A 57,480-nucleotide genomic window follows, 5' to 3' on the forward strand; every position below is an offset into this window, starting at 1 on the left:
TCAGCTCGTGTCGTGAGATGTTAGGTTAAGTCCTGCAACGAGCGCAACCCCTGTCGTTAGTTGCCAGCACGTAAAGGTGGGCACCCTAACGAGACTGCCGCGGTTAACGTGGAGGAAGGTGGGGATGACGTCAAATCATCATGCCCCTTATGTCCAGGGCAACACACGTGCTACAATGGGCAGAACAGAGAGAAGCAATACCGCGAGGAGGAGCAAATCTCAAAAACTGCCCCCAGTTCGGATTGCAGGCTGAAACCCGCCTGCATGAAGTTGGAGTTGCTAGTAATCGCGAATCAGCATGTCGCGGTGAATACGTTCCCGGGTCTTGTACACACCGCCCGTCACACCATGAGAGCTGGCAACACCCGAAGTCCGTAGTCTAACCAAGGAGGACGCGGCCGAAGGTGGGGTTAGTGATTGGGGTGAAGTCGTAACAAGGTAGCCGTAGGAGAACCTGCGGCTGGATCACCTCCTTTCTAAGGAGTCGAAAGGCCGGGAAAAAACCTGCCTTAAAAGCTGAAATTTGAGATAAATAAGTTGCCCTTTATTCTGTTTAATTTTGAGGGATTATTTATATCCTTCTAATTTTTGATTTGGGGGTATAGCTCAGCTGGGAGAGCACCTGCCTTGCACGCAGGGGGTCAAGAGTTCGAATCTCTTTATCTCCACCATATGGGCTTATAGCTCAGCTGGTTAGAGCGCACGCCTGATAAGCGTGAGGTCGATGGTTCGAGTCCATTTAAGCCCACCAAATAATGTCTTTTAATTTTTAAAAAGTGAGTAATTATTAATAGACATTGACATTTTATTCTAATTAATTGTAAATTGTATTTATAAATTATGTATTTTCAATTGTGAAATGTGAATTGAGCATTGTACAATTGGAGTTTTGTCCTTTGAAAATTGCACAGTAAATAAAAGAAGTAAAGCTAAGGTTAGAAATAACCTTTGTAGTAGTAAGTATAAATGAGTTTATGCTTATTTTAATAAGATGTAGTTCCTATATCAATATAATTGAGAATAAAGTTTTAATTATATTTACGTAGGACAAAGAAAATTAGTGATAACGGGCAGAGCGAGGAAGGACTTGAGTGAGGAGCAGAGTTTACTTGTGTAAATGAGCACCGCAGGGAAAGGCTTGACGAAGCTGTGCGAAGTTAGCAGTAATTTTTTAATGAAACTCACTCAGCTAAGGCTGAGGAGTGCAATTTAGGCACCAAATCGAAGATTTGGACTAAATTATCAGGTCAAGCTACAAAGGGCGCATGGAGGATGCCTTGGCACCAGGAGCCGAAGAAGGACGTGATAAGCTGCGAAAAGCTCTGGGTAGGCGCAAATAGCCAGAGAACCAGAGATGTCCGAATGGGGAAACCCACCTATAAAACAATAGGTACTGCATGCTGAATATATAGGTATGCAGGGGAAAACCCGGGGAACTGAAACATCTAAGTACCCGGAGGAAGAGAAAGAAAAATCGATTTTCTAAGTAGCGGCGAGCGAAAGGGAAAGAGCCCAAACCGGAAACTTGTTTCCGGGGTAGAGGTCAGGTGATAAAAAATGTGGAAGCTTAAGTGAATTCAACTGGAAAGTTGAGCCGCAGAAGGTAAAAGCCCTGTAAGTGAAAAGCAGAAGCAAAATAACCTGTACCGGAGTACCACGAGACACGAGAAACCTTGTGGGAAGCAGGGAGGACCACCTCCCAAGGCTAAATACTACCTGGTGACCGATAGAGGAGGAGTACCGTGAGGGAAAGGTGAAAAGAACCCCGGGAGGGGAGTGAAATAGAACCTGAAACCGTGTGTCCACAAACAGTCGAAGTACGTTAAAGTACGACGGCGTGCTTTTTGTAGAACGAGCCAGCGAGTTACGGTATGCAGCAAGGTTAAGTACTTAAGGTACGGAGCCGAAGGGAAACCGAGTCTGAAAAGGGCGGGGAGTTGTATGCCGTAGACCCGAAACCGGGTGACCTATCCATGGCCAGGTTGAAGCGGAAGTAAAATTTCGTGGAGGACCGAACCACGTTGGTGTTGAAAAACCATGGGATGAGCTGTGGATAGCGGAGAAATTCCAATCGAACTCGGAGATAGCTGGTTCTCCCCGAAATAGCTTTAGGGCTAGCGTCGGGAGTGAGTAATGGAGGTAGAGCACTGACTGGGGTAGGGGCTGACAACAGTTACCGAACCTTATCAAACTCCGAATGCCATATACTTGAATCCCGGCAGTCAGACTGCGAATGATAAGATCCGTAGTCAAAAGGGAAAAAGCCCAGACCAACAGCTAAGGTCCCGAAGTGTAAGTTAAGTGGAAAAGGATGTGTGATTTCGAAGACAACTAGGATGTTGGCTTAGAAGCAGCCATACATTTAAAGAGTGCGTAATAGCTCACTAGTCAAGAGGTCATGCGCCGAAGATGTCCGGGGCTAAAACTTACCACCGAAGCTATGGGCCTGAAAGGGCGGTAGGGGAGCATGCTGCACAGGGAGAAGCCATACCGGAAGGAATGGTGGACAGTGCAGGAGAGAGAATGCTGGCATAAGTAGCGAGAAATAAGTGAGAATCTTATTGGTCGAAAACCTAAGGTTTCCTGGGGAAGGTTCGTCCGCCCAGGGTAAGTCGGGACCTAAGCCGAGGCCGAAAGGCGTAGGCGATGGACAACCGGTTGAGATTCCGGTACCACATTTTTGCGAAAAAGAACAGAAGGGATGACGCAGAAGGATAGGATGTGCACACGAATGGATGTGTGTCCAAGGAGTGAGGGAGGACATAAAGGAAAAGCCGTATGTCCGATAATCCTGGGCTTTGAAGGGGAGTCCGCAAGGACGAGTATCTGATTTCACACTGCCAAGAAAAGTCTCTATGGAGCAGGGATGTGCCCGTACCGCAAACCGACACAGGTAGGTGAGGAGAGAATCCTAAGACCATCGGAAGAATTGTTGTTAAGGAACTCGGCAAATTGACTCCGTAACTTAGGGAAAAGGAGTGCCTCGAAAGAGGCCGCAGAGAAAAGGCCCAAGCAACTGTTTATCAAAAACACAGGTCTCTGCTAAAGCGAAAGCTGAAGTATAGGGGCTGACGCCTGCCCGGTGCTGGAAGGTTAAGGGGACTGCTTAGCGCAAGCGAAGGCAAGAACTTAAGCCCCAGTAAACGGCGGCCGTAACTATAACGGTCCTAAGGTAGCGAAATTCCTTGTCGGGTAAGTTCCGACCCGCACGAATGGCGTAATGATTTGGGCACTGTCTCAACAACAAATCCGGCGAAATTGAAGTGCAAGTGAAGATGCTTGCTACCCGCGATTGGACGGAAAGACCCCGTAGAGCTTTACTGCAGTTTATCACTGAATTTTGGTATTACCTGTACAGGATAGGTGGGAGGCAGAGAAGGAAGTGCGCCAGCATTTCTGGAGTCAACGTTGGGATACCACCCTGGCAGTACTGGAATTCTAACCGGAGTGCATGAAACTGGACACGGGACAATGATAGGCGGGCAGTTTGACTGGGGCGGTCGCCTCCAAAAGAGTAACGGAGGCGTACAAAGGTTCCCTCAGAAGGGTTGGAAATTCTTCGTAGAGTGCAAAGGCAGAAGGGAGCTTGACTGTGACACACACAGGTGGAGCAGGGACGAAAGTCGGGCTTAGTGATCCGGTGGTACCTCGTGGGAGGGCCATCGCTCAACGGATAAAAGCTACCTCGGGGATAACAGGCTGATCTCCCCCAAGAGTTCACATCGACGGGGAGGTTTGGCACCTCGATGTCGGCTCGTCGCATCCTGGGGCTGGAGTAGGTCCCAAGGGTTGGGCTGTTCGCCCATTAAAGCGGCACGCGAGCTGGGTTCAGAACGTCGTGAGACAGTTCGGTCCCTATCCGTCGCGGGCGTAGGAAATTTGAGGGGAGCTGTCCCTAGTACGAGAGGACCGGGATGGACTGACCGCTGGTGAACCAGTTGTTCCGCCAGGAGCACAGCTGGGTAGCTAAGTCGGGAAGGGATAAACGCTGAAAGCATCTAAGTGTGAAGCCCACCCCAAGACAAGATTTCCCATGGCGAAAGCCAGTAAGACCCCTCCGAGAAGAGGAGGAGATAGGTCAGGGGTGTAAGCATGGCAACATGTTAAGCTGACTGATACTAATAGGTCGAGGGCTTGACCAAATAATATTTACTGTGCAATTTTCAGAGGATATAAATTTTCTGAAGAAAAGTATTGACAGGCGGTGGGAATGACAGTATAATATAAAACTGTAGTAAGAAAACGCTTTGAAAATCTGGTGGCAATAACGTGGAGGCAACACCCCTTACCATTTCGAACAGGAAGGTTAAGTTCCACAGTGCCCATGGTACTGCAGGGGAGGCCCTGTGGGAGAGCAGGTCGCTGCCGGATAAAGAATAAGGATCTTTAGCTCAGTTGGTTAGAGCAACCGGCTCATAACCGGTTGGTCCGGGGTTCGAGTCCCTGAAGGTCCACCATATGGGGGTATAGCTCAGCTGGGAGAGCATCTGCCTTGCACGCAGAGGGTCAAGAGTTCGAATCTCTTTATCTCCACCAAAACGAGTAACAATTTTGTTACTCGTTTTTTATATTTAGATTTATCCGAACGCTGCCAGTGCTAATATTTCTATCTTCTTTAAAGTGAAAGAGCACTGCTATGCGCATGGATAAGTTCTTCTAGTGTTCCAATAGAGCAAGATTTTTCTACGATACATTTAATGAAATATATGTATTCAAACATATTATATGGAAGTTTTGAATACATTTTATCATTGAATAAAATGTAATATATGCTTAAAATAGAAGCATAATAAAAATTATTATGAAAATTATTTAATTTTTAAAAGGGATTTTTAATTATTAAGTAGAATATTATATAAATAGAGTATAATTAATGAAGTAAAATATATAAATTAAATGTAAAGTACAAGGAGGAATTGCCTATGAAAACATATTCAACAAAAAATTTAAGAAACATAGGAATTATTGGACATAGTGGTTCTGGAAAGACTACATTGACAGAAGCGATACTTTACCATACGAAAACTATAGACAGATTAGGAAAAATTGAGGATGGAAATACAACTAGTGATTATGATCCAGAAGAAAAGAAAAGACAAATATCTGTATCAGCCTCAATAGCTTCATGTGAATGGAAAGATATAAAAATAAATTTGGTTGACATACCAGGGTATTTTGATTTTATAGGAGAAACTTTTCAAGGATTAAGAGCAGTTGATTTAGCTATGATTGTTGTATCAGGTGTGTCAGGAATCCAAGTAGGAACTGAAAAGTCTTGGAATCATGTAAATAAGGAAAAACTTCCAAGGGCGTTTTATATAAATAAATTAGATAGAGAAAATTCAGATTTTGATAAAGTATTAGCTGATTTAAAAGAAAAGTTTGGTTTATCCGTGGTGCCTATACAATATCCTATAGGGAAAGAAAATAATTTCAAGGGTATTGTAAACGTTATTTCGGGAAAAGCTAAGATATTTGATGAAACAAGCAAAACAATGAAGGATATTGATATTCCAGAGGATATTGTGGAAAAAATTGATGATTGTAAAAATATGATTATGGAGGCCGTGGCAGAAACAGACGAAGAACTTTTAGATAAATATTTTAATGAGGGTACTTTAAGTGATGAAGATATCTATACGGGACTTATAAATGGCTGCACTAAAGGAGATGTAGTCCCTGTAATGTGTGGCTCTGCTGCCAATGTAATAGGGGTGGAAACTCTGCTTGAGAATATAGTTCAGTGTTTTCCATCTCCAGCAGATGTGGAATCTATTATCGCTAAGAATTTAAAAGATAATTCTGAAGTTACAATTAAGATAGATGAAAAAGAACCTTTTTCAGCATTTGTTTTTAAGACTATAGCAGATCCTTTTGTAGGAAAGTTATCTTTGTTTAGGGTTATGACAGGAAAGCTTAGATCTGATATGACGGTGTATAATGTTAAAAAAGATAAAAGTGAAAAAATAGGGTCTATGTATTTTTTAAAGGGTAAACAACAAATAGCTGCATCTCAAATAATAGCAGGTGATTTGGGTGCTGTGGCCAAATTACAATTTACAAGTACGGGAGATACCCTATGTGAAGTTTCATCTCCTGTTATGTTTGAGGATATCAAATTTCCACCAGAGGTAATAGCAAAAGCAGTTTTGCCTAAATCAAAAAATGATGAAGATAAGATATTAAGTGGATTAAATAAATTATTGGAAGAAGATCCTACCTTTAAAGTGACTAGGGATATGGAAAATGCAGAGGTAATAATTTTTGGAATGGGAGAAACACATACAGATATAATATCTTGTAAATTGAAATCTAAATTTGGTGTAGATGTTATCTTACAAGATCCAAAAATACCTTATAGGGAAACTATAAAAAAAGTTTCTGATGTACAAGGTAAACATAAGAAACAGTCTGGGGGACACGGACAATATGGAGATGTAAAAATTAAATTTGAACCTAGGGTAGATGGAGAAGATGATTTGGAGTTTGTGGATAAAATAGTGGGAGGTGTAGTACCAAGGCAGTATATACCAGCTGTTGAAAAAGGACTTAGAGAATGCATAAGTCAAGGAGTTCTAGCTGGATATCCTGTCATAAGGCTAAAAGCTACTCTTCATGATGGTTCTTTCCATCCTGTAGATTCTTCAGAAATGGCGTTTAAGACAGCTGCATCTATTGCATATAAAAAAGGCCTTCTAGAAGCACAACCTGTGCTGTTAGAGCCAATTGTACATTTAGAGGTATCTGTTCCTGAATATTATATGGGAGATATAATAGGAGATATAAACAAAAAAAGAGGAAGAGTTCTTGGAATGAATTCTTCTGGAGAGAATCAAGTAATAATAGCAGAAGTGCCTCAATCAGAAATGTTTAGATATGCTACGGATTTGAGATCTATGACTCAGGCTAGAGGAGATTTTACTATGAGATTTGAAAGATATGAAGAAGTTCCACCTGCTCAAGCTAATAAAATAATAGAATCCAGGAAAAATGTAAAAGTTAAGGATGAATAAATTAAAGCTTGAAGAAGAAGACTGTTGCGCTGAAAAAATTAGTGCAGCAGTCCTTTTTAAGTTTAGTAATATGAATATTTTTATTTACTAAATTAAATAATAATTTTATTGGCTAGTATAATGTAGTTAATTTAAGGAGAGATTTTATGTCAAAATACAAAATGAACATAATGGGCAAAATTGCTTTGCAAGATTATAGCAGTATACAAGATTATATGTCAATAGTGAATAGAGATGATGATTTAACCATAATTATAGATAAAAATGATGATGAAAATATAAAAATTATATGTAATATGTTAGAGAACAAAAATTTTGTAATTAGTTCAAGTAAAGTTTCCGATGGAAACAGACATTGTATAAGAGCATTTAAAAATATAGATTGAAGTATAATTTTTAGCGAATTATATGATATAATAAAAAATTATAAGAGTGTATATAAATTTTTATTATATAATTTCTTAAATTAAAAGGAGATAAATAATATGGTTAAATTGTATTTAGTAAGACATGGGGAAACTATATGGAATATAGAGAGAAAAATGCAGGGCGGCATGAAAGATTCACCTTTGACTAAGAAAGGTATTGAACAGGCGAATTTATTAAAAAATAGAATGGAGAATATAAATTTTGATATAATATATTCAAGTCCATTAGAAAGAGCGGTAAAAACTTCTAGAATAGTAGCAGCACAGAGAAATATACCTATAATAAAGGATGACAGACTCATGGAGATAGATATAGGAGAATGGGGAGGATTAACTAAAGAACAAGCTCGAGAGAGAAATCCAGAACAACTTAATAATTTCTGGACAAACCCTAAGATATATGTTCCTGATACAGGAGAAAGTTTTGCACAGGTAAAAACCAGAGTTGTATCTCTAATTAAGGAGATTATTAGTAAATATGAAGGCAAAAGTATCCTAATTGTAACTCATACTGTAATATTAAGAATTATGATGGCGTATTTTGAAAATAGACCTTTAGATGAATTGTGGGAAGGTTCTTATATTCATCAAGCAAGTTTAAGTGAGGTTGAAATAGAGAATGGATGCTATAATATTTTGTTGTATGGAGATACATCACATTTAGGAGAGATAAAAAGTGTAAATACAATATAAAATCATAGTATATCTTAGAAATATGGGGAAAAATATATTTAAATTTGGTATTTGATTAAAAAATACTGAATTTAAATATATTTGAATGTTGATTTAATATATAATTAATAATATTATTAAAGAAAGTCAAAGAAAGTCAAAGTCAAGAAGGTGATAAGTTGGCAAGATTATCAGATATAATAGAAGAATTTATAAAGGATATGTTTAATAATAGTAATAATAATGATGAGCTTCAGATTGGAAGAAATGAATTAGCAAACCATTTTAGTTGTGCCCCTTCACAGATAAATTATGTATTAACTACTAGATTTACTATGGATAAAGGATATTATATAGAGAGTAAACGAGGAGGAGGAGGCTATATAATTATAAAGAAAGTAGAGATTAACTGCAATAAGAATTTACTTGATATTATAATAGAAAGAATAGGAGATAGTATAACTTATAATGCGGGAGCACAAATTATAGAGGGATTATTTGAAGAAGAAATTATAACAGAGAGAGAGACCATAATATTAAAGGCAGTTATAAATGACAGAACATTAAATACTATGATGGAAAATAAGAATAAATTAAGAGCAGATATATTGAAAGCCTTGATGCTTGTTATATTCAATACCCCTAAATTTGTTATTAATAGATAAATATGTGATATAATATTATTATAATATTATATTTACATGTGTGGGAGTGATAATATGCTTTGTGATATATGTAAAAAAAATGATGCCACAGTTCATGTGACGAAAATAATAAATGGACATAAACAAGAGATCAATTTGTGTGAAAAGTGTGCAAAGGAAAAAGGAGAATTGAGTTTTGTACCCTCAATAGATTTTGTTTCTTCATTTGGATTTCAGAATATTTTAAGCGGAATTATGGATTATATGAGTAGCGGAAATAATGAGCAATACAAAACTTTCGACATACGTTGTAAAAACTGCAATACATCCTATAGTGAATTCAAAAAGACGGGGCTTGTAGGATGCAGTGAGTGTTATAAAAATTTTACTAATATTTTAGAACCAATAATTAAAAGAGTGCAGGCAAATTTAGATCATACGGGTAAAGTTCCTAAAAAAACAGGGAAAAATATTATAGAGAAAAAAAATCTTCTCAAATTAAAAGAAGACCTTCAAAAAGCAGTATCTTTAGAGGAATATGAAAAAGCTGCCACTATAAGAGATAAAATAAAAGAGATTGAAAAACAAATTCATTTAAATAAAGACAGCAAAAAGGAGGAGTAGTTATGAATAATTGGGTGACTACTTATGAAAATCATAACTATGGCTTGGTAATAAGCAGTAGGATAAGATTAGCCAGAAATTTAGCTAAAATTCCCTTTTCACATAAATTAAATATAGAAGAAAGTAAAAAAGTAATTAAAAATGTAGAAAATGCCTTTTATACATTTTCAAATACGGAGGAAAAGTTTAAGAGTAATTATTTATGGGATAAAAATGATAATGAGAAAAATATTTATCTGGAAAAGCATCTTATAAGTAAAAATTTGATAGATAATTCGTCTAAAGCAGCTTTTATATTAGATGATAAGGAAACCATAAGTATTATGATAAATGAAGAGGATCATGTGAGAATCCAATGTATAACAGGAGGTCTAAATTTGGAGGAGGTATATGATGTAAGTGAAAAAATAGACGATTTGTTAGAAGAAAATTTGGAATATGCTTTTGATGAAAAACTAGGATATTTAACAGCATGCCCTACTAATGTAGGAACGGGACTTAGAGCTTCTGTCATGCTTCATTTACCTTCACTTTCTTTAAATAATCAAATAAATGGATTTTTAAATGCATTAGCTCAAGTTGGTATGACTATTAGAGGATTATATGGCGAAGGTTCAAAAGCTATAGGAAATATATATCAGATTTCCAATCAGGTAACTTTAGGCCGCAGTGAAGAAGAGATATTAAGTAATTTAAAAGCTTTAGTTCTTCAAATAATAAATCAAGAGATAATTTCCAGAGAGAATCTTATGAAGAAATATAAATATGAGTTAGAAGATAAAATTTATAGAGCACTTGGAGTATTGAAATCTGCAGTGCTTCTAAACTCAAGTGAATGTTTAAAGCTTTTATCAGATGTAAGATTAGGAGTAGAGATGGGGATAATTAAAGATGTAAATGGTATAACTTTAAATAAACTCTTGGTGGAATCCCAGCCGGCTACAATACAGAAAATATACGGAGAGAGTCTATCAAATAAGGATAGAGACTTTAATAGGGCTAAATTTGTTAGAGAAAAATTGGCTGTAAACACAGCTTAAAAAGGAGAGTGAAATACATTATGATGTTTGGAAGATTTACAGAAAGAGCACAAAAGGTATTAATTTATGCTCAAGAAGAGGCACAAGCACTCCAACATGGTTATGTGGGTACAGAGCATATACTTTTGGGAGTATTGAAAGAGGATGGAATAGCTAAGAACTTTTTAAATAACATGAATATTACTATAGAAACAGTAAGAAGTTTTATAGAAGAGTATGAAGGCAGAGGAGAGATTGATTTATACAATAAGGAAATACCTCTTACTCCGAGAACAAAAAGACTTTTGGAGTTGAGCTTATTTGAAGCTAGAAATTTAAATCACAACTATATTAGTCCAGAACACATTCTGCTTGCGTTGATTAGAGAGGCAGAAGGGGTTGCGTTTACTATTTTAAATAATTTAGGTGCTGATTTTAATAAATTAAGAAAACAGCTTATAGATTCTCTTTCAGGAGAACAATCTGTTAGTTCAAATAATTCTAAAAAAGAAAATGGAGAGCCTACTCCAACCTTGGATCAATTTGGCAGAGACTTAACTGATATGGCCAGGGAGGGAAAATTGGATCCAGTTATAGGTAGAGAAAAAGAAACTCAGAGAGTTTTGGAAATATTAAGCAGAAGAACTAAAAACAATCCTTGTCTTATAGGAGATCCAGGGGTAGGTAAGACAGCCATAGCAGAAGGATTGGCAGAAAAAATAGTGGCAGCCAATATACCTGAACTTTTAAAAGGAAAAAGAGTAGTTACTTTGGATCTTTCTTCAATGATAGCAGGTTCCAAATACAGGGGCGAATTTGAAGAAAGACTTAAAAAAGTTATGGAAGAGATAAGGAAATCAGGGAATGTAATATTATTTATAGATGAAATTCATACCATAATAGGAGCTGGAGCTGCAGAAGGAGCTATAGATGCTTCTAACATATTAAAGCCGGCTTTGGCTAGAGGAGAAATACAATGTATAGGAGCAACCACTATAGATGAATATAGGAAGTATATAGAAAAAGATGCTGCCCTTGAGAGAAGATTTCAGCCTATATTAGTAGGAGAACCTACTAAAGAAGAAGCAGTCTTGATATTGAAAGGTTTAAGAGATAAATATGAAGCCCATCACAGAGTGAAAATAACGGACGAAGCTATTGAGGCTGCAGTAAATTTGTCTGATAGATATATTACAGATAGATATTTACCGGATAAGGCTATTGACCTTATTGATGAAGCGGCTGCTAAAGTAAGAATACAAAATTTGATTGCTCCGCCGGATTTAAAGAATTTAGAAGTTGAATTGGAAAAAGCAACTAAAGAAAAAGAAGACTCCATTAGATTACAAGATTTTGAAAAGGCTGCTAAGTTAAGAGATATAGAAAAAGAATTGAAGGATAAGTTAGAAGGCTTAAAAACTAACTGGAAGACTAAAAAAGAAGTATCTACATTATTAGTAGGAGAAGAAAAAATTGCTTCTGTAGTGTCACAGTGGACTAATGTACCTGTGGAAAAATTAACCGAAAAAGAATTACAGAGATTACTAAAATTAGAAGACATTCTTCATAAAAGGGTGATAGGTCAGGATGAAGCAGTTAAATCTATAGCAAGGGCAGTAAGAAGGTCTAGGGTTGGACTGAAGGATCCTAAAAGACCTATAGGTTCATTTATATTTTTAGGACCTACGGGGGTTGGAAAAACTGAACTATCCAAAGCACTGGCAGAGGCTATGTTTGGTGATGAAAATAATCTTATAAGGATTGATATGTCTGAATATATGGAAAAACACACCGTATCTAAACTTATAGGATCTCCTCCAGGATATGTAGGATATGATGAGGGAGGACAGCTTACGGAAAAGGTAAGAAGAAATCCTTACTCAGTAGTACTGTTTGATGAAATCGAAAAAGCACATCCTGAGGTATTTAATATACTGCTGCAAATACTTGAGGATGGAAGATTGACGGATGGAAAAGGAAAAACTATAAACTTTAAGAATACTATAATTATAATGACATCCAATGTAGGGGTATCTACCATTAAAAAGCAAAAATCTATGGGATTCACTATTGTAAGTGATAATGAAAAACAAGATGAATATGATAAAATGAAAGACAATATAATGGAAGAGTTGAAAACTTCTTTTAGACCTGAATTTTTAAATAGGATTGACGATATTATAGTATTCCACCAATTACAAGAAGATGATTTAAAACAGATAGTAAAGATTATGTTAAATGATGTTTCTATGAGACTTAAAGAGAAGGACATAGATATTAATTTCAACGAAAAAGCACAAGAATTGTTAGCAAAAGAAGGATTTGATATAACTTATGGAGCCAGACCTCTTAGAAGGGCTATAACTAAAACCGTAGAAGACAAACTTTCAGAAGAAATGTTAAAGGGTAATGTTAAAAGAGGAGATAAAGTGGAAGTAGCTGTTCAAGGAGAAGAGTTGACTTTTAATAAAGTTGATTAAAAACAAATTTAAATAAGCTCCACTCTTGATAGAGAGTATGGGGCTTATTTTTATGGAATTTTAAATAGTTTTAAAAAAATTATATAATTTTTCACAAAACTATATAATTATACTGTATAATTATATCTTATATAGGAGGAGATAATTACATGGTAAAGAAGAAAACTATCTTTATATGTCAACAATGTGGATATCAATCTCCAAAGTGGTTAGGGAAATGTCCTAGTTGTAATAATTGGAATAGCATGATAGAGGAACTTAAACCAACTAAAGGAGCATGTTTTTCAAATCTAGGATTTGAAAGTATGCCAAAAAGCATAAATGATATAAAATCTGGTGAGCATGAAAGACTTGATACCGGCATAATGGAATTAAATAGAGTTCTTGGAGGAGGTATTGTTAGAGGTTCTATTACACTCATATCGGGGGCTCCTGGTATTGGCAAATCCACATTACTTTTACAAGCGGCTAGTAATATTGCAGATAAATATGAAAAAGTACTATATGTTTCCGGAGAAGAATCGGAAGAGCAGATAAAAATGCGAGGTGATAGGCTTAACTCCTTATCAAATAATCTTTATGTGATTTCTGAGACTAATTTAGATAAAATAGAAAGTCATATAGAAAAAAATAAACCTACCTTTGTAGTCATAGATTCTATACAAACTTTATTTAAAGAGTATGTAAGTTCTGCGCCAGGGAGTGTATCTCAAGTTAGAGAAACCTCCAATCATATTATGCGTATAGGAAAGTCAAATAGTATATCTTTTTTTATAGTGGCACATGTTACAAAACAGGGTGAACTTGCAGGTCCTAGGGTATTAGAACATATAGTTGATACGGTACTATCTTTTGAAGGGGAAAGAACTGAAGAGTTTAGAATACTTAGAACGGTAAAAAACCGATTTGGTACCACAAGTGAAATTGGTGTATTTGAAATGGCAGAGCATGGACTCAGGCAAATATCTAATCCTTCTGCAGCATTTTTAGGAGAAAGGGACTTTCAGAAAGAAGGCTCTATAGTTATTGGGATAATGGAAGGCAGAAGACCTATATTAGTTGAAATACAAGCTTTAGTTAGTGAGACTAGGGCAGTTATTCCAAGAAGAACAGCAGTAGGAGTGGATATATCCAGATTAAATTTAATTTTAGCAGTATTAGAAAAAAAGATTAAAATTCCATTTTATAATTGTGATGTTTATGCTAATGTAGTAGGAGGACTCAAATTAGAAGGTACATTTGGAGATTTAGGATTAGCACTGGCTCTTATATCCAGTTCTAAATCTAAAGAAATGAGTTTAGATAATCTTTTGGCAGTAGGAGAAGTAGGCCTCACAGGTGAAATTAGGCCAGTATCTTTCTGCGATAGGATTGTAAGTGAAGCAGAAAAAATGGGATTTAAAAATATATTAATACCAAGTAGAAATAAAGAGAAAATAAATAATAAGAAAATAAATATTATAGGTGTATCTTCTTTGAAGGAATCCTTAAATAAAGTTTTTTGATTAGGGTGATAATTTTGAGATTAGAAAAAGAAAAGGAACTTAAAAGTATATTAAAGCTTTTAGCTCCTGGAACTCAGCTTAGAGAAGGGCTCGAAAATATATTGAGAGCTAAAACTGGAGGACTTATAGTGCTTGGAGATAGTGAACAGATATTAAAAGTAGTAGATGGTGGATTTGCCATTAACTCAGAATATAGTCCTTCTTATATATATGAACTTGCAAAAATGGATGGTGCTATAATACTCAGCAGTGATTTAAAAAAGATACTATATGCAAATACTCAGCTTATTCCAGATTCAACTATTCCTACCTTTGAAACTGGAACAAGGCATAGGACAGCGGATAGAGTGGCCAAACAAACAGGAGTTATAGTTATTGCAATTTCTCAGAGAAGAAATGTTATAACGGTATATAGGGGACATATTAAATATGTTTTGAGGGACAGCAGTGTTATGCTTGGAAGAGCCAATCAGGCACTTCAAACTTTAGAGAAATATGTAGCTGTATTAGATAGAGTTGTTAATAATCTTAATATTCTTGAATTTCAAGATATAGTTACATTATTTGATGTAATGACAGCTATTCAAAGAACTGAAATGGTAATGAGAATAGTATCTGAAATTGAAATATACATATGTGAGTTAGGGAATGAAGGAAGATTAATTTCTATGCAATTAAATGAACTTATTAAAAGTGTAGAGCGAGATGGAATATTTATGATAAGAGATTATTGTCAAACTGATATGGATTATGATGAAATATATAGGCAGATTCAAGAAATAAGCTCTGACGATGTTTTAAATCTTGATTTTATTTCTAGAGCTATGGGATATGTGGGAGTGCCATTGGTTGATACGCTTATATCACCAAGAGGATATAGAATGTTAAGTAAAATTCCTAGAATACCGGCTACTGTAATGGATAATCTAGTTAAAAATTTTAAGGAACTTAAAGAGATTATGGAAGCCTCTTATGAAGACCTTGATAGGGTTGAAGGAATAGGTGAAGCTAGAGCTAGAGCAATAAAAAATGGGTTGAGGAGACTTAGAGAACAGATTATGATAGATAATAAATTTTAGCACAAAATAATATTAAATATTATTTTGTGCTAAAAATTATCTAAAAGAATATTTTCCTAAAGTATTTATTTTATCATATTCTTTTAAAAGTATATCGTATAGGTTTAAATCAAGTATATTACACAAAGAAGTAAGATAAAATAGATTATTTCCTATTTCATTTTGTATCACATCTCTACAGTTATCACACAGAGAGCCTTTTGTATGTGTATTTAAACAATTTTTTAAAAATTCAATATTTAAAGTGTTGTCTTCAGATAGGTGCTGTTTTTTAGCGCAAACTTCTATGCATCCACAATTGGTAACAGATTTTGCGATGGCTCTGTTTATCCGGGCATTTGATTCTTGAAATTTAGTAATTATATCTAAAATACTCTTATGTCTTAATAATGATTCATTTACAGCATTTTGAAAGTCGTCAAATATTATATCTTTCATCCAGTTCAACTCCTTATATAGATTTAGCATATTATCTACAATATTTAAATGTAGTGTCAGAGAAATTTGTTAGTAAAATAAATTTATTCTTAAGTTCTATAATACCATATTTTACTAACAATAAATATATATTTAAATTACAAATTATACTATATAACTTATATAAACAATAGTTTCCGTAAAATGTATTTATAAATCTATGAAATTTGCTTTATATATATAATAAACTAATAGTCCCATTATTGATAGGGGGAATTGTATATAAAATGCTACTTGAGGATTATTTTTATACAGATATATTGATTAAATAAATTATTTAAGTAAATAATTTATTAAATAAAACTAGTTTTATTGAAAAAAGTGTCCACTTAATATATTATATTAAGTAAATAAAATGAAAAAAATGTAATTAACGTATAAGGAGGTGTATTTGTTGTTAAAAAAGATACTTAGAGGGCTTTTTACAATAATAGGCTTAATATTAGGATATTTGGTAGGAGATGTTGTTATAAATTCTGAGTATTTTACCCAAATATTTTATGTAAGTGATAATCCTATAAAAAAGATCTTATTTTTAATTTTATTAACTTTGTTTTTTGGAATTATATTATTTTTAATATCACCTTGGATTAATTCAGTTATTATGAAGATTATGGATTATATTGAAAAAAATATTCAAAAACTTCCTGCAACAGAAATACTATTAGGAGTGGTAGGAGCGTTAATAGGCCTTCTTATATCATCAGTATTTCTCAATTTATTGGCGAAGGTGCCTATTGTAGGAGCTATGTTAGCAGTGGTGGTAGCTATACTTATGGCTGCTCTGGGAGCTAATATAGCCATAAGAAAGAGAGAAGAACTTATGTCCTTGCTATATAATATAGGGTATAGGAGAGTTCAAGGAATTAATAAAGACAAGAAAGTTAAAGATGAGTGTGAACAAAAGGTATATCCTAAGGTTTTGGATACTTCTGTAATAATAGATGGCAGAATATTTGATATATGTCAAACTGGATTTGTTGAAGGACCATTAATAATTCCAGATTTTGTATTAGCAGAATTGAGACATATAGCAGATTCTTCAGATGGATTAAAGAGAACCAGAGGAAGAAGGGGACTGGATGTATTAAATAAAATACAAAAAGAACTAAACATTGATGTCCAAATATATGAAAAAGACTTTCCTAACATTGCTGAAGTGGATAGTAAACTTTTGAAGCTTTCACAGGTGTTAAATGGCAAGGTAGTAACAAATGATTATAATTTAAATAAGGTTGCGGAATTTCAGGGAGTACCGGTACTGAATATAAATGAACTTGCTAATGCAGTAAAACCTGTGGTACTTCCTGGAGAAGAAATGAATGTTCAGATAATTAAAGATGGAAAAGAATCAGGACAGGGTATAGCTTATTTAGATGATGGTACCATGATAGTTATAGAGGGAGGAAAAAAGTCTATAGGAGAAACAAAAGATGTAGTAGTAACATCTGTACTACAAACTGCAGCGGGAAGAATGATATTTGCAAAACAAAAAGAGGAGTTACAACCTTATGAAAAGTAACTATGCCGTCATTGTAGCTGCAGGTAAGGGAAAAAGAATGAAAATGCCAATTAATAAACAATTTATTTGTATTCAAGGTAAACCAATATTGTATTATTCTATTAGTGTATTTTCAAAAAATCCATTAGTGGATAAAATTGTATTAGTATGTGCTGAAGATGAAATTGAATATTGTAAACAAGAGATAGTTAAAAAGTATAATTTTGACAAAGTGGTTAAAATAGTTAGCGGAGGAAAGGAACGGCAGCATTCGGTGTTTAATGCATTAAAAGTGTTGGAGAATTGCAGCGTAGTTTTAATTCATGATGGAGCAAGACCATTTGTTACAGATAGGATAATTGAAGATGGAATAAAATATTCTAATATGTATGGGGCTTGTGCCTGTGGAGTTGTACCTAAAGATACCATAAAGATTAAAGGCAAAGAAGGATTTAGTTATAAAACGTTGGTAAGGAAGGAATTATTTATAGTTCAAACGCCCCAGTGTTTTGACTATAATTTAATTTATGATTGCCATAAGAAACTTGCAAACAATAAAGTTCAAGTTACTGATGATACTACAGTAGCGGAATACTTTGGAAATATGGTTTATTTATATGAAGGAAGTTATGATAATATAAAGATAACTACACCTGAAGATTTAATTATAGCAGAAAATATATTTAAAACACATAAATATATATAAATTTAAGATGGAACCTTGCAGTTTTATGTACTTAATATAAGCTGCAGGTTCTGTTTATATTAAAGAATAATGGACAGTATATGAATGGGGCTTAAATAAGTTCTAATAATGTGATAAAATATTTAAGGAATTAAAATTAAACATTTTATGATATTAATTATATGATATTAGTAGATGGTATACGGATAAGACTAAGGGAGGTATAAAGGTTAGTGAGAATTTTTAATACAATGACTAGAAGAAAAGAAGAATTTGTTCCTTTGATTCCAGGAGAAATAAAAATGTATGTATGTGGCCCTACAGTGTACAATTTTTTCCATATAGGTAATGCCAGAACTTTTGTTGTGTTTGATACTGTAAGGCGATATTTTGAATATAAAGGTTATAAGGTAAATTTTGTACAAAATTTTACTGACATAGATGATAAAATGATAAAGAAAGCAAATGATGAGAACATAACTGTACAGCAGCTTGGAGATAGATTTATAGATGAATATTACAGGGATGCAGATGCTTTAAATATAAAAAGAGCTACAGTAAATCCAAGGGCTACACTTTATATATCTAAGATAATTGAGTTTATACAGGATTTAATAGATAAAGGTTATGCTTATTCAGTAGATGGTGATGTATATTTTAATGCAAAAAAGTTTAATAATTATGGCAAGCTTTCAGGACAAAATATTGAACAACTTCAATCAGGAGCTAGAATAGATATAGATGAAAGAAAAAAAAATCCTATGGATTTTGCAGTTTGGAAGAGTGAAAAGAAAGGGGAACCTTCATGGGAAAGTCCTTGGGGAATGGGAAGGCCTGGGTGGCACATAGAGTGTTCTTGTATGGCGTATAATATATTAGGTGAAACTATAGACATACATGCAGGAGGTTCTGATTTGAAATTTCCACATCATGAAAATGAGATAGCTCAAAGTGAGGGTAGAACAGGCAAAGTGTTTGCTAAGTATTGGATGCATTCTGCATTTGTAAATATAAATAATCAGAAAATGTCTAAATCCTTAAATAATTTCTTTACTACACGAGAAATCTTGGATAAATATGAACCAGACGTTATAAGGTTATTTATGTTATCCGGTCATTATAGGACTCCTATAAATTTTAGTATTGAACTTTTAGATTCTACTAAATCAGCATTAGATAGAATTTGTAATTCAATTATAAATTTAGAAGAACTTTCAAGTAAAGTTAAGAATGATGGAATATTGGATAGTGAAATAAAATATAAAGAACATTTAAATAGTTACAAACAACGATATATAGAGAAGATGGATGATGACTTTAATACTGCAGATGCTATATCAGTGATTTTTGATTTAATAAGAGATATAAATACTAATATAGATGAAAATTCATCTATGGAAATAATTAAATATTCACTTGCTCTAATAAGAGAATTAGGTTCTCCTCTTGGAATACTTCAGAAGTCTAAAAGGGGAAGTATAGAAACAGAAGTTGAACTTTTAATAGAAAAAAGACAAAAAGCTAGAAAGGATAAGAATTGGGCATTAGCAGATAAAATAAGAGATGATTTAAAAGATAAAGGAATAATTTTAGAAGACACTTCAGATGGAGTAAGGTGGAAAAGGGTATAATTTATTTATGTAACTTAAATCAGGAGAAATTAAATGGAAAGTAATTTATTGAAAATAAAATTTGATAAGGTAGATATTAGGCAATTGAATCCCCTTACACTTGCATTTGTAGGAGATGCTGTATATGATGTACTTGTTAGAACTTATTTAATAAATAAGTTTCAAAGTATATCTGTTCATAATCTCCATGTTAAAGCCATAAAGTTTGTAAAGGCTCATTCTCAAAGTGAAATTATAAAGAGATTGGAAAAGCAATTATCAGAGGAGGAGCTTTATTTTTTTAAAAGAGGAAGAAATGCTAAATCTGGAACAGTTCCTAAAAATGCAGATATACAAGAATATAGATTTGCAACGGGATTTGAAACTTTGATAGGTTTTTTATATTTAACTGGTGAAGTGGATAGATTAAATTACCTATTCGAATTTATAATCACTTTGAATGATAAGGGTGAATTTTAGGATAAAAAATGATTAAATTAAAAGGTAGAGATATGAAAAATAAGTATAATGTTTTAAGGCATAAAAACAAAATAGAAAATTTGAAAAGTGAGCCCCAATTTAGGGAAGATTTAATTGAAGGAAGAAATTCAGTTATGGAAGCTTTAAATTCCAACAATGTAACTATAGAGCAAATTTTTGTATTAGATGGAAATATGTCAGGCTCCATAAATACCATATTTGCAATTGCTAAGGAAAAACATATAGTTGTAAAAAAAGTGGATAAAAGAAAGCTAGATAGAATTTCTCAAACAGGAGTACATCAAGGGGTAATTGCAAAAGTGATCCCTTATAAATACTGTGAATTGGAAGATATACTGGATTATGCCTCAGAAAGAGGAGAATCTCCTTTTATAATTATATTAGATGAGATACAAGATCCTCATAATTTTGGAGCTATAATAAGAACTGCAGAGGTATCTGGAGTTCATGGAATTATAATACCTAAAAGGAGAAATGTTGGTATAACTCCTACGGTATATAAGTCTTCTGCTGGAGCAGTGGAATATATGAAAATATGTAAAGTTACAAATTTAAATACTATAATAGAAAAACTAAAAAAAGAGAATATATGGATATATGGGGCCGACATGACGGGGGAAAACTATTGCTTTGATGTTGATTTTAACAGTTCCATAGCTTTAATCATAGGAAGTGAAGGAAAAGGAATATCAAAGCTGACCAAGCAAAAATGTGATAAGTTAGTGAAGATACCTATGATGGGTAATATATCCTCCTTGAATGCTTCTGTAGCAGCAGGTATGTTAATGTACGAAATACTAAAGCAAAAAATAAAAAGTGATAGAAATTGAGAATTATTTTTGTAGATGGATATAATGTAATAAATAGTTGGCCTGAATTAAATGATATAAAAAATTATAGTTTTGAAGCTGCAAGACAGCAACTTATAGAAACTGTAAGTAATTATGCAGCTTATAAAGGATATAGTATTTTTATAGTATTTGATGCCCATATGGTGGTAGGAAGCTTGGAAAAAAGGGAAAAAGTCAGCGAAAATGTTGAGGTGATATTTACCAAAGAAAATGAAACAGCAGATTCTTTTATAGAGAAAACGGTCAATAGAATAGGACGGAGAAGTGAAGTATTTGTGGTAACTTCTGATTCTTTAGAACAACAAATAACATTTCAAAGAGGAGCTGTGAGAATGTCTTCTATTGAATTTTATCATGAAGTTAAGCAGATAGAATCAAAAATAAAAAGCAAAATTGAGAAAAAATATTCTAAACAAAAACATACTTTGGAGGATAGAATAGCAAAGGATATGCTGGAAAAACTTGAAAAAATTCGCAAAAGTCGTTAAAATCTATTGACTATAAATTTAATTTTAATGTATAATTAACTTATGTTCTTTATATTTGTTTTGGAGGGGATATCTTGGTGGATATGGGTTATAATGGTAAGAAAATTTCCTCCTTTGAAGAAAAATTGGATGAGGAAGTAGTTATTCAAGCAAAAGAAGGAGATGTAAGAGCTCAAGAATACATGATAAATAAATATGAAAATTTTGTTAAATCCAAAGCAAAATCCTATTTCTTAATTGGAGCAGACAAAGAAGATATTTATCAAGAAGGTATGATAGGGCTTTATAAAGCAATAAGGGATTTTAAAACAGATAAATTATCGTCCTTTAAAGCTTTTGCTGAACTCTGTGTGACACGTCAAATAATAACAGCCATAAAAACTGCTACCAGACAAAAGCATATTCCATTGAATACGTATGTTTCTTTAAACAAACCTATATATGATGAAGAATCTGATAGAACCTTATTGGATGTTTTATCGGAAGCTAAAGTTGCAGATCCAGAAGAATTAATAATTAGTAGAGAAGAGTTAAAGCATATACATAACGAGATAGGTGAGGTGCTGTCTAGTTTGGAAATGGAAGTTCTTATGTCTTATTTAGATGGTAAATCTTATCAGGAGATTGCTTGTGATTTGGATAGACATGCTAAATCCATAGATAATGCTTTGCAAAGGGTTAAAAGAAAGTTAGAAAAATGCTTAATTAATAAATAGGCAGGATAAATGCATGTTAAAGAATAAGTGCTGATTTTTTAATATATTTATAATCTTTGTATATATTTATTAAATTTTAAAATAGTCTAGAATCAAAGGGTAATAAATTTCATGTGTTTGTCCTGAATAAATAGAAAATACATATTGACAAAAAAATATACTTGTATTAAAATTGATAATCGGTATGTAGCGTTTATTGGTATTAAAGACAAAGGTTTTAGGCGGGAGTAGTTCAGTGGTAGAACACCAGCTTCCCAAGCTGGCTGTCGCGGGTTCGAGTCCCGTCTTCCGCTCCAATTAAAATTGCCCATGTAGCTCAGTAGGCAGAGCGTCACCTTGGTAAGGTGGAGGTCACCAGTTCAATCCTGGTCATGGGCTCCAATTTATATGGTAATTTTATGAAGTTCTTACAACACACCAGGATGAGTTTACTTAAATAAAATGTGTAACAAACAAGGAGGAAGAAGTAATGTCAAAAGAAAAGTTTGAGAGAACAAAACCACATGTAAACATAGGAACAATAGGACACGTAGACCACGGCAAGACAACATTGACAGCAGCAATAACAATGGTATTAGCAAAAGAAGGTAAAGCATCAGCAACAAAGTATGATGAAATAGATAAGGCACCGGAGGAAAAAGAAAGAGGAATAACAATAAATACAGCACATGTAGAATATGAGACAGAAGTTAGACACTATGCACATGTAGATTGTCCAGGGCATGCAGACTATGTAAAGAACATGATAACAGGGGCAGCACAAATGGACGGAGCAATACTTGTAGTAAGCGCAGCAGATGGTCCAATGCCGCAGACAAGAGAGCATATACTACTGGCAAGTAGGGTAGGGGTACAGTATATAGTAGTATTTTTAAATAAATCAGACCAGGTAGATGATCCTGAATTAATAGAATTAGTAGAAATGGAAGTAAGGGAATTATTAAGTGAATATGGATTCCCAGGAGACGATGTTCCAATAATAGTAGGAAGTGCATTGAAGGTAATTGAGAACCCAGAGGATGCAGAAGCAACTAAATGTATATATGAATTAATGGAAGCAGTAGATACTTATATACCAACTCCAGAGAGACCAGTAGATAAACCATTCTTAATGCCAATAGAAGATGTATTCACAATAACAGGAAGAGGAACAGTAGCTACAGGAAGAGTAGAAAGTGGAGTGCTTAAGATAGGAGACGAAGTAGAGATAGTAGGATTAAAGGAAGAGAAGAAGAAGACAGTATGTACTGGAGTAGAAATGTTTAGAAAGCTTCTAGATCAGGCTATGGCAGGAGATAATATAGGAGCATTATTAAGAGGAATACAGAGAGAAGAAATAGAGAGAGGACAGGTATTATCAAAGCCTGGTTCAGTAAAGCCGCATAAGAAATTTGTAGGTCAGGTGTATGTATTAAAGAAAGAAGAAGGCGGAAGACACACACCATTTTTCAATGGATATAGACCACAGTTTTATTTCAGAACAACAGATGTAACAGGGTCAATATCATTACCAGAGGGAGTAGAAATGGTAATGCCAGGAGATCATATAGATATGAATGTAGAACTTATAACACCTGTTGCAATGCATGAAGGATTGAGATTTGCAATAAGAGAAGGCGGCAGAACAGTTGGTTCAGGTGTTGTTACTACAGTGTCTGAATAAGTGTGTTAAGGACTGGGTTCTAGACCTAGTCCTTTTGAAAGTGTAGATTAGTATTCTTTATAGTAAACTTCACCTGAACCCAAGAATCACCTGATAATTTTCAATAGCATTGACATAAAAACTAAGTTGTGATAAATTGTTTAAGTAATGTATTAAGTTAAAGGTGAATTTTTAGTTGAACATAGAGTATATATGAACTTATATTTACACTTTACCTGGGAGGTGTTAAAGAAATGAGAGTAAAAGTGATATTAGCATGTACAGAATGTAAACAGAGAAACTATAACACAATGAAGAATAAAAAGAATAATCCCAATAGATTAGAAATAAAAAAATATTGTCCATTTTGTAATAAGCATACAGTTCATAAACAGACTAAATAATATTTAAGATGCACAGGTTAAAAATTTTGAGGATGTGAACGAAATGTCTGCACGTGATAACGCCAAAAAAGTTGATAGGCAAGTTACGCCTGAAGGGGGATTCTTTAATTTTTTTAAAGGATTAGTGGTGGAATTTAAAAGGATAACTTGGGCCTCTAAAGAAGATGTAAAGAAAGCAACAATAGCTGTTATTGCATTTTGTTGTATTTATGTAGTGATTGTTGCGGTGATAGATTTTGGGTTGAACTCTTTAGTTAAAACTATTTTAAAATAAGAAAGAATAAGGAGGTAAGGGATAAGATACTATTCTGTCCCTAAAGTTATGGCAGATAAAGCTAAGTGGTATGTAGTTCATACATATTCTGGTTATGAAAATAAAGTTAAAATGAATCTTGAAAAAACTATAGAAAACAGAGAACTATATGATTGTATAGATGATGTTCAGGTGCCTATGGAAGAACAAGTTGAAATTAAAGATGGAAAAAAGAAAATAACGTTAAAAAAAATATTTCCAGGATATGTTTTAGTGCACATGATAATGACTGATGATTCTTGGTATGTAGTTAGAAATACTAGGGGAGTTACAGGGTTTGTTGGACCTGGATCTAAACCTGTACCTCTTACTGATGAAGAAGTAAAAGATATGGGCATTAATGAAAAACTTGTAAATGTAGATATATTAGTAGGAGAAAATGTAAAGGTAAGGTCTGGACCACTAGAGAACTTCTTAGCTGTCATTCAAGAGATAAATATTGAAAAAAGAAAAGTTAAAGCTTTAGTTAATATGTTTGGCAGGGAAACTCCTGTTGAGCTTGATTTTAATCAAATAGAAAAAATAGAATAATGTATAAAATTTAAATTTTAAAAAATAAGTGGTATAAAATAGATTTCTTATATAACCACATTATAGGAGGTGTATATATTTATGGCTAAAAAAGTAGTGGGAATGATAAAACTTCAGCTTCCAGCAGGAAAAGCGACTCCAGCTCCACCAGTAGGTCCGGCCCTTGGGCAACATGGAGTAAATATTATGGGCTTCTGTAAGGAATTTAATGCTAAAACTGTCAAACAAGAAGGATTAATAATTCCAGTAGTAATTACTGTATATCAAGATAGATCATTTAGTTTTGTATTGAAAACTCCACCTGCAGCAGTGTTACTTAAAAAAGCAGCAGGAATAGAAAGTGGTTCTGGTGTACCGAATAAAACTAAGGTTGCTAAAGTTACTGAAGAACAAGTTAAACAAATTGCTGAAACTAAAATGGTAGATTTAAATGCTTCATCTGTTGAAACTGCTATGAAAATGATAGCAGGAACTGCAAGAAGTATGGGAATAACTATAGAAGGATAATTAATTGAAGTGTAGTGGAAGGTGTAATGCCGTTATTACCACAAGGGAGGAATTGAAATTGGGAAAAAAATACAAAGAGAGTACTAAGCTTATTGACAGAAAAACACTCTATACACCTTTAGAAGCAATGGAGCTTGCATTAAAAACAGCAAAAGCTAATTTTGATGAAACTATAGAGTTATCGATAAAGCTTGGAGTAGATCCAAGACATGCAGATCAACAGGTGAGAGGAGCCGTAGTTCTTCCTCATGGAACTGGTAAAAAAGTTAGGGTTTTGGTATTAGCTAAAGGAGATAGAATTAAGGAAGCAGAGGATGCTGGAGCTGACTATGTAGGAGCAGAAGAATATGTTGAAAAGATTCAGAAGGAAAATTGGTTTGATTTTGATGTAGTAGTGGCAACTCCAGACATGATGGGAGTGGTAGGAAGATTAGGTAGAATATTGGGACCTAAAGGATTAATGCCAAATCCAAAATCAGGTACGGTTACTTTTGATGTGGCAAAAGCTATTCAAGAAATTAAAGCTGGTAAGGTTGAATATAGAGTAGATAAAACATCTATTGTTCATGTACCTATAGGAAAAAAATCTTTTGAAGTACAAAAGCTTTTAGATAATTTTCGTGTGCTAATGGAAGCTATAATAAAAGCCAAACCATCAGCTGCTAAGGGACAATATTTAAAGTCTGTGGCAGTTTCAAGTACTATGGGACCTGGCATAAAAATAAATTCAGTTAAGGTTTTGGAATAATATTGACATAAATAGTCAGTTTATATATAATGTTAAAAGTTGAATAAGTATATTTTCCTTAGACAATAGGTGCAAAATGCGTAACGGTAAAACCAACCTATCCAGGATTCCAATATAAAGTAAAGGTGGTCTCTCTGTGTCTATAGGGAGGCTTTTGATTTTTATATATGCTTAAAGCAATATATTCTAGACCGTTAGGAGGTGGTTATAAAGTGAGCCAAAATAAAGCGTTAAAGCAAGCTAAAGTTGAAGAAATTAAAGATAAAATGGAGAAAGCAGAGAGTATAATATTTGCTAAATACCAAGGATTAACTGTGGAAGAAGATACTAATCTTAGAAAAGAGTTAAGAGAATCAGGTGTAGAATATAAAGTTTATAAAAATACATTATCTATAAGAGCTGCAAAAGAATTAGGCTTTGATAAACTAGAAGATATTTTTGTGGGTCCAGTGTCAATAGCCTTTGGATATGATGAACCTACTACACCAGCAAGAATTCTTAATGACTTCTCAAAAAAATATAAAGCACTAGAATTAAAGGGTGGAGTTGTACAGGGAGAAATATTTGATGTAGATAAGGTTAAACAACTTGCTACTATACCGTCAAAAGAAGTTCTTATTGGAAAATTACTTGGAAGTTTCAAGGCTCCATTGTCAAATTTCGTATACTTATTGAGTGCAATTGAAGAAAAGAAAAAATCAGAAGAAGCTTAATTTTAGAAAAATTTTGGAGGTGTCTATAATATGAGTAAAGAAGAAATCATTCAAGCTATAAAAGGAATGAGTGTTTTAGAGTTAAATGAATTGGTAAAAGCATGTGAGGAAGAATTTGGCGTAAGCGCTGCGGCTCCAGTAGCAGTAGCTGGTGGTGCAGCAGCTGGCGGCGGAGATGCAGCAGAAGAAAAAACAGAATTTGACGTAGTTCTTAAGGCATCAGGTTCAGAAAAAATAAAAGTTATAAAAGCAGTTAGAGAAGTAACAGGATTAGGATTAAAAGAAGCTAAGGCTTTAGTTGATGGAGCACCTAAACCGTTAAAGGAAGCTGTAAGTAAAGAAGATGCTGAGGCTATAAAGGCTAAATTTGAAGAAATTGGCGCTGAAATAGAATTGAAGTAAAAATTAATAATATGTTATAAAAGAGGTGCTTTAATACAAAGTACCTCTTTAATAGTTTTAATAAATTTTGGAATTTTGTCATTGACAATACTTTTATACTGTGATAAAATAATAAATCGCATTGATTAGTTATGAATTTAAGTTCCAATGCTTTAAAATTTAACATAATTTGAATTAATTATAATAAATAGGGTATAATATTTTGATGGCAGTTAATAAATCCATAAACATACATATTAAATAAATGTTGGTGTTTTTGGTTATTTTTAGTTTATACGAGGGGTGAAAAATCAATGGTACATCCTGTCCGAGTTGGTAAAAGAACGCGAATGAGTTTTTCTAGGCTTAAGGAAATAGGCCATATGCCTAATTTGATTGAAGTTCAATTAGATTCCTATAACTGGTTTTTAAAAGAAGGACTTCAAGAAGTATTTGAGGACATTAATCCTATTCAAGATTATACGGCAAATCTTAATTTAGAGTTTGTAGGGTATAAGTTGGATATGGATAATATTAAGTATTCTGTGGAAGAATGTAAAGAAAGAGATTCTACTTATGCAGCACCTTTAAAGGTAAAGGTGAGATTACTTAATAAGGAAACTGGTGAAGTTAAAGAACAAGAAGTTTTTATGGGAGATTTTCCTCTTATGACAGAGCAAGGGACGTTCATAATTAATGGGGCTGAAAGGGTTATAGTTAGCCAACTTGTTAGATCACCAGGTGTATATTATGATGTGTCGGTTGATAAAACTGGTAAAAATCTTTTTTCTTCAACTGTAATACCTAACAGGGGCGCCTGGCTAGAATATGAAACTGACTCTAATAATATAATATATGTCAGAATAGATAAAACAAGAAAATTACCTATAACTATTCTTGTTAGAGCCATGGGCCATGGAACAGATACAGAAATTACTAATTTTTTTGGAGAGGATGAAAGATTAAAGGCTACAATTGAGAAGGACAATACTAAAACCCACGAAGAAGCCTTACTTGAAATATACAAAAGATTAAGACCAGGAGAACCGCCTACAGTAGATAGTGCACGGTCACTTATTGAATCTTTATTTTTTGATCCAAAAAGATATGATCTTTCAAGAGTAGGAAGATATAAATTTAACAAGAAACTATCGCTTCATCTTAGAATTGTGAATCAAATATCCACTGGAGATGTAGTGAACCCAGAAACAGGGGAAATACTTGTTCAAAAGGGTGAGAAGATAGATAGAGAGAAGGCAGTTCAGATTCAGCAGTGTGGAATAAATTCGGTAGATATTGAAATTGAAGATACCACATTGAGGGTTATAGGTAATAATTTTGTAAATATAAATAATTTTATTGATTTTAATATAGATGATTTAAACATAAAGGAAAGTGTATACTATCCTGCCCTAAAACAAATTTTAGATAATTACAGTAGCGAAGAAAGTATTAGGGAGCAAATAAAGAAAAATATTCATAATTTGATTCCAAAACATATAATTAGAGATGATATATATGCTACTGTCAGTTATGAATTAGGATTGGCTTATGGAGTGGGGCATACGGATGATATAGATCATCTTGGAAATAGAAGGCTTAGATCTGTAGGCGAATTACTACAAAATCAATTTAGGATAGGTCTTTCAAGAATGGAAAGAGTAGTTAAAGAGAGGATGACTATACAAGATCAAGAGGTAATAACACCTCAAGCTTTAATAAATATAAGGCCAGTAGCTGCATCTATAAAGGAATTTTTTGGAAGTTCTCAGCTTTCTCAATTTATGGATCAAACTAATCCCTTATCAGAACTTACACATAAGAGAAGATTATCAGCTCTGGGACCTGGTGGACTTTCTAGGGAAAGAGCTGGCTTTGAAGTTAGGGATGTTCATCATTCTCATTATGGAAGAATGTGTCCTATAGAAACACCAGAAGGACCTAACATAGGACTTATTAATTCTTTGGCTACTTATGCTAAAGTCAACGAATATGGTTTTATAGAAACACCATACAGAAAAGTAAATAAAAAAGAGAAAATAGTTACAAATGAAATTGTGTATATGACTGCAGATGAAGAAGATGAGTATTTAATAGGAAGGGCAAATGAACCTATTGACGAAAATGGTAAGTTTGTAGATAGTAAAATTACAGTTAGAGATAAAGAAGATGTTATTGTAGTACCTGCTGAAGATGTTGATTATATGGATTTATCTCCAAGACAATTGGTTTCTGTTGCCACTGCTATGATACCATTCCTTGAAAATGATGATGCTAGCCGTGCTCTTATGGGATCAAATATGCAAAGGCAAGCAGTTCCACTTTTGAAACCTCAGGCTCCTGTAGTAGGAACAGGGATTGAATATAAAGCAGCGGTAGACTCAGGGGTGCTTCCTAAAGCTAGAAATGCAGGGGTAGTATCTTATGTGTGTGCTAATGAAATAAGAGTTAGAAGGGATTCAGATGGGGGAACTGATATTTACAGGCTTCTTAAATTTCAAAGATCTAACCAAGGTACATGTATAAATCAGAGGCCTATAGTTGAAAAAGGGGAAATAGTTCAACAAGGAACAGTTCTTGCTGATGGACCTTCTACTGATTTGGGAGAAATAGCACTTGGAAAAAATATCAGAATGGGTTTTACAACTTGGGAAGGATATAACTATGAAGATGCTATGCTTATATCAGAGGAACTTGTAAAAAAAGATGTATTTACATCAATTCACATAGAGGAATATGAATCAGAAGCTAGAGATACAAAGTTAGGTCCAGAAGAAATTACAAGGGATATACCTAATGTAGGAGAAGATGCATTAAAAGATATAGATGATAGAGGAATTATAAAAATAGGAGCTGAGGTTAGAGCAGGGGATATACTAGTGGGTAAAGTGACACCTAAGGGAGAAACCGAGCTTACAGCAGAAGAGAGGCTTTTAAGAGCTATATTTGGAGAGAAGGCTAGAGAAGTTAGAGATACTTCACTTAGAGTACCTCATGGAGAAGCAGGTATAATTGTAGATGTAAAAGTATTTACAAGAAAAAATGGAGATGAGCTTTCACCAGGAGTTAATAAACTAGTTAGATGTTATATAGCTCAAAAAAGAAAAATATCAGTAGGAGATAAAATGGCAGGAAGGCATGGTAACAAAGGTGTTATATCAAGAGTATTGCCAGAGGAAGATATGCCTTTTTTACCAGATGGGAGACCTCTTGAAATATGTTTAAATCCGCTTGGAGTACCTTCCCGTATGAATATAGGGCAAGTACTTGAAGTTCATTTGGGATGGGCTGCTAGTGAATTGGGGTGGCATATAGCAACTCCTGTATTTGATGGAGCCACAGAAGAAGATATTATAGAATGTTTGAAGAAAGCAGGATATAGGGAAGATGGAAAAACCATCCTATATGATGGGAGAACGGGAGAACCTTTTAATAGACCTGTAACAGTAGGATATATGTATATTTTAAAACTAGCTCATTTAGTTGATGACAAAATTCATGCCCGATCTACGGGACCTTACTCTTTAGTAACTCAACAACCACTAGGTGGTAAAGCTCAATTTGGAGGTCAAAGATTTGGTGAAATGGAAGTTTGGGCATTAGAAGCCTATGGGGCTGCTCATACCCTCCAAGAAATACTGACGGTTAAATCAGATGATGTAGTTGGAAGAGTGAAAACTTATGAAGCAATTGTAAAAGGTGAGAATATACCTGAACCAGGTGTTCCAGAATCTTTTAAAGTACTTATAAAAGAGCTTCAAGCTTTGTGCTTGGATGTGAAGGTATTAAACGATGATAATCAGGAAATTAAATTAAAAGAGTCTGTAGATGAAGAAATAGAAAATTTAGATGTAAATATAGAAGGAAATGAGGACTTTGTTTTATCATCTCAAGATAACGATTATGAAGAACCAGAAGAAAATGATGAGGAAGATGAATTAAATCTGGATTATGATGATTTGACTTTGGATGATTTGAAAGATGATCTAAAAATAGAAGATTTTAATGATGAACATTAGGAAGGGAGGATGTACCCTTGTTTGAATTAAATAACTTTGATGCACTTCAAATAGGCTTAGCTTCAACAGAAAAAATAAGAGAATGGTCGAGAGGTGAGGTAAAGAAACCCGAAACAATAAATTATAGGACTCTAAAGCCAGAGAGAGATGGTTTATTTTGTGAAAGGATCTTTGGACCTCAAAAGGATTGGGAATGTCACTGTGGCAAGTATAAAAGGATTAGATATAAAGGTATAGTTTGTGATAGGTGTGGAGTAGAAGTAACTAAGGCAAAAGTAAGACGTGAGAGAATGGGCCATATTGAGCTGGCGGCTCCGGTATCTCATATATGGTATTTTAAGGGCATACCATCCCGTATGGGACTTATTTTAGATATGTCTCCAAGGGCTTTAGAAAAGGTGTTATATTTTGCGTCTTATGTTGTTTTAGATCCAAAAGAAACTCAACTATTAAAAAAGCAATTGCTAACTGAAAAAGAGTATAGGGAAGCCGTAGATAAATACGGAGAACAAAACTTTGTAGCTAGCATGGGAGCAGAATCTGTTAAAAAGCTTTTAGAGGAAATAGATCTTGAACAATTATCTTTGGTATTAAAGGAAGATTTAAAAAATAGCACAGGACAAAAGAAAATAAGAATAATAAGAAGGTTAGAAGTTGTTGAATCTTTTAGAAAATCTGGAAATAGGCCTGAATGGATGGTTATAGATGTAATTCCTGTTATACCACCAGATTTAAGACCTATGGTTCAATTAGACGGAGGAAGATTTGCCACTTCAGATTTAAATGATCTTTATAGAAGAGTTATAAATAGAAATAATAGACTTAAAAAATTATTGGATTTAGGAGCACCAGACATAATAGTAAGAAATGAAAAAAGAATGCTTCAGGAAGCAGTGGATGCTCTTATAGATAATGGAAGAAGGGGAAGGCCAGTAACTGGACCTGGAAATAGACCATTAAAATCCTTATCAGATATGTTAAAGGGTAAGCAGGGAAGGTTTAGACAAAATCTACTTGGAAAACGTGTTGACTACTCAGGACGTTCTGTTATAGTAGTTGGTCCTGAGCTTAAAATGTATCAATGTGGATTACCTAAAGAAATGGCACTTGAGCTTTTTAAACCTTTTGTGATGAAAAAGTTGGTTGAAAGAGGATTAGCTCATAATATTAAAAGTGCAAAAAGAATGGTAGAACGGGTTCAAGCTCAAGTTTGGGATGTATTAGAGGAAGTAATATCTGATCATCCGGTGCTTTTAAATCGTGCTCCTACACTTCACAGATTAGGGATACAGGCATTTCAACCTGTACTTGTAGAAGGCAGGGCTATAAAACTTCATCCACTATCTTGTACAGCATATAATGCTGATTTTGATGGAGACCAGATGGCAGTTCATGTTCCGCTTTCAGTAGAAGCTCAATCAGAGGCTAGATTTTTAATGCTTGCTGCCCATAATATATTGAAACCTTCAGATGGTAAACCAGTAGTTGTACCAACGCAGGATATGGTATTGGGGTCATATTACCTAACTGTAGAAAGAGAAGGAGCCAAAGGAGAGGGAAGATACTTTTCTTTTCCAGATGAAGTAATAATGGCATACCAATTAAAACAAATTGATATAAATGCTAAAATAAAAGTGAAAATGACAAAAATTATAGATGGAAAATATATAAGTGGCATAATTGATGCTACAGCAGGAAAAATAATATTTAATGAATGTGTACCACAGGATCTGGGATTCATAGATAGAAGTAAACCTGGGAATGAATTTAAACTAGAGATTGATTTTCTTGTAGCTAAGAAAAATTTAGGTAAAATAATAAATAAATGTTATATGAAACATGGAGCTACAAAAACATCTATAATGCTGGATAAAATAAAAGCACGAGGATATCACTATTCAACTATAAGTGGAATAACAGTTTCTACTTCGGATATGGAAGTACCTGAAGCTAAGAAAAGGCTTTTAAGTGAATCAGATGCAGCAGTTGATAAAATAGAAAAAATGTATAGAAGAGGTTTTATATCAGAAGATGAAAGATATCAGAGAGTTATAGAAAGATGGACTAAAACTACAGAAGATGTAGCAGATGAGCTTATGAATAATTTGGATAAATTTAACCCTATATTTATGATGGCAGATTCAGGAGCTAGAGGTTCTAAAAGTCAAATTAAACAGCTAGCAGGGATGAGAGGACTTATGGCTAATCCATCAGGAAAAATAATAGAACTTCCAATAAGGGCATCTTTTAGGGAAGGATTAGATGTATTAGAATATTTTATATCAACTCATGGAGCAAGAAAAGGAAATGCAGATACTGCTTTAAAAACTGCAGATTCAGGATATCTGACTAGAAGACTTGTTGATGTAAGCCAGGATGTTATAGTTAGAGAAGAGGATTGTGGCACTTATGAAGGATATGATGTTTCAGAAATAAAAGAAGGCAATGAAGTAATAGAAAGTTTGTCAGAAAGGCTCACAGGAAGATATTCTGCAGAAGATATTATAGATCCTAATAATCACCAAATAATAGTACCAAAAAATAGTTATATGGATTCAAAATTAGCAGATAGGATAGAAGCTTCAGGAATTAAAAAAGTAAAGATAAGATCTGTTTTTACCTGTAAATCAAGACATGGGGTATGCTCAAAATGTTATGGAATGAATATGGCTACTGCCCAGAAGATTGATATAGGCGAATCCGTAGGTATAATAGCAGCGCAAAGTATAGGAGAGCCTGGTACTCAGCTTACTATGAGGACTTTCCATACGGGAGGAGTTGCAGGGTCAGATATAACACAAGGTCTTCCAAGAGTTGAAGAATTATTTGAGGCTAGGAAACCTAAAGGTCTTGCTATAGTAAGTGAAGTTTCAGGTACTGTAAAGATGGAAGAGACTAAGAAAAAAAGAAGTGTTTCTGTAATTACAGATAATGGAGAAGAAGTAACTTATGATATACCATTTGGATCAAGAATCAAAGTGTCAAATGGAGATTTAATAAGTGCAGGTGATGAGGTAACAGAAGGATCTGTAAATCCACATGATATATTAAGAATAAAAGGGGTTCAAGGAGTTAAAAATTATCTTCTATCTGAAGTTCAGAAAGTTTATAGACTTCAAGGTGTTGATATAAATGATAAACATCTTGAAGTGGTAATTAGGCAAATGACAAGAAAAATTAAAATAGAAGAATCAGGGGATACAGAATTATTGCCAGGAACTATGATTGATATATTTGATTTTGAAGAAGAAAATGCAAGAGTAGAAGCTAGTGGGGGAAGTGCAGCTCAAGGTAGAGTGGCTTTACTTGGAATAACTAAAGCAGCACTTGCTACTGAATCTTTCCTTTCTGCAGCATCTTTTCAGGAAACTACAAGAGTACTTACAGATGCAGCTATAAAGGGGAAGATAGATCCACTCCTAGGCTTAAAGGAAAATGTAATTATTGGTAAACTTATACCGGCAGGAACAGGCATGACTAGGTATAGATCAATAAAAATTAATACAGAAAATGAAGTGCAGGAAAATCAATTGGAAGCTTAATGTATAATTTATTGACATAGTAATACTAAAATGATAAAATACATCTGTATGTTTTTTAAGAGACAAAGCATTACATACTTTGTCTCTATAGTATTGTAGGAGGGAATAAATAATGATTTATAGACTTACAGGAAATAAAGTTGTTGGTTTGAAGCAAACGGTTAAAGCTATAAAAAATAATAATGCCAAAACTGTTTATATAGCTAAGGATGCCGATGATAAGATAATACAGTCCGTAAAAACATTAATTACTCAGGATTCCCCGGCATTAGTTTATGTAGATACTATGAAAGAATTAGGTAAATTATGTGGTATAGATGTAGGTGCTGCTACAGCTGCCATATTAAAATAGCAATTTTTATCAAGTGATTCTTAGGCTCAGGTAGAGTTTGCTATAGAAAAATACTTATCTCTACCTGAACCTTAGAAGAACTTATTTAGGCACGTTAGCCGCGCTTATTTCCCACTTTAAAGAAGATGGGAATCTTAGCTAATTCTAGCGTTCGGATAAATTAAATAGCGTTTAACAATAAATTATTATAAATTTTTTAAGTTACTATAAATCTATTTTAAAGGAGGTGTGAATATGCCAACAATAAGTCAATTAATAAGAAAAGGCAGGAAGACAGTAGCTTCAAAATCAACAGCACCAGCACTAAAAGAATGTCCTCAAAAAAGGGGAGTTTGTACAGTGGTAAAAACTACTACACCTAAAAAGCCAAATTCAGCTTTAAGAAAAATTGCTAGAGTTAGATTAACAAATGGATATGAGGTTAGTGCATATATTCCAGGTATAGGACATAACTTACAAGAACATAGTGTTGTTCTTATAAGAGGAGGAAGAGTTAAAGACCTTCCAGGTGTTAGGTACCATATAGTAAGAGGAGCATTGGATTCAGCAGGGGTTGCTGACAGGCTACAGGGAAGATCAAAATACGGTGCTAAAAGACCTAAGCAGAAATAGTTCAGCTTAAGAAAATGTTGATAAAGGTGCTATGTCTTCAGCGTTTATATATATTTATTTTGCAGAAGTACTAAGCACTTTGCGGCTTCTTGAAAGTCGAGTACCGATGAACTTAAATTAAATTTTGTTAAGGAGGGAAGTAAAGTGGCAAGAAAAGGACATATAGGAAAAAGAGATGTGCTACCAGATCCAGTATACAACAGTAAAGTTGTTACTAAGTTGATAAACAATATAATGAAAGATGGCAAAAAAGGAGTAGCTCAAAAGATTTGTTATGGAGCTTTTGATATAATCGAACAAAAAACAAGTAAAGAACCAATGGAAGTTTTCGAGGAAGCAATGAATAATATAATGCCTCTTCTAGAGGTAAAGGCTAGAAGAATTGGTGGTGCAACATATCAAGTTCCAATAGAAGTTAGACCAGAAAGAAGACAGACATTAGGAATAAGATGGCTCCTTGTGGCATCAAGGAAACGAGGAGAAAAGTATATGAGAGAAAGGCTTGCAGCAGAGCTTATGGATGCAGCAAATAATACAGGTACAGCTGTTAAGAAAAGAGAAGATACTCATAAGATGGCTGAAGCTAATAAAGCCTTTGCACATTATAGGTATTAATATTCGAAACTGTTTTGGTAATTTTACTAAAGCAGTTTTATCAAATTTTAAATTTACACTTGCGAGGAGGAAAATTAAGTGGGAAGAGAATATCCGCTAGAAAAGTTCCGTAACATAGGAATAATGGCACATATTGATGCTGGAAAGACTACTACTACGGAACGTATACTTTTCTATACAGGAAGAACTCATAAAATAGGAGAAGTACATGAGGGGCAGGCTACTATGGACTGGATGGCCCAAGAACAGGAAAGAGGAATAACAATAACTTCAGCTGCCACTTTTTGTAAATGGAAAGGTTATGCTATAAATATAATAGATACACCAGGACACGTGGATTTTACCGTAGAAGTTGAGAGGTCTTTAAGAGTTCTTGATGGAGCTGTTACCGTCCTAGATGCTAAAAGTGGAGTAGAGCCGCAAACAGAAACTGTATGGAGGCAGGCAGACAACTATGGGGTTCCAAGATTGGTTTATGTAAATAAAATGGATTCAACTGGGGCAGACTTTTATATGTGTGTAAATACTCTAAGAGATAGACTTCATTGTAATGCTATACCTATTCAAATTCCAATAGGCTCAGAAAGTGAATTTAAAGGGATAGTTAATCTTGTAAAAAATGAAGCTATAATATATGAAGATGACTTGGGAACTGTTATGGACGAAGTTGAGATACCAGGTGATTTAAAAGATGAAGCTGAAAAATATAGAACCGAATTAATTGAAGCAATATCTGAATTAGATGAAGATATAATGATGAAGTATCTAGAAGGAGAAGAACTTACAGAGGAAGAAATAATATCTGCAATTAGAAAAGGTGTTATTTCAAACAAGATAGTACCAGTTTTATGTGGCTCTTCTTATAAGAATAAAGGTGTACAGCCAATGATAGATGCAGTAGTTGACTTTATGCCTTCACCACTTGATATACCTCCTATAAAGGGCACTGATCCTGAAACAGGAGAAGAAACTGACAGACCAGCAGATGATAACCAACCATTATCAGCATTAGCGTTTAAAATTGCAACGGATCCATTTGTAGGTAAGTTGGCATTTACAAGAATTTATTCGGGAATTATGAAAAGTGGTACTTATGTGTATAACTCAACAAAGGGGAAAAAGGAAAGAATAGCAAGACTTGTAAAAATGCACTCAAACCGAAGAGAAGAAGTTGATGAACTTCGTGCAGGTGATTTAGGAGCTATAGTAGGATTAAAAGATACTACAACAGGGAATACACTTTGTGATGAGCAGAATGCTGTAGTACTTGAAAGTATGGAATTTCCAGAACCTGTTATACATGTTGCCATAGAACCTAAGACAAAGGCTGGCCAAGAGAAAATGGGTATTGCACTTTCAAAGCTTGCAGAAGAGGATCCGACATTTAAGACTCATACAGACCAAGAAACAGGACAGACAATTATATCTGGAATGGGTGAACTTCATTTGGAGATAATTGTAGATAGACTTCAAAGGGAATTTAAGGTGGAGTGCAATGTTGGTAAACCACAGGTTGCTTATAAGGAAACTATTAGAAAAACAGTTAAAGCAGAAGGTAAATTTGTTAGACAGTCTGGTGGACATGGTCAATATGGTCATTGTTGGATAGAGATGTCACCTTCCGAAGAAGGATATTCATTTGAAAATGCTATAGTGGGAGGAACTATTCCAAAGGAATATATTTCACCAATTGATGAAGGAATAAAGCAGGCTTCTGAAACTGGAACAGTAGCGGGGTATCCTGCTATAAACTTCAAGGTAAAATTATATGATGGTTCTTATCATGACGTGGATTCTTCAGAAATGGCATTTAAAATTGCTGCATCTATGGCATTTAAAAATGCTATGTCAAAAGCAGATCCGGTTTTACTTGAACCAATGATGAGAGTTGAAGTTACAGTGCCAGAAGAGTATATGGGAGATGTAATAGGGGACATAAATTCAAGAAGAGGAAGAATTGAAGGAATGGATCCAAGAGCAGGAGCACAAGTTATAAGATCTTTTGTTCCGCTTTCTGAAATGTTTGGATATGCAACTGTACTTAGATCAAGAACACAAGGTAGAGGAGTCTATTCTATGACATTTGATCATTATGAAGAAGTTCCAAAGAGTATTCAAGAAAAAATTACAGGAGAAAAGAAATAATTAGTTTTAAATAATATACTGATCTATTTAAGGAGGAAGAAGTAATGTCAAAAGAAAAGTTTGAGAGAACAAAACCACATGTAAACATAGGAACAATAGGACACGTAGACCACGGCAAGACAACATTGACAGCAGCAATAACAATGGTATTAGCAAAAGAAGGTAAAGCATCAGCAACAAAGTATGATGAAATAGATAAGGCACCGGAGGAAAAAGAAAGAGGAATAACAATAAATACAGCACATGTAGAATATGAGACAGAAGTTAGACACTATGCACATGTAGATTGTCCAGGGCATGCAGACTATGTAAAGAACATGATAACAGGGGCAGCACAAATGGACGGAGCAATACTTGTAGTAAGCGCAGCAGATGGTCCAATGCCGCAGACAAGAGAGCATATACTACTGGCAAGTAGGGTAGGGGTACAGTATATAGTAGTATTTTTAAATAAATCAGACCAGGTAGATGATCCTGAATTAATAGAATTAGTAGAAATGGAAGTAAGGGAATTATTAAGTGAATATGGATTCCCAGGAGACGATGTTCCAATAATAGTAGGAAGTGCATTGAAGGTAATTGAGAACCCAGAGGATGCAGAAGCAACTAAATGTATATATGAATTAATGGAAGCAGTAGATACTTATATACCAACTCCAGAGAGACCAGTAGATAAACCATTCTTAATGCCAATAGAAGATGTATTCACAATAACAGGAAGAGGAACAGTAGCTACAGGAAGAGTAGAAAGTGGAGTGCTTAAGATAGGAGACGAAGTAGAGATAGTAGGATTAAAGGAAGAGAAGAAGAAGACAGTATGTACTGGAGTAGAAATGTTTAGAAAGCTTCTAGATCAGGCTATGGCAGGAGATAATATAGGAGCATTATTAAGAGGAATACAGAGAGAAGAAATAGAGAGAGGACAGGTATTATCAAAGCCTGGTTCAGTAAAGCCGCATAAGAAATTTGTAGGTCAGGTGTATGTATTAAAGAAAGAAGAAGGCGGAAGACACACACCATTTTTCAATGGATATAGACCACAGTTTTATTTCAGAACAACAGATGTAACAGGGTCAATATCATTACCAGAGGGAGTAGAAATGGTAATGCCAGGAGATCATATAGATATGAATGTAGAACTTATAACACCTGTTGCAATGCATGAAGGATTGAGATTTGCAATAAGAGAAGGCGGCAGAACAGTTGGTTCAGGTGTTGTTACTACAGTGTCTGAATAAGTGTGTTCATGGAAATTTCAAGGTAATAGCATTTTGATGAAAAGGAAAGAGGCAGCTCTTTCCTTAATTTAAGCAGTTATTAATGCACCTTATGTTGCTTATTTAAAAGTATAAATTTTTACTTGTCAGAAATAAGAATTTAGTGTATACTTAAGAGGTTGTGAGGTTATAACAGCGATGAGGCAAGAGGTTGCCGGGCTTCCGGGTAATTCTTGACTGAGTATGCCAAGGTCTTGAACTAGGCGACGGTTATTTTATAAGGTGTCCTTTACGTTTAAACATATGAAACGCCTGGAACAGTTTATAGAATATATCCGCTGTTGTACGTAAGAAGTATAGCGTGCATGAAAAGGAGGGAAAAAATAATGGCAAAACAAAAAATAAGAATAAGGCTAAAAGCTTTCGATCATACCATACTTGATCAATCATCTGAAAAGATAGTAGAAACTGCGAAGTCTACAGGAGCAAAGGTAGCAGGACCTGTACCGTTACCTACAGAAAAAGATGTGGTTACAATTCTAAGAGCCCCACATAAATATAAAGATTCAAGAGAACAATTTGAGATAAGAACTCATAAAAGACTTATAGATATAATAAGTCCATCCCCAAAAACTGTTGATGCTTTAATGAGACTTGATTTACCGGCGGGTGTCGATATTGAGATAAAATTATAAGAATGCGATTGTAATAAAGTATTATTACTGACTATTATGACCGTTTATTTTGAACGATCCGCTAATATGTTTAGGAGGTGTATATAAATGAAAAAAGCCATATTGGGTAAAAAATTAGGTATGACCCAGATATTTAATGAAAATGGTAGAGTAATTCCTGTTACAGTAATTGAAGCAGGACCTTGTGTAGTTGTACAAAAGAAGACTGAGGAAAAAGACGGTTATAAATCTATACAGATTGGTTTTGGAGATATAAGAGAGAAGCTTGTAAACAAACCATTAAAAGGTCATTTTGCAAAATCAGGAGTTTCATTAAAAAGATTCTTAAAAGAATTTAAAGTTGATAATATAGATGAATATGAAGTAGGGCAAGAAATAAAGGCAGATATCTTTGCAGAAGGAGATAGAATTGATGTATCCGGTATCTCAAAAGGTAAGGGGTTCCAGGGAGTAATAAGAAGATGGAATGCTCAAAGAGGACCTATGTCTCATGGTTCAAAATTTCATAGGGCTGTTGGTTCAATGGGAGCTTCTTCTGATCCATCTAGAACTTTTAAGAACAAGAAAATGCCAGGACATATGGGAAATAAGAATACTACTGTATTAAATCTACAAGTTGCAAAAGTTATTCCTGAAAAAAATATTATTTTGATAAAAGGTGGAGTACCAGGCCCTAACAAGAGTTTTGTGTCAATAAAAGATACAGTTAAGGCTTAATTTTATTAGAAAGGAGGATGCAGAATGCCTATAGTAGGATTATTTAATAAAGAAGGTCAAAAAATTACAGATTTTGAGTTGTCAGATAAAGTATTTGGAGTTGAAGTAAATCAATATGTTATGCACCAAGTAGTTGTAGCGTTACTTGCCAATAAAAGACAGGGAACACAGTCAGCAAAGACTAGAGCTGAAGTTTCCGGAGGTGGAATTAAGCCTTGGAGACAAAAGGGAACTGGTAGAGCAAGACAGGGTTCTATAAGATCACCTCAATGGATTCATGGTGGTGTAGTTTTTGCAGTGAAACCTAGAAGTTATAGAATTTCGGTTCCTAAATCAGCAAGAAGGTTAGCTATGAAATCTGCTCTATCAAGTAAAGTTGAAGAAAATCAGATAGTAGTACTTGAAAGTTTAGAGATGGATACTCCAAAAACAAAAGAAGTGGTAAAAATCTTGGATGCTTTTGAAGCTAAGAAAACATTAATTGTTACGGCGGAATCAAACCAAAATGTATATAAGTCAGCGAGAAATATACAGGGAGTATCAGTAATTCCTGTTAATAATTTAAATGTATATGATTTGTTAAAATTTGATAAGCTTATAATAACTAAGGATGCTGTATCAAAAATTGAGGAGGTGTATGCATAATGAAATATACCAATTATGATATCATAAGAAGGCCTGTTATAACGGAAAAAAGCATGGGCGCTATGAATGAAAAAAAATACACCTTTATAGTTGATATACGTGCTAATAAGTCAATGATAAAAAGGGCCATTGAGGATGTTTTTGGAGTAACTGTTGAAACTGTAAACACATCAAGATATAAAGGAAAGAAAAAAAGAGTAGGTGTCCATATAGGAAAGAGACCAGACTATAAAAAAGCCATTGTTAAACTTACAGAAGAAAGTAAAACAATAGAATTTTTTGAAGGAATACAATAATAGATAAAGCAGTTATTGGAGAAATCCAGATAAGCGAAAAAAGGAGGGAATACCGGTTATGGCAGTTAAGGGATTTAAACCTACCACACCTTCAAGAAGGCATATGACTGTAAACACATTTGAAGAAATAACTACAGATATACCAGAAAAATCACTTCTTGTGGCATTAAAGAGAAGTGGTGGTAGGAATGCTCACGGTAAAATAACAGTTCGTCATATAGGTGGCGGGGCAAAACGCAAATATAGAATAATAGATTTTAAAAGAAATAAAGATGGAATACCAGCAAAGGTATCAACTATAGAATATGATCCTAACAGGTCAGCATTTATAGCTCTTGTGACTTATGCAGATGGTGAAAAAAGATATATAATAGCTCCAGTTGGATTAAAAGTTGGTGATGTAATAGTATCAGGTGCAGATTCAGATATAAAGGTAGGAAATTGTCTTCCAATTGTTAACATCCCTGTAGGTACAACAATTCACAACATAGAATTGCAGGCAGGAAAAGGAGCACAACTTGTAAGATCAGCAGGAACTTCAGCTCAGCTTATGGCTAAAGAGGGGAAATATGCTACCTTGAGACTTCCAAGTGGAGAGGTAAGATATGTAAGAATAGAATGTAGGGCAACAATAGGTACAGTTTCAAATTTAACACATGAAATAATTAACATAGGTAAAGCAGGCAGAAAAAGACATATGGGAATAAGACCCACAGTTAGAGGTTCTGTAATGAATCCTAATGATCATCCACATGGTGGTGGAGAAGGAAAATCACCAGTAGGACATCCGGGCCCGCTCACTCCATGGGGTAAACCTGCATTAGGATTGAAGACTAGAAAAAACAAGAAATATTCAGATAAATTTATAATTAAAAGAAAGAATAAAAAGTAATTTGAAGAGAATACACATTCTCTTCGTTGATTTAAGTAAAAAGATTGAATTTATAAGATATAATAAAAATAAGTTATTTTTATATGAATTTAGTAAAGTTTTATTTGGATAGATTGTATGAAGGGAGGCTAAAAAGTGAGCAGATCAGTAAAAAAAGGACCTTATGTCCAAGAATCACTTTTAAAAAAGATAAATGAATTGAATAAAAAAGGCGAGAAAAAAGTTATAAAAACTTGGTCACGAAGTTCAACTATATTTCCTCAGATGATAGGTCATACTATAGCAGTACATGATGGAAGAAAGCATGTTCCTGTATATATATCAGAAGATATGGTAGGACATAAGTTGGGAGAATTCGCATTAACTAGAACATACAGGGGACACGTTAATAAAACTGAAAAAACAACTCGTGTTTCTAGATAGTTTGAAAGGAGGGAATAGGTAAGATGGAAGCTAAGGCTATAGCTAAATATGTAAGAATGTCCTCAATGAAAGTAAGAGTTGTACTTAATTTGGTGAGAGGTAAAAATGTAAATGAAGCTTTCGCCATATTAAAATATACTCCAAGAGATGCGGCTGTAGTGGTTAATAAACTTTTAAAATCAGCAGTTGCTAATGCAGAGAATAATTTAGATTTAAATAGAGATACTTTATATATTTCAGAAGCATATGCTTGTGAAGGGCCTACATTAAAAAGATTTCAACCACATGCTCAAGGAAGGGCTTTTAGAATTAATAAAAGAAGTAGTCATATAACTTTAATAGTTAAGGAAAGAGAGTAAGAAGGAGGGAAACAGATGGGACAAAAAGTACATCCGCACGGCTTAAGGGTTGGTATAATTAAAGAATGGGATGCCAAATGGTATGCAGATAAAAAAAATTTCGCAGATAATCTAGTTGAAGATAATAAAATTAGAAAATTTGTAAAGAAAAAAGGCGCCATAGCAGGAATCTCAAAGATTCAAATTGAAAGAGCAGCTAAAAGAATTAAGTTGAATATATTTACAGCTAAACCTGGAATGATAATAGGAAAAGGCGGTCAGGGAATTGAAGCTTTGAAAACGGAATTGAAGAAGATAGTTCCAGATAAAGTTATACTTATAAATATAGTTGAGGTAAAAGTAGCGGAGGCTGATGCTCAACTTATGGCAGAAAATATAGCACTGCAGCTTGAAAAAAGAATTTCTTTTAGGAGAGCAATGAAGCAGACAATACAAAGAGCAATGAAATCGGGAATTAAAGGAGTTAAGACTACGTGTTCAGGAAGACTTGGTGGTGCTGAAATAGCAAGATCAGAATCCTATCATGAAGGAACAATTCCGTTACAGACTTTAAGGGCCGATATAGATTATGGGTTTGCAGAAGCAGATACTACATACGGTAAAATAGGAGTAAAGGTATGGGTATATAAAGGAGAAGTGCTTCCTGTCAAAAAACCTGTTGAGAACAAGGAAGAAGCTAAAGCATAGGGAAGGAGGAATAACATATGTTAATGCCTAAGAAAGTGAAGCATCGTAAGGTACAGCGAGGTAGAATGAAAGGCAAAGCTACAAGGGGTAATTCTATAGCATATGGAGATTACGCTATACAGGCTACGGAATGTGCTTGGATAACAAATAATCAGATAGAATCAGCTAGAATAGCTATAAATAGATATATTAGAAGAGGAGGAAAACTTTGGATAAAAATTTTCCCTGATAAACCTGTTACAGAAAAACCTGCAGAAACACGTATGGGTTCCGGTAAGGGTTCACCAGAATATTGGGTAGCAGTTGTTAAACCAGGCAGAATATTGTTTGAATTATCAGGTGTTCCAGAGGAGACAGCCAGAGAAGCAATGAGACTTGCATCACACAAATTACCTATAAAAACTAAATTCGTGACAAAGAGAGATTTTGAAGAAGTGGGTGGTGAAAGCGATGAAGGCTAGAGAATTACAGGAACTAAGACAAGGCAGTAGCCCTCAAGACTTACAGGAAAAGGTACAGGATCTTAAATCAGAATTATTTAATTTAAGGTTTCAATTGGCAACAGGTCAATTGGAGAATCCTATGAGAATAAGGGAAGTTAAAAAATCTATAGCCCAAATTAAAACCATCCTTAGAGAAAAAGAGCTAAGGGCGTTTGAACAATAGGTTGAAAGGAGGTTTATTCGTGGAAAGAGGATATAGAAAAACTAGAATAGGAACAGTTACTTCTGATAAAATGGATAAGACTATAGTGGTGGCAGTTGAAAATAGAGTTCGCCATCCATTATATGGAAAAATAATTAAGAAGACTAGTAAATTTAAAGCTCATGATGAAAATAATGAGGCAAAAAATAATGATAAAGTATTAATAATGGAAACTAGACCTTTATCAAAAGATAAAAGATGGAGGCTTGTAGAAATAGTAGAAAAAGCTAAATAGTATAGCTGAAAGGAGGGTGTTTTTAATGATTCAGCAACAGACATTATTGAAGGTTGCAGATAATTCTGGAGCCAAAGAAATTATGTGTATAAGAGTTTTAGGTGGATCCAAAAGAAAATGGGGAAACATTGGTGATATAATAGTTGCTAGCGTTAAAAGTGCAACACCAGGCGGTGTTGTTAAAAAAGGAGAAGTTGTTAAGGCTGTTATTGTTAGATCTGCAAGAGGCCTGAGGAGAACCGATGGTTCATATATAAAATTTGATGAGAATGCTGCTGTTATAATAAAAGAAGATAAACAACCGAGAGGAACTCGTATCTTTGGACCGGTTGCAAGAGAGCTAAGGGATAAAGATTTTACAAAAATATTATCATTAGCACCTGAAGTTTTATAAAGTAAGGAGGTGGCTGCAATGGCAAAAGTACATGTTAGAAAAAAAGATACGGTTATGATTATTTCTGGAAAAGATAAAGGAAAAACAGGCGAAGTTTTAGCTGTAATGCCTAAAGTGAGTAAAGTCCTTGTTAGTGGTATTAACATAGTTTCGAAACATCAGAAACCTAACAAGCAAAATATGGAAGGTGGCATAATTCGTAAGGAAGCTGCTATATATAGCTCAAAAGTAATGCTGTATTGCGAAAAATGCAAAAGTGTAACTAGAATAAGTCATAAAATATTAGAGGATGGAACAAAAGTTAGAGTATGTAAAAAGTGCGGAGAAACACTATAAATCTTTGAAAGGAGGCCCAAAGTATGAGTTTAAGGTTACAGGAAAAGTATGAAAAAGAAGTAGTTCCAGCATTAATGGACAAATTTGGTTATAAAAATATAATGCAGGCACCAAAACTTGAAAAAATAGTTATAAATATGGGTGTGGGAGAAGCTAAAGATAATCCAAAAGTCTTAGAATCAGCAGTTAATGATTTAACTATAATTACAGGACAGAAACCAGTGCTCACCAGGGCAAAAAAATCTATAGCGAATTTTAAATTAAGGGAAAATATGGCCATAGGGTGTAAAGTTACATTAAGAAAGCAATATATGTATGAATTTGCAGATAAACTGATGAATGTTGCATTACCAAGAGTTAGAGATTTTTCTGGAGTATCTGATAAATCTTTTGATGGTAGAGGAAATTATTCATTAGGAATTAAAGAACAATTAATATTTCCTGAGATAGAATATGATAAAATAGACAAAGTTAGAGGTATGGATATAGTTTTTGTTACTACTGCCAATACTGATGAGGAAGCAAAAGAATTATTAAGATTATTTGGAATGCCATTTGCTCAAAAATAAGGAGGGAGAAATGTGGCGCGTAAAGCTTTAATAGAAAAATGGAAAAAGACGCCTAAGTATGCGACTAAAGCTTATACAAGATGTAGAATATGCGGAAGACCTCATGCTGTGTTAAAAAAGTATGGTATATGTCGTATATGTTTTAGAGAATTAGCATATAAAGGTGAAATACCAGGTTGTAAAAAAGCAAGTTGGTAATTATTAGTTATTGATGAAAGGAGGCACAATCAATGGTAATGACTGATCCTATAGCAGATTTACTTACACGTATAAGAAATGCCAATGTTGTTAGACATGAAGTAGTGGAAGTACCTTCTTCAACTATTAAAAAGGCAGTATTAAACATAATGCTTCAGGAAGGGTATATAAAAAATTTAGAGGAATATGCAGATGGTTCTGTTAATATGATAAGACTTTCAATGAAATATGGTAAGAATAAAGAGAGAGTTATAACTGGACTTAAGAGGATATCTAAACCGGGATTAAGAGTTTATTGTAGAAAAGAAGAAATTCCTAAAGTTTTAAATGGTCTAGGAGTTGCAATAATATCTACTTCTAAAGGAATTGTTACAGATAGAGAGGCGAGAAAATTAGGTGTAGGTGGAGAAGTACTTTGCTACATATGGTAGTTCTAGGTATATTATAAAATTTATAAAAGATATAAATTATATTTATTGCTAAACGAGGAGTACAGGAGGTGTAATTATGTCAAGAATAGGAAAACTTCCAATAGCTATTCCAGCTGGCGTTACTTTTACCGTAACACCAGATAATGTGGTTACCGTAAAAGGAAGTAAAGGCCAGCTTGTGAAAGCTATGGCAAAAGATATTAATATTGCTGTTGAAGATAATTCAGTAGTAGTTACAAGAAATGATGATGAAAAGAAATCTAGATCCCTTCATGGATTAACTAGAGCATTGATAAATAATATGGTTGTAGGCGTAACTGAGGGATATTCAAAAACATTGGAATTAATCGGTGTAGGATATAGAGCTCAATTGCAAGGGAAAAAATTAGTTATGAATTTAGGATTTTCACATCCAGTTGAGATAGAAGCAGTTGAAGGAGTAACTTTTGAAACACCAGCTGCCACAAAAGTTGTAATAAAAGGTATTGATAAAGAACTGGTTGGAAATGTTGCGGCAGATATAAGGTCATGGAGAAAACCTGAGCCTTATAAGGGAAAAGGAATTAAGTATGATAATGAAGTTATAAGACGTAAAGAAGGAAAAACGGGTAAGAAGTAGTAGAAAGGAGTGAGTTTCATGTTTAAAAAATATGATAAGAAAAAGCTGAGAAAAAAACGTCATCTAAGAGTTCGTAAAAAAATTTTTGGAACCAGTGAGGTACCAAGACTTTCAGTATATAGAAGTGAAAAAAATATATATGCTCAAATAATAGATGATATAAAAGGAACAACTCTAGTTTCTGCTTCAAGTGTAGATAAAGATTTTAAAGGTAATGGAAGTAATAAGGAAGCAGCAAAAGTTGTTGGTAAGATGATAGCTGATAAGGCTATTGAAAAAGGAATTAAAGAAGTAGTTTTTGATAGAGGCGGATATATATATCACGGAAGAGTACAAAATCTTGCAGAAGGAGCAAGAGAAGGTGGACTACAGTTCTAAAATAAGGAGGGAAATAAATGAGGATCGATCCTAGCACTTTAAATCTTAAAGAAAAAGTTGTGTTCATAAACAGAGTTGCTAAGGTTGTTAAAGGTGGTAGAAATTTTAGATTCAGCGCCCTAGTTGTAGTTGGAGACGAGAACGGTCATGTAGGTGTAGGAACTGGAAAATCTATAGAAATACCTGAGGCAATTAGAAAAGGAATAGAAGATGCAAAGAAGAATTTGATTGAAGTTCCGATAATTGGAACTACAGTACCACATAATATAACTGGCCAATTTGGAACAGGAAAAGTATTTATAATGACAGCTAGTGAAGGAACGGGAATTATAGCAGGTGGCCCTTCAAGAGCAGTTCTTGAACTTTCAGGATTGAAAGACGTTAGAGCAAAATCTGTTGGTTCTAATAATCCGAGAAATATGGTAAATGCTACCATTGATGGTTTGTCGAAGCTAAAGACAGCAGAACATATAGCTAGTCTTAGAGGTAAAACTGTCGAAGAGATTTTAGGTTAGGAGGGAATATCTTTGGCTAAACTTAAAATAACTTTGAAAAAAAGTTTAATAGGAAGAAAAAAAGATCATATTGCCACTGTTAATGCTCTAGGACTAAAAAAAATAGGAAAAGTTGTAGAACATGAGGATAACCCTCAAATAAAGGGCATGATTAAAAAAGTTAGCTATCTTTTAGAAGTAGAAGAAGTATAGTATAAGGGAGGTGTAAGTTAAATATGAAACTTCATGAGTTAAAACCAGCGGAAGGATCCAGAAAGTCACGAAAAAGAATTGGTAGAGGTACTGGTTCAGGACTTGGAAGAAATGCTGGAAAAGGTGAAAAAGGACAAAAAGCTAGAGCTGGCGGTGGAGTAAGAATAGGATTTGAAGGCGGACAAATGCCACTTTATAGAAGAGTTCCAAAGAGAGGATTCACTAATATATTTGCAAAACAGTATTCAGAACTAAATGTTGAGAGATTAAATATATTTGAGGATGGAACAGAAATTACACCAGAGCTATTGATAGAGAAAAGAATGATTAGAAAATCTAAAGACGGTTTAAAAATACTTGGAAATGGTGAATTGCAAAAGAAGCTTACAGTAAAGGCAGTTAAATTTACAAAAGCTGCAGCACAAAAAATAGAAGCAGCAGGAGGAAAAGTAGAGGTGATATAATATGCTATCAACTTTGCGTGATGCTTGGAAGGTTCCAGAACTAAGGAAGAGAATACTGTTTACACTATTTATGGTAATAATTTTTAGAGTGGGAAATTTTATTGCTGTTCCGGGGATAGACACTTCCAAGTTAACAGAATTAACTGGCAGTGGCTCATTATTAGGATTTTATGATCTCTTATCAGGAGGTGCATTTAGTAGATTCAGTATATTTGCTATGGGAGTTATTCCGTTTATTAATTCTTCCATTATAATGCAGCTTCTAACCGTTGCAGTGCCTCGTTTAGAGCAATTATCTAAAGAGGGAGAAGAAGGAAGAAAGAAAATACAAGAATACACTAGATATGCCTCAATACCTCTTGGAGTAGTTCAAGGATTTAGTATATATGCTATAATAAGTAGAGCAGGTGCCCTTGTAGAACCGGGAAATAAATTAAGTATATTTATGATAATATTTACAGTAACTACAGCGTCAACTTTTCTTATGTGGCTTGGAGATAAAATCACAGAACATGGTATAGGCAATGGAATTTCTCTCATAATATTTGTGAATATTATTTCTAGATTTCCATCTGCAGTATCAGGAATGTTAAAACTTCAAGAAGTGGAAATAGTTAATTTCGTAGAGACAATAGGATTTATAGCAGTGATAATCTTATTATTTGTGGCAGTAGTGGTCATGAGTTTATCAGAACGAAGAATTCCCATACAGTATGCAGGTAAAACCAATGCAGGAAGAATGTATAAAGGTCAATCAACACATATTCCTATTAATGTAAATGGTGCAGCTGTTATTGGAATTATATTTGCTATATCTGTCATGCAATTTCCAATGACCATAGGTCAATTCTGGCCAAATTCTGCTTTTGCTCAATTTGTAACAGCAAGTGCATTCAGTCCATTTAAAGAAAGTAATTGGCAATATCCTGTGCTTTATTTTCTGTTGACGATTTTCTTTACATGGTTTTATACAGAGGTAACCCTCAAGCCAGAAGAAATGGCTGAAAATATGAATAAGTCTTCCGGGTTTATTCCAGGAATAAGACCAGGAGAACCTACAGCTATATATATAGAACGAGTTTTAGCGCGAGTAGCAGTTTTAGGAGGAGCTTTTGCTGGAATAATAGCAATATCCCCTATATTAGCAGAAACCTATACTAACTTTAAAGGTATATATTTTGGTGGAACAGGATTGCTTATTATAGTAAATGTTGCTATTGAGACGGTAAGACAATTGCAGTCACAATTACTGGTACGTCATTATCATGGATTTTTGAATTAAAAAAGTTTGGGGATGGTATAGATGAAAATAATTTTATTAGGTCCTCCAGGAGCAGGAAAGGGAACTCAAGCCAAATTTATTAGTGAAGAGTATTCCATACCGCATATATCTACAGGGGATATTTTTAGAAAAAATATCTCAGATAAGACTCCTCTTGGAATTGAAGCTAAAGAATATTTAGATAAAGGTCAGTTGGTACCTGATGAAGTTACTATAAACATAGTTAAAGACAGATTGAGTGAGGATGATTGTGAAAGTGGATTTTTATTAGATGGATTTCCAAGAACTGTGTATCAAGCTGAAGCTTTAGATTCTTTTTTAAATGCAAATGATAATAAAATAGATATGGTCTTACTTATAGATGTTCCTAGAGAATTGATTTTTGATAGAATGACAGGTAGGAGAATCTGCCCATCTTGTGGCGCAAGTTATCACGTAAAGTTTAATCCTCCTAAACTGAAAGATAAGTGTGATATATGTAATAATGATATTATACAGAGAAAAGATGATACAGAATCTACTGTGAAGGATAGATTAGATGTATATGAAAAACAGACAGAACCTTTAATTAATTATTATAAAAAACAAGGTGTGATTTCAACCATAGAAGGCAGTGGAGAAATAAATCAGGTTTTTCAAAGAGCAAAAAGTGCTCTAGGGGCTGTTTGTAAATGATAATAATTAAAACAGATAGGGAAATTGAACTTATGAGACGTGCGGGTAGACTTGTAGGTGAAGCATTGTTAGAAATTAAAAATGCAGTAAAGCCAGGAATAACTACTAAAGAATTGGACAGAATTGCAGAGAAGTATATAATAAAACGTAATGCAAAACCATCATTTAAAGGATATTATGGTTTTCCGGCTTCTATATGTACTTCTGTTAATGAAGAAGTAGTTCATGGAATTCCATCTGAAAATAAAGTTTTGCGAGAAGGCGATATAATAAGTGTTGATTGTGGAGCAGTACTAGATGGATATCATGGAGATGCGGCAAGAACCTTTGCGGTTGGTAAAGTTTCCCCTGAGGCAGAAAAGTTAATTGAAGTAACAAAAGAAAGCTTTTTTAAGGGCATCGAAAAAGCAGTATTAGGAAATAGATTGACTGATATATCTGCTGCTGTTCAAGAATATGTAGAGGGGTTTGGTTTTTCTGTAGTTAGAGATTATGTGGGCCATGGTATTGGAAGTAATATGCATGAAAAACCTGAAATACCTAATTATGGGAGGCCGGGCAGGGGACCTAAGCTTGTAAAAGGCATGGCATTGGCTATAGAACCTATGGTAAATATGGGAAGGTATAATGTAAAAACACAATCTAATAATTGGACTGTTGTTACTACGGACGGAAGTTTATCAGCCCATTATGAAAATACCATTGCTATTTTAGAAAATGGTCCAGAAATATTGACTTTAATATAAAATATTAACTCTAATTAAAGTGTTGATATGCTGTTGGCCGGTGTTAAATTTAAAGTAAAAAGTTTTTATGGCCAACAATAATAAGGAGGTTTGATTACCTTATGTCAAAAGACGACGTTATTGAAATGCAAGGTACAGTTTTAGAAGCTTTACCTAATGCAATGTTTGAAGTAGAATTAGAAAGCGGACATAAAATATTAGCACATATATCTGGCAAATTAAGAATGAATTTTATAAGGATATTACCGGGTGATAAGGTTACAGTAGAACTTTCTCCTTATGATTTAACTCGTGGGAGAATAACCTGGAGAGCAAAGTAATTTAAGGAGGGTTAGCTATGAAAGTGAGGCCGTCAGTTAAGCCTATATGTGAAAAATGTAAGATCATAAAAAGAAAAGGAAGAGTAATGGTTATCTGTGAAAATCCTAGACATAAACAGAAACAGGGATAAACTATTATAAATTTTAGATAGATGTTCGATGATTTTTAAGTAAAATTATGTTTTCATGATTTATGAAGTAATTATGTTTTGAAGTGCGGCTGCAACAGAATAATAAGTATTCTGTTGGCTTTAGAACTTTATATAATAAACAAACTTAATGCTACAGATTATATAACCAGGAGGTGTAAATTTTAATGGCAAGAATAGCAGGTATTGACCTACCCAAAGAAAAAAGAGTTGAAATAGGTTTAACTTATATATATGGCATAGGATTACCTACTTCTCAAAAAATCTTGAAAGAAACAGGAGTAAATTCAGATACGAGAGTTAAAGATTTGACAGAAGAAGAAGTTAACTTATTAAGAAATTATATAAAGAATCTCAAAATTGAAGGTGACTTAAGAAGAGAAGTAGCACTTAATATAAAGAGATTGATAGAGATAGGTTCATATAGAGGTATAAGGCATAGAAAAGGTCTTCCAGTTAGAGGACAAAAAACAAAAACTAATGCGAGAACTAGAAAAGGACCTAAGAAACTTGTAGGAGCTAAGAAAAAATCTAAATAATTTAAGGAGGGAAAAAGATGGCAGCTGGAAGAGTTAAAAGAACAACTAGAAGAAAAAAGGAAAGAAAAAATGTTGAGCATGGCTGTGCGCATATTAGATCAACATTTAATAACTCAATAGTTACAATTACAGATGCTGCTGGAAATACTCTATCCTGGGCTAGTGCAGGCGGCTTAGGGTTTAGAGGTTCTAGAAAAAGTACTCCATTTGCGGCACAGATGGCAGCTGAAACGTCAGCCAAGGCGGCTATGGAACATGGTTTGAAAAGTATTGAAGTATATGTTAAAGGACCGGGATCTGGCAGAGAAGCAGCGATAAGATCACTTCAAGCAGCAGGACTTGAGGTCACTTTAATTAAAGATGTTACTCCAATACCACACAATGGATGCAGACCACCAAAGAGAAGAAGAGTTTAGTTAATAGGAGGTGTAAAATTTAATGGCAAAATATACTGGAGCGGTATGTAGACTCTGCAGGAGAGAAGGCTTAAAGTTGTTCCTTAAAGGGGATAGATGTTATACAGATAAATGTGGATTTTCAAGGAGAGGCTATGCGCCGGGACAACATGGACAGGGAAGAAAAAAAGTATCCAATTATGGTTTACAATTAAGAGAAAAACAAAAGTCTAAGAGAATATATGGTTTATTAGAAAAGCAATTTAGAAAATATTATGATAAGGCCGACAGAAAAAAAGGTATAACAGGTGAAAATTTGTTAGTGTTATTAGAAACAAGACTTGACAATGTAGTTTATAAATTAGGTTATGGTCAGTCAAGAACAGAGGCTAGACAATTGGTGACTCATGGACATTTCAAGGTTAATGGAAGAAAGGTGAATATTCCTTCTTTCAAAGTGTCAGTGAATGATACTATAAGCGTGAAAGATGGCAGCAAATCATCAGAAAAATTTAAAACTTTTGCAGAAAACCCAAAAACTTTACCAACTTGGTTAGAAGGAAATATTGAGAATTTTGAAGGAAGGGTTATTAGAGAACCTATGAGAGAAGAAATAGATGTTCCTGTTAACGAAACATTAATTGTAGAGTTGTATAGTAAGTAATTAATTATGGAATCAGTTGCCCTCAGGAGATACATTATTAGATAAATAGAAGGAGGGTTATATTCATGTTAGAAATAGAAAAACCCAAAATAGAATGTGTTGAAACTAGTGAAGATGGTAATTATGGCAAGTTCGTAGTAGAGCCTTTGGAGAGAGGTTATGGTACTACTCTTGGGAATGCTCTTAGAAGAATTCTCCTTTCTTCCCTTCCAGGAGTTGCTGCTAGCCATGTTAAGATAGATGGCGTGCTTCATGAATTTTCGACTGTTCGTGGAGTAAAAGAAGATGTTTCAGAGTTAATTCTAAATATAAAAGAACTGGCCTTAAAAATGAATGGTGATGGTACTAAAACTATATATATAGATGCACAGGGACCTGGAGAGGTTGTCGCAGGGGATATAAAGACCGATGGCGATGTTGAGATAATTAATGGAGAGCTACATATAGCTACTTTAGATGAAAATAGTAGGCTTTATATGGAGATAACTGTTAATGGAGGCAGAGGATATGTTTCTCAAAGAAGAAATAAGTTTGAGGATATGCCTATAGGTACAATTCCTGTAGATTCTATTTATACTCCTATTAAGAGAGTTAATTTCAATGTAGAGAATACAAGAGTTGGTCAAATAACTGATTATGATAAGTTATCTCTGGAGGTTTGGACTAATGGTACTATATTGCCAGATGAAGCTGTAAGTTTATCGGCTAAGATTCTTATAGAGCATTTTAAATTATTTATGACTCTTACAGATCATGCTAATAATGTTGAAATAATGGTAGAAAAAGAAGAAGACAAGAAAGAAAAGGTTCTTGAAATGGCCATAGAAGAATTGGATCTTTCTGTAAGAAGTTATAATTGTTTAAAGAGAGCTGGAATAAATACAGTACAAGAATTAACTGAGAGAACCATGGATGATATGATGAAAGTTAGAAATTTGGGTAAAAAGTCTCTAGAAGAAGTTGAACAAAAGCTTGATACATTAGGATTATCATTAAAGCAAAATGAAGACTAAAAATTACTAAAATGAACGGATATATACATGTAGTAAGGAGGGATATAAATGGCACAGCATCGTAAGTTAGGACTTCCATCTGATCATAGAAGGGCGATGTTAAGAAATCTAGTCACTAGTTTTTTAAAGCACGGAAAAATACAGACAACGGTAACTAGAGCAAAGGAAGCGAGAAGTTTAGCTGAAAAGATGATTACCCTTGCAAAAAGAGGCGATCTTCATGCTAGAAGACAGGTACTTTCTTTTGTAACTGAAGAAGAAGTTGTAAAAAATTTATTTACTAATATAGCTCCTAAATATGCAGAAAGAAATGGTGGTTATACTAGAATGTATAAGATAGGACCAAGAAGAGGAGACGGGGCAGAGTTAGTTATATTGGAGTTAGTATAAAATTTAAGGGTTAAGTAAAGCTAGCTTAACCCTGTTTTTATATAGAACAAAAGCAAATTTACAGGGGAATTAGAATTTAAGTAAAAACGAAGATTTGATTCTATCTTATCAAATTAGAGAGGTGTTTTCTGTGGATAAAAATATGATATTATGTAAAGATGTAAGTTATAAGTATGAAGATACTGATAAAGGAAATTCAAAATTAGCTGTAGATCATGTTACTTTTGAAGTAAAAAAAGGAGAATTTCTTGTGATTCTTGGAAGGAATGGCTCAGGGAAATCTACTATAGCTAAGCACATGAATGCTCTCTTAATTCCCACTGGTGGAAAAGTTTATGTAGAAGATTTTGATACATGTGATGAAAAGAATATATGGAATATAAGAAATAAAGCAGGAATGGTTTTTCAAAATCCAGATAACCAAATAGTTGCCACTATTGTAGAAGAAGATGTAGCTTTTGGACCAGAAAATTTAGGAGTGCTTCCTGAAGAAATAAGATTAAGGGTTGATGATTGTTTAAAGAGAGTAAATATGCAGGAATATAAAAGATATGCACCTCATTTACTTTCAGGTGGTCAAAAGCAGAGAGTAGCTATAGCAGGGGTACTTGCTATGAGGCCGGATTGTATAATATTTGACGAATCTACTGCTATGTTGGACCCTTCAGGACGACGGGAAGTAATGAATACTATAAAAGAAATAAATGGTAAGTATAATATGACAGTGATTTTAATTACACATTATATGGAAGAAGCAGTAGAAGCAAATAGAATAATTGTCATGGATGAGGGAAAAATTATAATGGAAGGTACTCCAAGAAAAATATTTAGTCAGGTACGCAAAATGAAGGATATGGGACTTGATGTGCCGCAGATGACGGAATTGGCCTATGAACTTAAAGCTAATGGAGTGGATATAAGATCGGATATATTAACTATAGATGAGATGGTGAGTGAACTATGTCGATTAAAATAGAAAATCTAACTCATATATATATGAAAAATTCGCCTTTTGAAAAGAAAGCATTGGATGATGTAAATATTGAAATTAAAGATGGAGAGTTTGTTGCTTTAATAGGACATACGGGTTCAGGAAAATCAACATTAATACAGCATGTAAATGGATTATTAAAACCAAATTCAGGAAAAATAATAGTAGATGGAGTGGACATAACTGAAAAGAAAATTAATTTAAGTTTTATAAGAAAAAAAATAGGGCTTGTATTTCAATATCCTGAATATCAATTATTTGAAGAAACTATAGAAAAAGACATTGCTTTCGGTCCTAAAAATTTGGGATTAAGTGATGATGATATAAATAATAGAGTAAAAAGAGCTATGAATATAGTTGGCTTAAAATATGAGGAATATAAAGATAGATCCCCTTTTGATTTAAGCGGAGGACAAAAAAGAAGAGTTGCTATAGCAGGTGTAGTTGCTATGGAACCTAAAGTTCTTATATTAGATGAGCCCACGGCAGGCCTAGATCCTAAGGGAAGAGATGATATCCTAGGAGAAATAAA

The 57,480-nt window shown here is 34.0% G+C and carries 65 protein-coding genes, 6 tRNA genes, 3 rRNA genes and 1 other annotated feature (2 of these 75 only partly in view); of the genes, 73 read left to right on the forward strand and 1 reads right to left on the reverse strand.

The window, feature by feature from the left end:
• The 16 genes from CKL_RS00890 to disA form a co-directional block, all read left to right on the forward strand.
• Positions 1–476: ribosomal RNA gene (locus tag CKL_RS00890) — 16S ribosomal RNA — on the forward strand; it begins 1,035 nt to the left of the window's first position.
• A 119-nt stretch (positions 477–595) separates the two neighbouring features.
• A tRNA-Ala gene (locus tag CKL_RS00895) sits at positions 596–671 on the forward strand.
• Positions 672–674: 3 nt separating this feature from the next.
• Positions 675–751: transfer RNA gene (locus tag CKL_RS00900), tRNA-Ile, on the forward strand.
• A 494-nt stretch (positions 752–1,245) separates the two neighbouring features.
• A 23S ribosomal RNA gene (locus tag CKL_RS00905) occupies positions 1,246–4,142 on the forward strand.
• A 112-nt stretch (positions 4,143–4,254) separates the two neighbouring features.
• A 5S ribosomal RNA gene (gene rrf / locus CKL_RS00910) occupies positions 4,255–4,371 on the forward strand.
• The 16S, 23S and 5S rRNA genes sit together here with 4 tRNA genes alongside, the layout of an rRNA operon.
• Before the next feature lie 9 nt (positions 4,372–4,380).
• Positions 4,381–4,457: transfer RNA gene (locus CKL_RS00915), tRNA-Ile, on the forward strand.
• A gap of 3 nt (positions 4,458–4,460) precedes the next feature.
• Positions 4,461–4,536, forward strand: a tRNA-Ala gene (locus CKL_RS00920).
• Positions 4,537–4,922: 386 nt separating this feature from the next.
• On the forward strand, positions 4,923–7,013 hold the full coding sequence (gene fusA / locus CKL_RS00925; protein ID WP_011988771.1) for an elongation factor G: 2,091 nt from the start codon (positions 4,923–4,925) through the stop codon (positions 7,011–7,013).
• Between the two features lie 146 nt (positions 7,014–7,159).
• Positions 7,160–7,399 carry a hypothetical protein gene (locus tag CKL_RS00930; RefSeq protein WP_011988772.1) on the forward strand — a complete coding sequence of 80 codons (240 nt, stop codon included), beginning with the start codon at positions 7,160–7,162 and terminating at the stop codon, positions 7,397–7,399.
• A 99-nt stretch (positions 7,400–7,498) separates the two neighbouring features.
• Complete coding sequence (locus CKL_RS00935; protein WP_011988773.1) at positions 7,499–8,134, forward strand: histidine phosphatase family protein; 636 nt, start codon at positions 7,499–7,501, stop codon at positions 8,132–8,134.
• Positions 8,135–8,292: 158 nt separating this feature from the next.
• On the forward strand, positions 8,293–8,778 hold the full coding sequence (locus CKL_RS00940; RefSeq protein WP_011988774.1) for a CtsR family transcriptional regulator: 486 nt from the start codon (positions 8,293–8,295) through the stop codon (positions 8,776–8,778).
• Positions 8,779–8,832: 54 nt separating this feature from the next.
• Positions 8,833–9,381 carry a UvrB/UvrC motif-containing protein gene (locus tag CKL_RS00945; protein ID WP_011988775.1) on the forward strand — a complete coding sequence of 183 codons (549 nt, stop codon included), beginning with the start codon at positions 8,833–8,835 and terminating at the stop codon, positions 9,379–9,381.
• Positions 9,382–9,383: 2 nt separating this feature from the next.
• Complete coding sequence (locus CKL_RS00950) at positions 9,384–10,421, forward strand: protein arginine kinase (protein ID WP_011988776.1); 1,038 nt, start codon at positions 9,384–9,386, stop codon at positions 10,419–10,421.
• 20 nt (positions 10,422–10,441) lie between these two features.
• Positions 10,442–12,880 (forward strand): ATP-dependent Clp protease ATP-binding subunit, encoded by a 2,439-nt coding sequence (locus tag CKL_RS00955; protein ID WP_011988777.1) that lies wholly within the window; start codon positions 10,442–10,444, stop codon positions 12,878–12,880.
• A gap of 149 nt (positions 12,881–13,029) precedes the next feature.
• Positions 13,030–14,385 (forward strand): DNA repair protein RadA, encoded by a 1,356-nt coding sequence (gene radA / locus CKL_RS00960; protein WP_011988778.1) that lies wholly within the window; start codon positions 13,030–13,032, stop codon positions 14,383–14,385.
• A 14-nt stretch (positions 14,386–14,399) separates the two neighbouring features.
• Positions 14,400–15,464, forward strand: a complete 1,065-nt coding sequence (gene disA, locus CKL_RS00965) for a DNA integrity scanning diadenylate cyclase DisA (protein WP_011988779.1) — start codon at positions 14,400–14,402, stop codon at positions 15,462–15,464.
• A gap of 36 nt (positions 15,465–15,500) precedes the next feature.
• On the opposite strand, the gene CKL_RS00970 is transcribed toward disA, so the two are convergent.
• A complete protein-coding gene (locus CKL_RS00970; protein WP_011988780.1) occupies positions 15,501–15,902 on the reverse strand; it encodes a nucleoside triphosphate pyrophosphohydrolase family protein in 402 nt (133 codons plus the stop codon).
• A gap of 433 nt (positions 15,903–16,335) precedes the next feature.
• On the opposite strand from CKL_RS00970, the gene CKL_RS00975 reads away from it, so the two are divergent.
• The 57 genes from CKL_RS00975 to CKL_RS01255 all read left to right on the forward strand — a co-directional run.
• Positions 16,336–17,463 (forward strand): PIN/TRAM domain-containing protein, encoded by a 1,128-nt coding sequence (locus CKL_RS00975; RefSeq protein WP_011988781.1) that lies wholly within the window; start codon positions 16,336–16,338, stop codon positions 17,461–17,463.
• A complete protein-coding gene (gene ispD, locus CKL_RS00980) occupies positions 17,453–18,148 on the forward strand; it encodes a 2-C-methyl-D-erythritol 4-phosphate cytidylyltransferase (protein ID WP_011988782.1) in 696 nt (231 codons plus the stop codon). The genes CKL_RS00975 and ispD overlap by 11 nt, the downstream gene beginning before the upstream one ends.
• A 212-nt stretch (positions 18,149–18,360) precedes the next feature.
• The gene (cysS, locus tag CKL_RS00985) at positions 18,361–19,758 is read left to right on the forward strand and encodes a cysteine--tRNA ligase (RefSeq protein ID WP_011988783.1); all 1,398 of its coding nucleotides are present in this window, start codon (positions 18,361–18,363) and stop codon (positions 19,756–19,758) included.
• Between the two features lie 33 nt (positions 19,759–19,791).
• On the forward strand, positions 19,792–20,217 hold the full coding sequence (locus CKL_RS00990; RefSeq protein ID WP_011988784.1) for a Mini-ribonuclease 3: 426 nt from the start codon (positions 19,792–19,794) through the stop codon (positions 20,215–20,217).
• A 32-nt stretch (positions 20,218–20,249) separates the two neighbouring features.
• Positions 20,250–21,068, forward strand: a complete 819-nt coding sequence (rlmB, locus tag CKL_RS00995; protein ID WP_041700890.1) for a 23S rRNA (guanosine(2251)-2'-O)-methyltransferase RlmB — start codon at positions 20,250–20,252, stop codon at positions 21,066–21,068.
• Entirely contained in the window at positions 21,065–21,577 is a 513-nt protein-coding gene (locus tag CKL_RS01000) for an NYN domain-containing protein (protein WP_011988786.1), read from the forward strand. The genes rlmB and CKL_RS01000 overlap by 4 nt, the downstream gene beginning before the upstream one ends.
• 83 nt (positions 21,578–21,660) lie before the next feature.
• Entirely contained in the window at positions 21,661–22,293 is a 633-nt protein-coding gene (gene sigH, locus CKL_RS01005) for an RNA polymerase sporulation sigma factor SigH (protein ID WP_041700891.1), read from the forward strand.
• Between the two features lie 221 nt (positions 22,294–22,514).
• A tRNA-Gly gene (locus CKL_RS01010) sits at positions 22,515–22,589 on the forward strand.
• A 9-nt stretch (positions 22,590–22,598) separates the two neighbouring features.
• A tRNA-Thr gene (locus tag CKL_RS01015) sits at positions 22,599–22,674 on the forward strand.
• 88 nt (positions 22,675–22,762) lie between these two features.
• Positions 22,763–23,956 (forward strand): elongation factor Tu, encoded by a 1,194-nt coding sequence (tuf, locus tag CKL_RS01020; RefSeq protein WP_011988788.1) that lies wholly within the window; start codon positions 22,763–22,765, stop codon positions 23,954–23,956.
• A 233-nt stretch (positions 23,957–24,189) separates the two neighbouring features.
• Positions 24,190–24,339, forward strand: a complete 150-nt coding sequence (rpmG, locus tag CKL_RS01025) for a 50S ribosomal protein L33 (protein WP_011988789.1) — start codon at positions 24,190–24,192, stop codon at positions 24,337–24,339.
• A gap of 43 nt (positions 24,340–24,382) precedes the next feature.
• Positions 24,383–24,613 carry a preprotein translocase subunit SecE gene (gene secE, locus CKL_RS01030; RefSeq protein WP_011988790.1) on the forward strand — a complete coding sequence of 77 codons (231 nt, stop codon included), beginning with the start codon at positions 24,383–24,385 and terminating at the stop codon, positions 24,611–24,613.
• 48 nt (positions 24,614–24,661) lie between these two features.
• Entirely contained in the window at positions 24,662–25,183 is a 522-nt protein-coding gene (gene nusG, locus CKL_RS01035; RefSeq protein ID WP_011988791.1) for a transcription termination/antitermination protein NusG, read from the forward strand.
• An 81-nt stretch (positions 25,184–25,264) separates the two neighbouring features.
• Complete coding sequence (rplK, locus tag CKL_RS01040) at positions 25,265–25,690, forward strand: 50S ribosomal protein L11 (RefSeq protein WP_011988792.1); 426 nt, start codon at positions 25,265–25,267, stop codon at positions 25,688–25,690.
• Positions 25,691–25,748: 58 nt separating this feature from the next.
• Positions 25,749–26,438, forward strand: a complete 690-nt coding sequence (gene rplA, locus CKL_RS01045; protein ID WP_011988793.1) for a 50S ribosomal protein L1 — start codon at positions 25,749–25,751, stop codon at positions 26,436–26,438.
• 38 nt (positions 26,439–26,476) lie between these two features.
• Positions 26,477–26,605: a sequence feature (ribosomal protein L10 leader region), on the forward strand.
• Positions 26,606–27,151 (forward strand): 50S ribosomal protein L10, encoded by a 546-nt coding sequence (gene rplJ / locus CKL_RS01050; protein WP_011988794.1) that lies wholly within the window; start codon positions 26,606–26,608, stop codon positions 27,149–27,151.
• Positions 27,152–27,181: 30 nt separating this feature from the next.
• The gene (gene rplL / locus CKL_RS01055; RefSeq protein WP_011988795.1) at positions 27,182–27,553 is read left to right on the forward strand and encodes a 50S ribosomal protein L7/L12; all 372 of its coding nucleotides are present in this window, start codon (positions 27,182–27,184) and stop codon (positions 27,551–27,553) included.
• 293 nt (positions 27,554–27,846) lie between these two features.
• Entirely contained in the window at positions 27,847–31,551 is a 3,705-nt protein-coding gene (gene rpoB / locus CKL_RS01060; RefSeq protein ID WP_011988796.1) for a DNA-directed RNA polymerase subunit beta, read from the forward strand.
• A gap of 17 nt (positions 31,552–31,568) precedes the next feature.
• The gene (rpoC, locus tag CKL_RS01065; protein WP_011988797.1) at positions 31,569–35,093 is read left to right on the forward strand and encodes a DNA-directed RNA polymerase subunit beta'; all 3,525 of its coding nucleotides are present in this window, start codon (positions 31,569–31,571) and stop codon (positions 35,091–35,093) included.
• 112 nt (positions 35,094–35,205) lie between these two features.
• Positions 35,206–35,445, forward strand: a complete 240-nt coding sequence (locus CKL_RS01070; RefSeq protein ID WP_011988798.1) for a ribosomal L7Ae/L30e/S12e/Gadd45 family protein — start codon at positions 35,206–35,208, stop codon at positions 35,443–35,445.
• A gap of 234 nt (positions 35,446–35,679) precedes the next feature.
• Positions 35,680–36,057: a 30S ribosomal protein S12 gene (rpsL, locus tag CKL_RS01075; protein ID WP_011988799.1), complete on the forward strand. Its 378-nt coding sequence runs from the start codon at positions 35,680–35,682 to the stop codon at positions 36,055–36,057.
• Positions 36,058–36,201: 144 nt separating this feature from the next.
• Positions 36,202–36,672: a 30S ribosomal protein S7 gene (gene rpsG, locus CKL_RS01080; RefSeq protein ID WP_011988800.1), complete on the forward strand. Its 471-nt coding sequence runs from the start codon at positions 36,202–36,204 to the stop codon at positions 36,670–36,672.
• 78 nt (positions 36,673–36,750) lie between these two features.
• A complete protein-coding gene (gene fusA / locus CKL_RS01085) occupies positions 36,751–38,817 on the forward strand; it encodes an elongation factor G (protein WP_011988801.1) in 2,067 nt (688 codons plus the stop codon).
• Between the two features lie 44 nt (positions 38,818–38,861).
• A complete protein-coding gene (gene tuf / locus CKL_RS01090) occupies positions 38,862–40,055 on the forward strand; it encodes an elongation factor Tu (protein ID WP_011988788.1) in 1,194 nt (397 codons plus the stop codon).
• Positions 40,056–40,420: 365 nt separating this feature from the next.
• Complete coding sequence (gene rpsJ, locus CKL_RS01095; protein ID WP_011988802.1) at positions 40,421–40,729, forward strand: 30S ribosomal protein S10; 309 nt, start codon at positions 40,421–40,423, stop codon at positions 40,727–40,729.
• A gap of 87 nt (positions 40,730–40,816) precedes the next feature.
• Positions 40,817–41,446, forward strand: coding sequence for a 50S ribosomal protein L3 (gene rplC / locus CKL_RS01100; RefSeq protein ID WP_011988803.1), 630 nt, complete (start codon positions 40,817–40,819; stop codon positions 41,444–41,446).
• Between the two features lie 24 nt (positions 41,447–41,470).
• Positions 41,471–42,091 carry a 50S ribosomal protein L4 gene (rplD, locus tag CKL_RS01105; RefSeq protein WP_011988804.1) on the forward strand — a complete coding sequence of 207 codons (621 nt, stop codon included), beginning with the start codon at positions 41,471–41,473 and terminating at the stop codon, positions 42,089–42,091.
• On the forward strand, positions 42,091–42,387 hold the full coding sequence (gene rplW, locus CKL_RS01110; RefSeq protein WP_011988805.1) for a 50S ribosomal protein L23: 297 nt from the start codon (positions 42,091–42,093) through the stop codon (positions 42,385–42,387). Before rplD ends, rplW begins: the two co-directional genes overlap by 1 nt.
• Positions 42,388–42,445: 58 nt before the next feature.
• The gene (gene rplB / locus CKL_RS01115) at positions 42,446–43,279 is read left to right on the forward strand and encodes a 50S ribosomal protein L2 (RefSeq protein WP_011988806.1); all 834 of its coding nucleotides are present in this window, start codon (positions 42,446–42,448) and stop codon (positions 43,277–43,279) included.
• Between the two features lie 135 nt (positions 43,280–43,414).
• A complete protein-coding gene (gene rpsS, locus CKL_RS01120; RefSeq protein WP_011988807.1) occupies positions 43,415–43,702 on the forward strand; it encodes a 30S ribosomal protein S19 in 288 nt (95 codons plus the stop codon).
• Between the two features lie 23 nt (positions 43,703–43,725).
• Complete coding sequence (rplV, locus tag CKL_RS01125; protein ID WP_011988808.1) at positions 43,726–44,061, forward strand: 50S ribosomal protein L22; 336 nt, start codon at positions 43,726–43,728, stop codon at positions 44,059–44,061.
• 15 nt (positions 44,062–44,076) lie between these two features.
• Positions 44,077–44,748, forward strand: coding sequence for a 30S ribosomal protein S3 (rpsC, locus tag CKL_RS01130; RefSeq protein WP_011988809.1), 672 nt, complete (start codon positions 44,077–44,079; stop codon positions 44,746–44,748).
• Positions 44,749–44,765: 17 nt separating this feature from the next.
• Positions 44,766–45,209, forward strand: a complete 444-nt coding sequence (gene rplP, locus CKL_RS01135) for a 50S ribosomal protein L16 (protein ID WP_011988810.1) — start codon at positions 44,766–44,768, stop codon at positions 45,207–45,209.
• A complete protein-coding gene (gene rpmC, locus CKL_RS01140) occupies positions 45,199–45,414 on the forward strand; it encodes a 50S ribosomal protein L29 (RefSeq protein ID WP_011988811.1) in 216 nt (71 codons plus the stop codon). Before rplP ends, rpmC begins: the two co-directional genes overlap by 11 nt.
• Before the next feature lie 19 nt (positions 45,415–45,433).
• Entirely contained in the window at positions 45,434–45,688 is a 255-nt protein-coding gene (gene rpsQ, locus CKL_RS01145; protein ID WP_011988812.1) for a 30S ribosomal protein S17, read from the forward strand.
• A 25-nt stretch (positions 45,689–45,713) separates the two neighbouring features.
• On the forward strand, positions 45,714–46,082 hold the full coding sequence (rplN, locus tag CKL_RS01150) for a 50S ribosomal protein L14 (RefSeq protein ID WP_011988813.1): 369 nt from the start codon (positions 45,714–45,716) through the stop codon (positions 46,080–46,082).
• An 18-nt stretch (positions 46,083–46,100) separates the two neighbouring features.
• The gene (gene rplX / locus CKL_RS01155) at positions 46,101–46,418 is read left to right on the forward strand and encodes a 50S ribosomal protein L24 (protein WP_011988814.1); all 318 of its coding nucleotides are present in this window, start codon (positions 46,101–46,103) and stop codon (positions 46,416–46,418) included.
• A 23-nt stretch (positions 46,419–46,441) separates the two neighbouring features.
• On the forward strand, positions 46,442–46,987 hold the full coding sequence (gene rplE / locus CKL_RS01160; protein ID WP_011988815.1) for a 50S ribosomal protein L5: 546 nt from the start codon (positions 46,442–46,444) through the stop codon (positions 46,985–46,987).
• Positions 46,988–46,999: 12 nt separating this feature from the next.
• Positions 47,000–47,185 carry a type Z 30S ribosomal protein S14 gene (locus tag CKL_RS01165; RefSeq protein WP_011988816.1) on the forward strand — a complete coding sequence of 62 codons (186 nt, stop codon included), beginning with the start codon at positions 47,000–47,002 and terminating at the stop codon, positions 47,183–47,185.
• A 32-nt stretch (positions 47,186–47,217) separates the two neighbouring features.
• Entirely contained in the window at positions 47,218–47,616 is a 399-nt protein-coding gene (gene rpsH / locus CKL_RS01170; protein WP_011988817.1) for a 30S ribosomal protein S8, read from the forward strand.
• A gap of 76 nt (positions 47,617–47,692) precedes the next feature.
• Positions 47,693–48,235 carry a 50S ribosomal protein L6 gene (rplF, locus tag CKL_RS01175; RefSeq protein ID WP_011988818.1) on the forward strand — a complete coding sequence of 181 codons (543 nt, stop codon included), beginning with the start codon at positions 47,693–47,695 and terminating at the stop codon, positions 48,233–48,235.
• 18 nt (positions 48,236–48,253) lie between these two features.
• The gene (rplR, locus tag CKL_RS01180) at positions 48,254–48,613 is read left to right on the forward strand and encodes a 50S ribosomal protein L18 (RefSeq protein WP_011988819.1); all 360 of its coding nucleotides are present in this window, start codon (positions 48,254–48,256) and stop codon (positions 48,611–48,613) included.
• Between the two features lie 17 nt (positions 48,614–48,630).
• Positions 48,631–49,128 (forward strand): 30S ribosomal protein S5, encoded by a 498-nt coding sequence (gene rpsE, locus CKL_RS01185; protein WP_011988820.1) that lies wholly within the window; start codon positions 48,631–48,633, stop codon positions 49,126–49,128.
• A gap of 12 nt (positions 49,129–49,140) precedes the next feature.
• Positions 49,141–49,320 carry a 50S ribosomal protein L30 gene (gene rpmD / locus CKL_RS01190; RefSeq protein WP_011988821.1) on the forward strand — a complete coding sequence of 60 codons (180 nt, stop codon included), beginning with the start codon at positions 49,141–49,143 and terminating at the stop codon, positions 49,318–49,320.
• Positions 49,321–49,343: 23 nt separating this feature from the next.
• Positions 49,344–49,784: a 50S ribosomal protein L15 gene (gene rplO, locus CKL_RS01195; RefSeq protein WP_011988822.1), complete on the forward strand. Its 441-nt coding sequence runs from the start codon at positions 49,344–49,346 to the stop codon at positions 49,782–49,784.
• Position 49,785: 1 nt separating this feature from the next.
• Positions 49,786–51,066, forward strand: a complete 1,281-nt coding sequence (gene secY, locus CKL_RS01200; RefSeq protein WP_011988823.1) for a preprotein translocase subunit SecY — start codon at positions 49,786–49,788, stop codon at positions 51,064–51,066.
• A 21-nt stretch (positions 51,067–51,087) separates the two neighbouring features.
• Positions 51,088–51,741 carry an adenylate kinase gene (locus CKL_RS01205; RefSeq protein WP_011988824.1) on the forward strand — a complete coding sequence of 218 codons (654 nt, stop codon included), beginning with the start codon at positions 51,088–51,090 and terminating at the stop codon, positions 51,739–51,741.
• On the forward strand, positions 51,738–52,487 hold the full coding sequence (map, locus tag CKL_RS01210; RefSeq protein ID WP_011988825.1) for a type I methionyl aminopeptidase: 750 nt from the start codon (positions 51,738–51,740) through the stop codon (positions 52,485–52,487). Before CKL_RS01205 ends, map begins: the two co-directional genes overlap by 4 nt.
• 101 nt (positions 52,488–52,588) lie before the next feature.
• Positions 52,589–52,807 (forward strand): translation initiation factor IF-1, encoded by a 219-nt coding sequence (infA, locus tag CKL_RS01215; protein ID WP_011988826.1) that lies wholly within the window; start codon positions 52,589–52,591, stop codon positions 52,805–52,807.
• A 17-nt stretch (positions 52,808–52,824) separates the two neighbouring features.
• Entirely contained in the window at positions 52,825–52,938 is a 114-nt protein-coding gene (rpmJ, locus tag CKL_RS01220; protein WP_011988827.1) for a 50S ribosomal protein L36, read from the forward strand.
• A gap of 185 nt (positions 52,939–53,123) precedes the next feature.
• Positions 53,124–53,495 carry a 30S ribosomal protein S13 gene (rpsM, locus tag CKL_RS01225; RefSeq protein WP_011988828.1) on the forward strand — a complete coding sequence of 124 codons (372 nt, stop codon included), beginning with the start codon at positions 53,124–53,126 and terminating at the stop codon, positions 53,493–53,495.
• A gap of 17 nt (positions 53,496–53,512) precedes the next feature.
• Entirely contained in the window at positions 53,513–53,911 is a 399-nt protein-coding gene (rpsK, locus tag CKL_RS01230) for a 30S ribosomal protein S11 (protein ID WP_011988829.1), read from the forward strand.
• A 22-nt stretch (positions 53,912–53,933) separates the two neighbouring features.
• Positions 53,934–54,554, forward strand: coding sequence for a 30S ribosomal protein S4 (gene rpsD, locus CKL_RS01235; protein WP_011988830.1), 621 nt, complete (start codon positions 53,934–53,936; stop codon positions 54,552–54,554).
• Positions 54,555–54,619: 65 nt separating this feature from the next.
• Positions 54,620–55,567: a DNA-directed RNA polymerase subunit alpha gene (locus CKL_RS01240; protein WP_011988831.1), complete on the forward strand. Its 948-nt coding sequence runs from the start codon at positions 54,620–54,622 to the stop codon at positions 55,565–55,567.
• A gap of 48 nt (positions 55,568–55,615) precedes the next feature.
• Entirely contained in the window at positions 55,616–55,957 is a 342-nt protein-coding gene (rplQ, locus tag CKL_RS01245; protein ID WP_011988832.1) for a 50S ribosomal protein L17, read from the forward strand.
• 130 nt (positions 55,958–56,087) lie between these two features.
• Positions 56,088–56,933 (forward strand): energy-coupling factor transporter ATPase, encoded by an 846-nt coding sequence (locus tag CKL_RS01250; protein WP_011988833.1) that lies wholly within the window; start codon positions 56,088–56,090, stop codon positions 56,931–56,933.
• Positions 56,918–57,480, forward strand: partial view of an energy-coupling factor transporter ATPase gene (locus tag CKL_RS01255; RefSeq protein WP_011988834.1) — the 5' portion only. It continues 292 nt past the right edge of the window; only the first 563 of its 855 coding nucleotides appear in the window; the start codon lies at positions 56,918–56,920; the stop codon falls past the right edge of the window. Before CKL_RS01250 ends, CKL_RS01255 begins: the two co-directional genes overlap by 16 nt.

The sequence above is a fragment of the Clostridium kluyveri DSM 555 genome (genome assembly GCF_000016505.1).
Lineage (GTDB): Bacteria > Bacillota > Clostridia > Clostridiales > Clostridiaceae > Clostridium_B > Clostridium_B kluyveri.

What these genes read in the sequence shown, in the direction of transcription:
- infA (WP_011988826.1), top strand. Translation starts at nt 52,589, where the DNA reads ATGTCAAAAGACGACGTTATTGAAATGCAAGGTACAGTTTTAGAAGCT.
- rplL (WP_011988795.1), top strand. Translation starts at nt 27,182, where the DNA reads ATGAGTAAAGAAGAAATCATTCAAGCTATAAAAGGAATGAGTGTTTTA.
- rpsH (WP_011988817.1), top strand. Translation starts at nt 47,218, where the DNA reads ATGGTAATGACTGATCCTATAGCAGATTTACTTACACGTATAAGAAAT.
- rplF (WP_011988818.1), top strand. Translation starts at nt 47,693, where the DNA reads ATGTCAAGAATAGGAAAACTTCCAATAGCTATTCCAGCTGGCGTTACT.
- rplE (WP_011988815.1), top strand. Translation starts at nt 46,442, where the DNA reads ATGAGTTTAAGGTTACAGGAAAAGTATGAAAAAGAAGTAGTTCCAGCA.
- rlmB (WP_041700890.1), top strand. Translation starts at nt 20,250, where the DNA reads ATGAAAAATAAGTATAATGTTTTAAGGCATAAAAACAAAATAGAAAAT.
- rpmG (WP_011988789.1), top strand. Translation starts at nt 24,190, where the DNA reads ATGAGAGTAAAAGTGATATTAGCATGTACAGAATGTAAACAGAGAAAC.
- ispD (WP_011988782.1), top strand. Translation starts at nt 17,453, where the DNA reads ATGAAAAGTAACTATGCCGTCATTGTAGCTGCAGGTAAGGGAAAAAGA.
- CKL_RS00935 (WP_011988773.1), top strand. Translation starts at nt 7,499, where the DNA reads ATGGTTAAATTGTATTTAGTAAGACATGGGGAAACTATATGGAATATA.
- rplW (WP_011988805.1), top strand. Translation starts at nt 42,091, where the DNA reads ATGAAATATACCAATTATGATATCATAAGAAGGCCTGTTATAACGGAA.
- CKL_RS00970 (WP_011988780.1), bottom strand. Translation starts at nt 15,902, where the DNA reads ATGAAAGATATAATATTTGACGACTTTCAAAATGCTGTAAATGAATCA.
- tuf (WP_011988788.1), top strand. Translation starts at nt 22,763, where the DNA reads ATGTCAAAAGAAAAGTTTGAGAGAACAAAACCACATGTAAACATAGGA.
- radA (WP_011988778.1), top strand. Translation starts at nt 13,030, where the DNA reads ATGGTAAAGAAGAAAACTATCTTTATATGTCAACAATGTGGATATCAA.
- rplD (WP_011988804.1), top strand. Translation starts at nt 41,471, where the DNA reads ATGCCTATAGTAGGATTATTTAATAAAGAAGGTCAAAAAATTACAGAT.
- CKL_RS00945 (WP_011988775.1), top strand. Translation starts at nt 8,833, where the DNA reads ATGCTTTGTGATATATGTAAAAAAAATGATGCCACAGTTCATGTGACG.
- rplX (WP_011988814.1), top strand. Translation starts at nt 46,101, where the DNA reads ATGGCAAAAGTACATGTTAGAAAAAAAGATACGGTTATGATTATTTCT.
- rplN (WP_011988813.1), top strand. Translation starts at nt 45,714, where the DNA reads ATGATTCAGCAACAGACATTATTGAAGGTTGCAGATAATTCTGGAGCC.
- rplK (WP_011988792.1), top strand. Translation starts at nt 25,265, where the DNA reads ATGGCTAAAAAAGTAGTGGGAATGATAAAACTTCAGCTTCCAGCAGGA.
- rpsD (WP_011988830.1), top strand. Translation starts at nt 53,934, where the DNA reads ATGGCAAAATATACTGGAGCGGTATGTAGACTCTGCAGGAGAGAAGGC.
- rplO (WP_011988822.1), top strand. Translation starts at nt 49,344, where the DNA reads ATGAAACTTCATGAGTTAAAACCAGCGGAAGGATCCAGAAAGTCACGA.
- rplP (WP_011988810.1), top strand. Translation starts at nt 44,766, where the DNA reads ATGTTAATGCCTAAGAAAGTGAAGCATCGTAAGGTACAGCGAGGTAGA.
- CKL_RS00930 (WP_011988772.1), top strand. Translation starts at nt 7,160, where the DNA reads ATGTCAAAATACAAAATGAACATAATGGGCAAAATTGCTTTGCAAGAT.
- rplC (WP_011988803.1), top strand. Translation starts at nt 40,817, where the DNA reads ATGAAAAAAGCCATATTGGGTAAAAAATTAGGTATGACCCAGATATTT.
- rplB (WP_011988806.1), top strand. Translation starts at nt 42,446, where the DNA reads ATGGCAGTTAAGGGATTTAAACCTACCACACCTTCAAGAAGGCATATG.
- rpsK (WP_011988829.1), top strand. Translation starts at nt 53,513, where the DNA reads ATGGCAGCTGGAAGAGTTAAAAGAACAACTAGAAGAAAAAAGGAAAGA.
- sigH (WP_041700891.1), top strand. Translation starts at nt 21,661, where the DNA reads ATGGGTTATAATGGTAAGAAAATTTCCTCCTTTGAAGAAAAATTGGAT.
- rpmJ (WP_011988827.1), top strand. Translation starts at nt 52,825, where the DNA reads ATGAAAGTGAGGCCGTCAGTTAAGCCTATATGTGAAAAATGTAAGATC.
- rplQ (WP_011988832.1), top strand. Translation starts at nt 55,616, where the DNA reads ATGGCACAGCATCGTAAGTTAGGACTTCCATCTGATCATAGAAGGGCG.
- CKL_RS00950 (WP_011988776.1), top strand. Translation starts at nt 9,384, where the DNA reads ATGAATAATTGGGTGACTACTTATGAAAATCATAACTATGGCTTGGTA.
- rplR (WP_011988819.1), top strand. Translation starts at nt 48,254, where the DNA reads ATGTTTAAAAAATATGATAAGAAAAAGCTGAGAAAAAAACGTCATCTA.
- rpoB (WP_011988796.1), top strand. Translation starts at nt 27,847, where the DNA reads ATGGTACATCCTGTCCGAGTTGGTAAAAGAACGCGAATGAGTTTTTCT.
- tuf (WP_011988788.1), top strand. Translation starts at nt 38,862, where the DNA reads ATGTCAAAAGAAAAGTTTGAGAGAACAAAACCACATGTAAACATAGGA.
- rpmC (WP_011988811.1), top strand. Translation starts at nt 45,199, where the DNA reads ATGAAGGCTAGAGAATTACAGGAACTAAGACAAGGCAGTAGCCCTCAA.
- rpsM (WP_011988828.1), top strand. Translation starts at nt 53,124, where the DNA reads ATGGCAAGAATAGCAGGTATTGACCTACCCAAAGAAAAAAGAGTTGAA.
- nusG (WP_011988791.1), top strand. Translation starts at nt 24,662, where the DNA reads ATGGCAGATAAAGCTAAGTGGTATGTAGTTCATACATATTCTGGTTAT.
- secE (WP_011988790.1), top strand. Translation starts at nt 24,383, where the DNA reads ATGTCTGCACGTGATAACGCCAAAAAAGTTGATAGGCAAGTTACGCCT.
- rpsL (WP_011988799.1), top strand. Translation starts at nt 35,680, where the DNA reads ATGCCAACAATAAGTCAATTAATAAGAAAAGGCAGGAAGACAGTAGCT.
- rpsE (WP_011988820.1), top strand. Translation starts at nt 48,631, where the DNA reads ATGAGGATCGATCCTAGCACTTTAAATCTTAAAGAAAAAGTTGTGTTC.
- CKL_RS00990 (WP_011988784.1), top strand. Translation starts at nt 19,792, where the DNA reads ATGGAAAGTAATTTATTGAAAATAAAATTTGATAAGGTAGATATTAGG.
- CKL_RS01240 (WP_011988831.1), top strand. Translation starts at nt 54,620, where the DNA reads ATGTTAGAAATAGAAAAACCCAAAATAGAATGTGTTGAAACTAGTGAA.
- CKL_RS01205 (WP_011988824.1), top strand. Translation starts at nt 51,088, where the DNA reads ATGAAAATAATTTTATTAGGTCCTCCAGGAGCAGGAAAGGGAACTCAA.
- rplJ (WP_011988794.1), top strand. Translation starts at nt 26,606, where the DNA reads ATGCTTAAAGCAATATATTCTAGACCGTTAGGAGGTGGTTATAAAGTG.
- map (WP_011988825.1), top strand. Translation starts at nt 51,738, where the DNA reads ATGATAATAATTAAAACAGATAGGGAAATTGAACTTATGAGACGTGCG.
- CKL_RS00955 (WP_011988777.1), top strand. Translation starts at nt 10,442, where the DNA reads ATGATGTTTGGAAGATTTACAGAAAGAGCACAAAAGGTATTAATTTAT.
- fusA (WP_011988771.1), top strand. Translation starts at nt 4,923, where the DNA reads ATGAAAACATATTCAACAAAAAATTTAAGAAACATAGGAATTATTGGA.
- rpsC (WP_011988809.1), top strand. Translation starts at nt 44,077, where the DNA reads ATGGGACAAAAAGTACATCCGCACGGCTTAAGGGTTGGTATAATTAAA.
- rplV (WP_011988808.1), top strand. Translation starts at nt 43,726, where the DNA reads ATGGAAGCTAAGGCTATAGCTAAATATGTAAGAATGTCCTCAATGAAA.
- secY (WP_011988823.1), top strand. Translation starts at nt 49,786, where the DNA reads ATGCTATCAACTTTGCGTGATGCTTGGAAGGTTCCAGAACTAAGGAAG.
- rpsJ (WP_011988802.1), top strand. Translation starts at nt 40,421, where the DNA reads ATGGCAAAACAAAAAATAAGAATAAGGCTAAAAGCTTTCGATCATACC.
- CKL_RS01070 (WP_011988798.1), top strand. Translation starts at nt 35,206, where the DNA reads ATGATTTATAGACTTACAGGAAATAAAGTTGTTGGTTTGAAGCAAACG.